This is a genomic window from Cupriavidus neocaledonicus (assembly GCF_000372525.1).
Taxonomy (GTDB): Bacteria; Pseudomonadota; Gammaproteobacteria; order Burkholderiales; family Burkholderiaceae; genus Cupriavidus; species Cupriavidus neocaledonicus.
The window spans coordinates 1-45,259 of sequence record NZ_AQUR01000067.1; the positions used below are offsets into that span (position 1 = coordinate 1).

Genomic DNA, 45,259 nt, shown 5'->3' on the forward strand with positions numbered 1-45,259 from the left:
CCGGTACTCGAACAGCGGAAGATCCCGCACGCGCCGCACCACCGTCTCATGGACCTGCCGACACTTCGATCCGCATTCCTCGCAGTACATTACCTTGCTGACCGGCTTCAGGTACAGCGCCAGCGTACGGCTTTCCCCTTCTGGCCATACCACCAGATCCAGCTTGTAGCCATCCCAGCAGCCCAACGCCTGCAGCGTCTTCCGATCCAGCATCCCGTTCCCTATGACCGTCTTAACGGCCATTAGGATACGGAATGTGGCAAATCAGGCCCCGGAATTCTTCGAAGAACCTTTTTTTTGATGTCGCGTCGCGGCCAGCCGTGCCGCGCTTTCGATGCGGGCCGTGCGCGTCGGTCCATCGGTCAGGCCGGCAAGAATGGCCTTGAAGTCCAGGGGCGCTGCCAACGCACGCGACGCGCGCTCAGCGCGAAAACATCACCGGCACCGTCATGGATTCGAGCAGCATCCGGGTAACGCCGCCCAGCACCCGTTCGCGCATCCGGCCATGCCCATAGGCGCCCATCACAAGCAGGTCCGCGCCAAAGTCGCACGCGCGCGTCAGGATCAGTTCGCCAACCGTCATGTCGGTGACGCCGGACCCATGCTCGATTTCGACGGCGACACCGTGCCGCTCCAGCAGGCGCGCGGCATGGGCAACCGGGGTGGCATCCGGCCTGGCGTTTTCGGCTGCCGTGTGCGCGCACAGGATGTGCACGCGCGCGCCGGCGATGAACGGCACCGCATCGTGCAGGGCGCGGGCCGCTTCGCGGCTGCCGTTCCAGGCCACCACCACGCGGGTGCCCAGCGTCTCGAACGTGCCGGAACAAGGCACCACCAGCGTGGGTCGGCCGGTTTCCAGCAGCAGTGCCTCCAGCAACTGCCTCCCCTCCGGGCTGTCGCCGTCAGCGTCATATTGCGCTGCCACGAGCAGGCCGGCCTCGCGCGCTTCGCGTATCGCGCAAGCCACGGTAGCGCGCTCCGGCACGCGCCACTCCGCGGCCACGGCCAGTGCATCCGTCCGGGCCAGGAAATGACCGCGCACCGTCTCCCGCACCGCCTCGCGTCGCGCCATATCTTCCTCGAAATAGCGCTGCGCATGCTCCATCCGGTAACACCACGCCGGCTCGGGGACGAAGCCTGCGTAAAGGCCGATCAACGGACAGCCATGTGTCACCGCAAGCTGCCCGGCGAGCGCAAGCCGCTGCGTCGCCTGCCGCCCGCTGTCGAGGAGTACCAGAATGCTGTCGCAGGCCATGATGGAAGTCCCCGTGAGAACGGCTTAATGGCAGTCTAGGAAGGCGTACGCGCTAGAGGTTGACGCAAATCAACCATGGCCCGGCGCCTCAGGCGGTCGCGGCCCCGCCGCCGCAAACGGCAAGTTGCGGCGGCCGGGCCGCAGAGCTTTGGCGCTGCCTGGACCATCCGGTTACGGCACGACTGAAGTCCCGGATATTCCAGATGTGCCGCACCGACCACGATCCCGACCAGCCGCATTGCGGGAAAGTCAGCCCGCCGTATCCCGCCAGTCTCCGCCCAGCGCCAGCAACAGCGCAATCCGCTGCTGCAGATGCCGGCCGTGCGCGTCGATGCAGTCGATCTCGGCCGCCAGCAATGACTGGCGCGCCTTCAGCACGCCGCGCATGTCGGACGCGCCAACCCCTGCACGGATTTCCTCGCGCCGGACCAGCACCCCGCTTTCGGCGACCCGGTCCTGCAGTTGGCGGCTGCGCTCGGCATGCATGGATTCGGCCTGCAGTCCCGCTTCGACCTCGGCCAGCGCGTGCAGGGCCTTGTCGCCATAAGCGATCAGGGCGGCCTTTTGCTCGGCGGTGAAGTAATCCACCCGGGCTTTGAGCTCGCCGCCGCTGAAGAGCGGCGCGAAGAACGAAGCGTTCAGTCCCCTGACCGGGCTGCCGGCCTGGTTGAGCAGGAACACGTCGCTGCGGATAGCGGTGATGGCCGCGCTGATGGCAAGGCGCGGCAGCCGCGCTGCCTGCGCCGACTGCCGCATGTCGAAGGCCGCGGCAACCTGGTGCGCGGCCGCGGTCAGGTCCGGGCGGCGGTCGAGCAGGTCCGCCGGCAGCCCTGCCTGCGGCGCCGCGGGCACGGGCGGCAGTTCGCGCCCGTCTGCGATCCCGGCGATCTCTCCGGCCGGATAGCGGCCCAGCAGCAGCTCCAGCGCCTGCGCGGCCTGGCCGCTGGCCAGCCTCGCCGACGCCAGTGCATCGGCCTGCAACCGGCGCGCGTTGCGCGCCTGCACCGCCTCGGTGTCCGGCGCGGCGCCGATGGCGACACGCTGGACGGCGATGCGCAGCAGCTGATCGTGGATGGCGACGGCTTGCCGCAACCGCGCTTCGCGTTGCTTATGCTGGACCAGCGTGAACCATGCCTGGGCCGTGGCCGCGGCAACCACGCGCCGGGCCCACAGGTAGTCGTCCCGGGTGGCGGCATAGCGGGCTTGCCCGGCACGCGCCTGCGCGCGGATGCGTCCCCACAGGTCGATCTCCCAGCTCGCGCCGAGGGAAAGGATCTGGGTCTCGGAATTGCCCGCCCTGCCCTTTGCGGCGGCATCCGGCAGCAGGCCGCTGCCCTCGATGGCGACCAGCGCCTGCGCCTGCCGCACCCGTACCTCGGCGAGCCGCAGGTCGCCGTTGTGCGCGATGGCCTCGTGCACCAGCCGCTGCAGCGCGGCATCGTCGAAGCTGGCGAGCCAGCCGTCGGCAGCATTGCCCGCCGCGGCATGGTTGACCCAGGCGGGCTTGCCCGCCAGCACCGGCACGGCCTGGTGCATCAGGTCCGCGCCTGCGGGCGGTGCCTGCAGGGCGCAGCCGCAGAGCATGGCGAGCGCCACCGACAGCGCCACGGCAACCCTGTTCTTGGCGTATGACGACACGGGCGTCCCTCTAGTGAAGTTTGAATACCAGGTAGTTGAGCTTGGAGCTGACGCGCAGGAAGACCATGCGGACGATATGGAACATCTTCAGATGTTCGGTATAGATCGCGCCGGCACCGACGGCCCCCACCGGCAGGCGTTGCCCTGACGCTTCGAGCAGCGCGAGCTTGACCGCGAACCGGTTCGGCACGGCATCGGTGGTGCCCGTGTTCGGGATCATGCCGCCCTGCGCCACCTGCCCCTGCGACTGCGCCCAGACGACCGAGTCGACCCGCGCCTTGATGATCTGGCCGGGATGCGTGGGCAGGTAGATCTCCGCGAGGTTGCCTGCCCTGACCTGGTAGAGCTCGTTCTGCCGGTAAAAGGCAAGCACCTCCTGCTGGTCCTCGACAAAGCTGAAGGCCGGCGAAAACGGGAACGGGACCAGCATGGTGCCCACGCGCACCTGCAGGTTCACGACCGTGCCATCGGCGGGGGCGCGGTACACCGTCTGGTCCAGCTCCCACCGGGCCTGCTCCAGCAGGACTTCGGTTTCCGCGCGCCGGGCGCGCGCCGTCGCGATGGCCGCGAACTCGCCCTGGCTGCGGGCTGACAGCTTCTGCCTGGCCTCGTCCTCGGCGGCCTGCGCGCTGGCCAGCTCGCCTTCCAGTTCGCGCTGGCGCGACAGCGCTTCGTCCCGCTCGAACTTGGAGCCTGCGCCGGCTGCGAGCAGCGCATCCTGTTCCCTGAGCCGCTGGCGCGCCAGCGTCAGCCGGGCCGTCACCGCGCTTACCCTGCCGGCCGCGCCGCGCACGGATTCGCCGAGCTGGCGCGCCGACGCCTGCGCCTCGGCAAGCGCGGCGTCGTCGGCCCTCAGCCTGCCCTCGAGCTGCCGGACCGAGGCCTGATACGGAGTCGGATCGATGCGCAGCAGGACATCGCCCTTCCGGTAGCGCCGGTTCCCCTCGGCCGGGAGCTCGACGATGCGGCCGCGCACCTGTGGCACCACCTGCAGGACCTTGCCGACCACGCGGACGTCATGGGAAGACGGCGCGACCACGTTGAGCGTCAGGACCATCAGTGTCAGTGCGACCACCGGGATCGTGGTCACGATCACCATCGCGGTCGCGTTCCACGGCAGCCACTTGAACTTGAAGAAGATCAGCCATACGACCAGCGCGTAGGCCGCAAGCAGCAGCGCATCCATTCAGATCGGCTCCTTGCGCTCGCGCATGGCGCTGGCGACGGGCGTCATCGCCGTCACCGGGGCGTTGCAGGAGGCCGATGGCCCGAGGTGGTGCGCGGCGGCTTCATTGTCTTCCGGTGCCTTGTCGGTGCCATAGGCGGCCCGGTAGAACACCGGCTTGGTATGCGCCCACAGCCAGGCCAGCGGCCACAGCATGCCGCCGAAGAAAAGCGAGAGCAGGCACAGTGCATGGATCGCCTCCTTCTGCGGATGGCGCTTGCGCTGCGCGATCCGCTCCGGCCAGATATGGAGCATCCAGAACAGGTAAATCGCGCCTGCCGGCACGAACACCAGCACCACCCAGGAGATGGCATTGGCCGCGGTCTCGAGCGCCTTGCCGCTGAGCAGCGAGGCGAAGGCGGGTTCAGTCGACGCCAGCAGGGCGATGCCCGCCAGCAGGTGTGGTCGCAGTTTCATGGCGTAACGAGAGGATGGAACACGGGGGCGCGGCCCTGCCGCGTGCATGGGCCTAGGAGCCTGCCGCTGCGCCGCGCAACCCGGCGCCGGGCGCGTCCGGCGAGGTGCGTCGCGCCGGCCGGCCGGAAGATGCGGGTTCTGCCGGCGCTTCGTCGGCATACAGCAGGTTGTACTTGCTTCGGGTGGAATCCTCCGAAGCGCGGCAGGCTGCCGCCGCCGCGGCAAGCCCGGTTCCCGTGCACGCGGGCGCCGGGTCCGTGGCCGCCGGCTGCGCCAGCGTGGCCGGGCGCCGGGCATGCGCTGGTCCGGCGGCGGCCGTGACCAGCAGTGCAAAAGCTGTCGCCGTGGCGGCCGAACGGCAGTTCTCGATCATGTCTGCAATTTCCTCCGAAGTCATTGCGCGGCCGTCGACGCGCACCGGCGGCGCCGGCCGCGTCCCGGCAAAGCGCACACCTTATGGCAGTGACCCCCGGTGCGGCTATCAAAGGAATTAGAAAGGGCGCGACCGGCCCGATCGCAACGGCTGGTCCTGGCGCGCGGATTCGAATTCCTGTGATAGCCCGCGCACCCGGGCCACGCCTACGCTGACGGCTTTCGCAATCACCCGGGACGCAATCCGGGTCCGCGTGAACCCGTTGCCGCCATGCATGCTGTTTCCCTGATGTCCGCCGGCGTCATTGCCGCCGCCGCAAGCACCCTGACCGGATGCGCGATCCCCACTGCCGAGACCCTGAACCCGTTCCAGGAACCGTGGCCATGGACCCGGATCGTCGCCGTCAACCGTACCGGCCGTGACGTGACCGGCGTGCGCGCCGGCCGTTGCGAAACCGGGCCGGTGTCGCGCCAGTCGCAGTCGTCCCCGTCGCTCTGCTTCCTGGGCGACAGGCCGGACCACGGGATCGAGGTCAGCTGGAACGATGCCGCCACCGGCGCGCCCGGCGCCGCTTCCGCCGCGGGCACGCGGCACGCCGCCACAGTGCCGGCGCCGCCGCTGTGGCCGGAAGCGCCGCGTGCGGAGGAGCTGACCGGCGCCTACCTCTGCGTGCTGTTGCGCAGCGACGCCCCGGTTGGCCTGACGGTAGCGAGCAGCGCCGAGGCGTGCGCCGTCCTATAGCACGCGCTTATGCGGCTGCCGCCTGGCCGCCCGCCAGCGCCTCGCACATCAGCCGCAGGCGCTGCGCGATGTAGCCGGACTGGCATTCGATCTCGTCGTCCCAGTCCTCCTTGTCCGCCACATAGTCGCGCAGGTCGGCGCACAGCTCGGCCAGTTGCGAGCCACCGAGCACGGCCAGGGTGCCGGAGATGCGATGCAGCAGCGGTTCCAGCCGTTGCAAGTCGCGCGCGGCCCGCACGGCATCGCATTGCGCCAGGTCGGTGCCGGTCTGCGCAAGAAAGGCTTCGGCATATTCGCCGGGCACCGCCGGCAGTTCGGGAAGCCCCGCAAGCTCGTCGTCGGCCGCCGTGTCCGGCTGTGCGCCGGATTCCCGTTGCGTCGCGCCACTTGTACCGTCGCCGCGGGCGAGGACCGCGGCGAGCGCGGCGAGAGACACCGGCTTGGTCAGGTAGCCGCTGAACCCGCGCGCCTGCCCGCGCGCGACGTCGTCAGGCTGGGCGCTGGCGCTCACGGCGTACACCGGGATGCGCATGCCGGCACGTCTGATCTCGCCGAGCAGGTCGAAGCCATTCATGCCCGGCATGTCGATGTCGGTCAGGACCGTGTCCACGCCATGCTGCGTCAGCATGGTCATGGCTTCGTTGCCATTGTCGGCCTCGATCACGCTGGCGCCCAGGGCGAGCAGCTGGTCGCGCAGCAGATTGCGGTTCAGCAGGTTGTCTTCGGCGACCAGCGCGACGCGACCGGCCAGCGGCGCCGGAACGCGCCCCGCGTCGCCGCCGCACCGGCTGTCGCCCGCTGACGGCAGCGCCTGCATCCCGGTCACCACCGCCATGACCGCAGCGTGGATGCCGCTCAGGCTATAAGCGGACACCTCGGTGCCGCCGTCCGGCCGCGTCGTGGCGACCAGCGGCCCCGACTGCTTCAGCCAGACGATCGCGGCCGGCCTGCGCCACCACGCGATGACGTCGACCGGATCGAAGCCATCGGCCACCAGCAGGCAGTCAAAGCGCTCGGCGTCCACCGGCGCATCGGTGCCCGTGCGTGCCGATGGCTGGCATGCGCCCCAGTCGAAGTGGTGCAGCAAGCCTTCGAGGCATTCGGCCTCGCGCGCCAGCACCAGCGCCCGGTGGCGCGGCAGTTGCGGCCGCGGCGGCGGCGCCGCATCGGCGACCCGCAGCGGCAGGCGTACCGTCACGCGCGTGCCGACGCCGAGGATGCTGTCCAGCGCGATATGACCCTGCATCCGCTCCACCAGCCGCAGGCAGACCGACAGCCCCAGCCCGGTCCCGCGCGCCTGGCCGAGGCGGTTGTCGCCGACCTGCGAGAACGGCTGGAACAGCCGCCCCTTGCAGTCCTCCGGTATGCCGATGCCGGTGTCGGACACGACGATCTCCAGTTGCCCGTCGATCCACCGTGCGCGCAGCACGACCTTGCCCGCCGGCGTGAACTTGAACGCATTGCCGAGCAGGTTGCTGACGATCTGCGTCACGCGCACCGGGTCGAGCTCGAGCCGCGCCGGCAGCTTCGTGTCATACACCGCGAACAGGCCCAGCTTGCGCTGCCCCGCCAGCGGCGCGTGCGCAAGCACGATCCGGCTGAAGAACGCCGTAACGGATACCGGTTCCTCGGCAAGGCTGAAGGCGCCGACATCGATGCGGGAAAAGTCGAGCACGTCGTTGACGATCCGCAGCAGGCCCTCGGCCGACATCTGCATCGCACCGACCCGCGCTCGCTGCGCCGGCTCCAGCGCCCCCATCGCGACAAGTTCCAGGTTGCCCAGCAGCGAGGCAAGCGGCGTGCGTATCTCATGGCTCATCGACGCAAAGAACGCCACCCTGGCCCTGGCGGCCGCGTCGCTGGCGAGCCTGGCCTCGTGCAGGAGCCGCTGCGCGCGCGCCGATTCGGCATAGGTGCCGGTGAGGAAGCGATAGTTCCAGTAGCGGTACATCGCAAGCAGCAAGCCGATCAGCGCGGCGGCAACCAGCCCGATGACGCTCAGTTCGCCGGCAATTTCCCCAAGCTGGTGGCCGATCGGGAGCGCAAAGATCAGGTGCCCGAAGTCGGCCACCAGCGGCGGGCGGCGCAAGGCCCAGCCATAGTCCGGGACCCAGTGGAACAGTCCGTCCGGCTGCTGCGCCAGCCGCAGGTCCAGGCGCTGCATGCCGGCACGGGCAGCCGCTGCCACCAGCGGCGTGCCGGCACGGTCGAACACCACCGGTTCGGGAATCGGCAGGTTGGGCCCTGCCGGCCGCAGCAGCTCGCGCAGCGGCATGCGCGTCAGCACGATGGCGTAGAGCGCGTCGCCCTGCGCGACCAGCGATGCGCCGAGGATCTCCGGCTCATGCCCGTCCGCGCCGGCCGGGATGCCCTTCCAGATCACGCGCTTCTCCCTGGCCGCCTGCAGCAGGTCGGGATCGCGGCCCCGGAAGCTCTCCAATACGGCGGCGATGACCGCCGCGGGCGGCATCCGCGGCGGCGCCGCGCGCGTGGCCGCTGGCGCCGGTTCCGCCGCCTCGTAGCGATACATGGCGCCGCTGGCGAGCGCGATCATCTCGATCGACGGCTTCTGGCTGGCGGCCGTCAGCGTACGGACCGCCTGGTCGCAACTGCGCTGCAGGACCTCGTCCGGCGGCCCCGCCGTCGCGACCTGCCTGCAGAACTGACCGGCCGGCCGCGACGGCGGGGCCGGAAAGGTGCCGCTGGCGTGCAGTTCCAGGATCAGGTTGGTCGCGGCTAGCGTGCTGCGGCGTGCCAGCAGGGCATCGACCACGCCTTGCTCATACAGCCGGGCCACCTGCTCCTGCGCGCGCAACGAGCCATTCAGCCGGACCAGCGCGGTTGCCGCGGCGCTCGCGACCACGACCAGCGCCAGCAGCAGCACCACCATGGCGAAGACCCGGCGCTCGCGCTGCAGGTTGCGTTCGATGGCGTGCAGGTCGGCCGGCGATGGCGCCGGCGCCTCGAACGGGCTGCGCGTCATGCCAGGCCGTGCTCGCGCGCGTAGGCGACCAAGTCGGCGTTGCTGGTGATGTTCAGCTTGCGCATGGCCGAGCGCTTCTGGGTCGCGACGGTTGCCAGCGAACGATGCAGGTACGCGGCGATGGCGGTGACGGTGCTGCCCGCCGCGAACATGCGCACCACCTCGATTTCCCTGGGGGACAGCGGGCTCGCAGCGCCATCGGCAAGCGCGCCGGCGCTTGCCATCAGGCCGGCGAGCGCCGGCGACAGGCGCTGGCGGTGGCCGGCCAGCGCGTCCAGGCAGATCTGCCGCAGCACGGCCGGATCCTCGTTCTTGCCGACGATCGCGGCGACTCCCGTTTCCCGGATGCGCGTGAGCAGGCCGCCATTGGTCAGCATCGTAAAGACAACGACCGGCGTGGCGGGGCTGGACTGCCTGAGTCGCTGCATCAGGCGCAGGCCGTCGTCATTGCCCTCGGCGCGCCCCATGGTGAAGTCGGTGACGATCAGGTCGGGGCGATGCGTGGCCAGCGCGGCGAACAGTTCCTTGCCCGACGAGCACGTCGCGCAGACGTGCAGGTCCGGGATCGCACTCAGGGTGCTCTTGACGGCGAGCTGGATCACCGGGTGATCGTCGGCGATCACGACAGAAAAGGTACGTGGGGGCATGCGCGTTATATCTCGACACCGCGGGCAGGTCCTCCTGGGGAGGACTCGCCCGGCCCGTGCAGATCCCGGGGACGTCCCCGGCGGCGCAGCGTCGCGTGACGGTGCTGCACGGCTGCATGGGCCAGGGATTCTACCAACTTGCCAGCCGGCCCATTTAGCAATAAGGGACGCGCAGTTGACCGTTCGTCCCACCGCCCGTGGCGACGCCCGGCGTCGCAGAGGGCTCGAGCAGTGCCTCTTGGACAAGCCGGTTTCCGCGCTGCTATATTCCTGATACTTCAAGTGTGCCTCACTGACCACTCCCACCCATGGCTCGCTGGCTTGCGCCCGCAGTGCTGCTTGTCCTCCTGCATGGCTGTGCCGGGGCCCCCTCCTTTGCGCTGTTCGGCGCCTATTTCCCGCTCTGGCTGCTGAGCGCGCTGGTCGGCATCCTCGGCGCCGTGGTCGCCTGGCGTGTCTTCATTGCAACCGGCTGGGCGGAGACGGTCCGCTTCCAGCTGCTCGTCAACGCGGCGATCGGCCTCATCATTGCCGAGATCGTCTGGCTGACCGGTACGGGGCATCTATGAAAATGGCTGGCATGCGCCGCGGCCCGTGGCGCGGGAAAGTGGTGGCAGTGGTGATCGTGGCGCTGGCGGTGGCGCTTTCCGTCTACGCGTACCAGCGGACGGTGCGCTATCCGTCGACCGACGATGCCACGCTGGACGCGGACCTGATCCACGTCGCCGCGCCTGTCGGTGGCCGCATTGCCCGAATCGCGGTGGCGGAAAACCAGCGCGTGGCCAGGGGCGACGTGCTGTTCGAGATCGACCCGGTGCCGTACCAGCTCACCCTGGCCCAGGCCCGCGCCGACCTGGAACTGGCCAAGGCCATGCTGGGCACGCGGCGCCGGACCATCGGCACCGAGCGCGGCACCGCCTCCGTCGCCGCCGAGCAGATCGCCCGTGCCGAGCAGAACTATGCGCTGACGCAACGGACCGTCGAGCGTCTGCGGCCGCTGGCCGCCGATGGCTATGTGCCGAAGCAGCAGCTGGACCAGGCCGAGGTTGCCAGGCGCGACGCGGCGGTGACGCTGAAGCAGGCGCAGTTGCAGCAGGCCACCACGGCGCAGGCGGTGGGCAGCGAGGACGATGCCCTGGCCACGGTGCGCGCGCGCGAGGCGGCGCTGGCCATCGCCCAGCGCGCGCTGGACGATACCGTGGTGCGCGCGCCGTTCGCCGGCCGTGTCAGCGGCCTGCGCGTGCTGGCAGGTGAAGTGGTGCTGCCGAACCAGTCCCTGTTCCTGCTGGTGCATACCGGCGAGTGGTTTGCCATGGCGAATTTCCGCGAAACCCAGCTCGCGGCTATCCGTATCGGCGACTGCGCCACCGTCTATTCGATGATCGACCGGCGCACCGCCTTGCGCGGCACCGTGGCAGGCATCGGCGTCGGCATCGGCGATACCGACCGCATCAACCTGCCGCGCTCGCTGCCCTATGTGCAGCCGTCGGTGAACTGGGTACGCGTGGCCCACCGCTTCCCGGTGCGCATCCAGCTCGAGGAGCCGCCGGAGGCCCTGGCCCGCGTCGGTGCGAGCGCAATCGTCGAGGTACGGCATGGTGCGGCCTGCCGCTGACCGGCCGCGCCTTGCCCTTGCCGATCTCGGCGCGCTGCTGGCGCCGTTTCCGGGTCGCGCCGAGGCCACCACGCGCATCGCGGTGGCGAGCACGCTGACGGTGCTGATCGCCGCGATCTACGGCACGCCGGAGGCCGCCATCTCCGCGTACGTCATCTTCTTCATCCATCGCGCCGACCGCACCGGCAGCATCGTGCTGAGCCTCGGCCTGCTGGTGCTGGTCAGCCTGATCGTCGGGCTGGTGATGGTGCTGGCTGACCTCACGCTCGACCACCCCATGCTGCGCGTGGCGTGCATGGCGGTGTTGTCGGCCGGACTACTGTTCCTGACTTCCGCCAGCAAGCTGCGCCCGGTGGGTGCGATCGTGGCGATGGTCGTCGGCTTCGGGCTGGATCAACTGGGACTGGTGCCCGCCGGCGAACTGGCCACCCGCGCCCTGCTCTATGCCTGGCTGATGGTGGCGATCGCGGTTGGCGCCAACGTGGTGGTCAACCTGCTGATGGGGCCGTCGCCCCGCCGGCTGGCCGGTGAGCGGCTGGCGCACTGCCTGCGCGTGGTGGCGCGCAGCCTGCGCGAGCCGGCCGCGAACGGCGCCGCGCTTGCCACGGCATTGCGCGACGGCGTCCAGCCCCTGCCAGGCTGGCTCAAGCTGGCCCGCTTCGAGGGCAGCGCCAGTGCGGCCGACGTGCTGGCCCTGCGCCAGGCGATGACATCGACCATGGCCATCCTGATGGCTGCCGATGTCGCCTGGCGCCAGCCGCAGGCGCGCCTGCCCGCCGCGTGCGCGGCAACGATCGCCGACACGCTCGAGGCCATGGCGCGCATGCTCGCAGCGGGCGGCTATCCGGTCGAGATCGCCCTGGCGCTGCCCGATGCCGCGTCACTGCCGCCGCTGCAGCAAGCGGTGGCGCAGGCGCTGCGCGATGCCATCGAACACTATGCCGAGCCCGGCGCGCCGGCGGCACCGGACACGCCGCACAGCGGTCCGCACGGCAAGTCGCGCGGCTTCATGGCACCCGACGCCTTGACCAACCCTGCCCATGTCCACTACGCGCTGAAGACCACCGGCGCGGCCATGTTCTGCTACCTGCTTTACCAGCAGTTGAACTGGCCCGGCATCCATACCTGCTTTATCACCTGCTACCTGGTTGCGCTCGGCACGGCGGCGGAATCGGTGGAAAAACTCACGCTGCGGCTGGCGGGATGCCTGGTCGGGGCGGCGGCGGGCACCGCGGCCCTCGTCTATATCGTGCCGGCGCTCGATGGCGTGAGCGGGCTGCTGGCGCTGGTGTTTGCCGGCACGTGGCTGTCGGCATGGGTGGCGTCGGGCTCGCCGCGCATTGCGTACGCGGGCTTCCAGATTGCGTTTGCGTTCTATCTCTGCGTAATCCAGGGGCCGGGGCCGGGATTCGACCTGAGCATCGCCCGCGACCGCGTCATCGGCATCCTGATCGGCAACCTGGTGGTGTACCTGGTGTTCACCAGGATCTGGCCGGTCAGCATCGCCGGCCGCATCGAGGCGGCACTGGCTGCATTGGCAAGCCAGTGGCAGCAGCTGATCGATGCGCGCCAGCCCGCCTCGCGCCGCGAGCATGCCGCCGGCGCCATGGCCCTGCGCGAAAACCTCGCACAGGACCTGGCGCTGGCGCGCTACGAGCCGGCCTCGGTCGGCCCGGCGCCGGCGTGGCTGGCGCAGCAAGGGCGGCGCCTGAAGGCGCTCGACGCGGTGGCGGGCCCGCTGTTCCTGCTGGCGGAGCGGTACCCCGGCGATCCTGCGCTCGCCGCGCGGCTTCATGCGGTGCGAACCGACCAGGCAGCGCCCGCCGACGCAGCACGCCAGTCATCACCCGCCGATGGCGACCGGACCCGCGACACCCTGCTGGCGCTGGTCGATCAACAATTGTCCGGAACGCGCCCAGGCGCGGCCCAAGCGTCTTCTCCCCATGCGCAAACCTGATCCGCCCGCGCTGCTGCCGCTGCTTGCGGCGCTGGCCCTGGCCGGCTGTGCCACCTCGTCGCTCGATCTTGCGCCACCGCGACCCGACCGGCCCTGGCAGCCCCCTGCCAGCGCGACCGGCGAAATCATCGCCGGTGCGCCCGCCGGTGCCGGTTCCGCGCCGCCGGACATGCCCTCGAACTACGTGCTGCCCGCCAATCCCGCGCTGGCGACGATCGCTGCGCCCGCGCCGCTCGATCCGGCGCACGCCTATACGCTGCCCGAGCTGATCGACCTGGCGCAATCGCACAACCCGCTGACCCGGGTGGCCTGGAACGACGCCCGCAATGCCGCGCTGGCGACCGGCATCGCGCGCAGCAGCTACCTGCCGCAGCTCTCGGTGGCGGCCATGGGCGGCTGGCAGAACGGCCGCCTGAGCGGCGACACCGTGCTGGGCCAGGCCGGCACCGACACAGCGCGCCACGGCGCGATCTCGGTGCTGTCACTGCAGTGGCTGCTGTTCGACTTCGGCGAGCGCGCGGGCGTGGTCGAGGCCGCCGAGCAGGCCACGGTGGCGGCGAACATCGCCTTCACCGCGCTGCACCAGCGCATCATCCACGAGGTCAGCGTCGCGTTCTACCGCTACCAGGCCGCGCGCTCGCGCATGGCCACGGTGGACCAGGCCACGGCCAATGCCGATGCGGTGCTGGCGGCGGCCAGGTCGCGCTACCAGCGCGGCATCGGCACGGTGGTGGAAGTGGCTCAGGCCACGCAGAACCAGGCCCAGACCCGGCTGGCGAAGGTGCAGGCGCAAGGCGCCGAGACCGATGCCTACCTGGGGCTCATCAACGCCATCGGCATCTCCCCGCTGTCGAAGCCGCGCATCGCCGGGATGCCGGTGCGACCGCTGTCGCCGGCGCTGCGCAGCTCGATCCAGCAGATCGTGGAGCGGGCCATCGCGCAGCGGCCCGATGTGCTGGGTGCCTACGCGCTCGAGCGCGCCAACCAGGCCCGCGTGAGGGCGGCCGAGGCGGCGTTCCTGCCCAAGGTGTTCATGTCGGCGGTGGCCTCGTATGCCTCGGGCGGCTCCGCCATCACGGCGATTCCGCCGGTGGGGCAGCAGCCGCCGACGGTCAACCTGAGCGGCTACCGCTACGGCAGCAGCGTGTTCCTGGGCGTGACGCTGCCGCTCTATGACGGCGGCATGCGTTCGGCCGTGCTGGCCCAGGCGCGCAACGATGCGGACAGCGCCTCGGCGAAGCTGACGCGCGCCAAGGAGGAATCGGTGCGCCAGGTAGTGGCCAGCCAGAGCGCGCTGGATTCGAGCCTGGCCGCGCATGACGCCGCCAGGGCGCTGGCCGACGCCGCGCAGGTGACGTACGACGCGGCGTACAACGCCTATCGCCGTGGCGTGGGCACGGTCACCGAGGCCAACCTTGCGCAGAACCAGCTGCTGCTGGCGCGCAATGCGTCGGCCGACGCGTACAGCGCGGCCTTGACCGCGGCCGCCATGCTGGCATTGGCCACCGGCGAAATCGGCCGGGGCGCCAACTAGCGGCACCGTCAGCCTGCCGGCGACATGCCCCGTCGTTGCCGGCATCGGCCTCCTCCCGCGCCTGGCCGTCCTCCGTGCGGCAGCGCACAGAACGCGGCAGCGCCTGCCGGCATGCTTGCAGTCGCCGTCCCCTCAGCGGGGGCCTGTGCTGTGCAAGCCATGGAGCGCAACGAGGATGAGCCAGCCCGAGCCCCCGGACATCGCGCCGCCGCTGCCCGATCTGCTGATATTCAGCGCCCCGTTCCATCCCTCGGTGGGCGGCATGGAGCGCTTTGCCGAAGACCTGGCGTTGGGGCTGACCGAGCTGGGCTACCGGATCGAGCTGGCGACGCGCACGCCGGCGGCCGCGGACGACACGCCGGCGTTTCCCTATCCGGTCACGCGCGTGACGGGCGTGCTCGAGCTGGCGCGTGCGATGCTGCGGCACCCGCTGGTCGTGTTCGTCGGCCTGACCTTCTACGACGTATTGCTGGCCACCGTGCTACGGCGCCGCATCGTGCTGACGCACCATGGCCCGTACCGCCACTTTGGCGAGACGCGGCGTTTCACCGCGGGCAACGTCAAGCGCTGGATGTCGCGCTTCTATGACAACATCTGCGTCAGCCGGTACCTGGCCGGATGGCTGCCAGGCCAGCCGCTGGTGATTCACAACGGCTATCGCGACGAACTGTTCAGGCCCGCTGCCGCGCCGCGCCAGCCGGGCAGCTTCGCCTTTGTCGGGCGGCTGGTGACGGAGAAAGGGGTCGACCTGTTGCTGCGCAGCTTCGCCAGATTGCGCGCCATGCGGCCCGACGTGCGCCTGACGGTGATCGGCGACGGGCCGCAGTACGCGGTGCTGGTGGCCCTGGCGGCCACGCTGGAGTGCGCCGATGCCGTGACCTTTGCCGGCGCACAGGCGCCCGCGGTGGTGGCGATGCTGCTGGCGCAGCACGCCTGCCTGGTGGTGCCGTCGATCGGCTACGAACCCTTCGGCATCGTGGCGTTGGAAGGCCTGGCGGCGGGCTGCGAGGTCATTGTCACGCGTCGCGGCGGGCTGCCGGAGGCCGTCGACGGCTTCGGCTGGGTGGTGGACCCGGGCGTGGACCCGCTATGCGCAGCCATGCTGGCCGTTTGCGCCGGCGAGTCGCGCCGCAGCGAGCCAGGGCTGCGCCTGTTCCTGGCGGACCACCAGCGCAGGACCGTGGTGCGCCGCTACGCTGCAGCCATCGCGGGCTTCGCGCGGCGCTAGCGCGCGGGCTTCTTCGGCTTGCCGGTGTCGGCCTGGTGCTGCCGGCGCGGATCCTCGTTGCGGAAGCCGCCATAGCTGCTTTGCCCCGGATCGGCGCTGCGGCTGCGGATCTCGCTGGCATCGCGATCCATGCGCGCGCCCGGGTTCTTCTTGTCGGCGCCGGCCTTGCCTGCGGTCTTCCCTGCGGCCTTCCCTGCGGTCTTGCCTGAGCTCTTGCCTGCGGACTTGCCGCTCGAACCTGGTTTCATTGCCAACTCCTTGTCATGACACGTTGGTTGGTCTGAGGACTTGCCCCGCGTGCCGGCCGGCCTCGCTTCGCGGCCGCGGCTGCCGGCACCGGGAAGCGAAACCCACGCAACTTCCGTTCCACGATCAAGGGCCGCATGCCTGCGCCGATCGGTGTCGCCATGGCGGTCGTCCGGTGCCAGCCGCGCGTCAGCGTTGCAGAATTTGCCGGCCCGCTCCGTGCCCGAGCTTGCGGTCGTCATGAATCATGGCGGGGAGCCCTGTGACGACAGTACCGGTGCAGGCGGCGATTCGGGCACCCCCTGGCGGGCCGTGAACAATCCGGCGGTGGCTTCAGGGTGCGGCGACCATGACCACGTGCGCCTGCATCGGGCCCGCCAGCGGACCGTTGCCGTAGGCCTGGAGCAGCGCCTGCTCGCAGTGCCCGGTCGCGCGCGCCAGGGCGTCCGGCCCGCGCGCTTCCAGCTCGGTGCGCAGCGGCGTGCCCTGGCAGAACGCCGTGGCGGGGATGCGCGCGGCGGCTGCGTGGCTGGTTTCGGTGACGGTCTCGAACACCGCGCCCGCGGTGAATCCGCCCGCGCGCAGGTCCTGCTCGATGGCGGCCTGGCTGTGGTAACCGTGCGGGATGCGCACCATGAAATCCGGCGGCGACTCCGGGAACAGCGTGGCGAGCGCCGCGGTGATATCGCGGGCAAAGGCGTTGAACGCGATCCGGTCCCACACGTTGAACACCAGCGTGCCGCCCGGCACCAGCACGCGGCGGGCCTCGGCGAAGGCCCTGCCCTTGTCCGGGAAGAACATCACGCCGAACTGGCAGGCGACCAGGTCGAAGCTGGCGTCGTCGAACGGCAGCCGCATCGCGTCGGCCTCGCGCCATTGCACCGGGCGCGCGGTGCCCGCGGCTTGCGCGCGCGCCAGCATCGGCGCATTGAGGTCGGTGGCGACCACCAGGGTGTCCGCCGGCAGGCGCTCGGCCAGCTCGCGCGTCAGCGCCCCGGTGCCGGCGGCCAGCTCCAGCACCCGGCGCGGCCGCAGCGCGGCGATGCGCCGCCCCAGGTCCGCGGCATAGGGGGCAAAGATCATCGGCACCATCAGGGCCTCGTAGACCTCGGCGATCGCCCCGGCAAAGACTTTGTCCTGGTGTTGCATGCCCATGGCGCTTTCTCCCCTTGCCGGCCCGGCCGCAAAGTCGCCGGGTTTGCCTGAGTGGGTGTAGGACACATCGCGGGCAATGTAAACAAGCAGTGGACCGCGGGGTTGGCCGTGGCGGCGGTGGCAAGCGCGGCAGTGGCCGGCGTGGCGACCGGCGCGATGCCATGCGGCAGATGCGCATGTCCGCGCAAGGCGCGAATCTTGCGAGAATGGCTTCCACAGGCTCCCGCGACGGAACTTCGGGGTCAGCGTCATGAACCGGGGGGGCCGTCGATTGCAAAAAGTACAGACCAGGGCATCGCGATGATCCGGATCGGCATCTCGGGCTGGCGCTATGCCGGCTGGCGCGGCGTGTTCTATCCCGAGGGGCTGGCGCAGCGGCGCGAGCTCGAATACGCGTCGCGCGCGGTCGACACCATCGAGATCAACGGCTCGCACTATGCGCTGCAGACGCCGAAAAGCTATCGCGCCTGGCATGAGGCCACGCCGCCGGACTTCGTGTTCAGCGTCAAGGGCCCGCGCTACCTGACCCACATGCTGCGCTTTCGCGACGACTCGGCGCGGCCGGCGATGGCCAATTTCTTTGCCTCCGGCGTGCTGGCGCTGGAGGAAAAGCTGGGGCCGGTGCTGTGGCAGTTTCCGCCCAACTTCGGCTTCGATCCGGAGCGCATGGAGCGCTTCCTGGCGCTGATCCCGCACGACACGCACAGCGCGCGCGAACTGGCGCGGCAGCACAACCGCAACGTCAGGGAGCCGTGGTGCGAGACCCGGCGCCGGCGCCCGATCCGGCATGCGGTGGAAATCCGCCACGCCAGCTTCTGCACGCCGGAGTTCCCGGCCCTGCTGCGCCGGCACCGGGTTGCGCTGGTCGTCTCGGATGCCGTGGCCGACTGGCCCTATGCCGAGGACGTCACCAGCAATTTCCTGTACCTGCGCCTGCATGGCACCGAGACGCTGTATGGCGGTGCCTATTCCGACGCGGCGCTGGACCGCTGGGCCGCGCGGCTGGTGAGGTGGGCCAATGGCGGCGAGCCCGCCGACGCGCAGCGGATCTCGCCGAAACGGCCCCGTGCCGCCGCGCAGCGGGACATCTACTGCTATTTCGACAACGACAAGAAGGTCAAGGCGCCCTTCGACGCGCAACGGCTGCGCGCGCGCATCGAGGAGAAATAGGCGGCAGGCCGGGCCGCGCTCAATCCCGGATGCGCGGCATCCAGCCGCTGCCGCGCGTGCGCGGATCCACCGGCAGTTGCCGCTGCAGCGCCGCCTTGGCCAGCATATGGGCGCTGATCGGCGCGGTCAGGAACAGGAACGCGGTCACCAGCAGCTCATGCAGGCTGGCGTCGCCGCGGAAGCTGAAATACGCCACCGAGGCCAGCACCACGCCGCCCACGCCGAGCGTGGTCGACTTGGTCGGGCCATGCAGGCGCATGAAGAAATCCGGCAGCCGGAACAGGCCGATGGCTCCCACCAGCATGAACACGCTGCCCACCAGCAGCAACGCACAGACGATGAATTCGGCAACGGGATGCAGCATGGGCCCGGGCTCCTAGTATTCGATGATATCGCCGCGCTGCAGGTACTTCGACAGTGCCACCGTGGCGACGAAGCCCATCACCGCGATCAGCAGCGCGGCCTCGAAGAACACCGCCGAGTCCAGGCTGATGCCCAGCACCACGATCAGCGCGATGGCGTTGATGTTGAGCGTATCGAGCGCGACGATGCGGTCGGGCAGGCTGGGCCCGCGCAGCAGCCGCACCAGCGTCAGCAGGAAGGCCAGGCCCAGGATCGCCAGGCAGACCGGAATCACGAGGGCAAGCATTGGAAGATCTCCTTGAGCGGGGTTTCATAGCGCGACTTGATCAGCGCGACCAGCGCGGCCTCTTCTTCCAGGTCGAGCACATGGACCAGCAAGGCGCGGCGGTCGTCGCTCAGTTCGGCGCACAGCGTGCCGGGGCTGAGCGAGACGATGCTGATCAGCGCGGTGGTGGCGAGTTCATGCTCGACATCGAGCGGCACCACGATAAACGCGGGGCGCAGCCGCGCGGTGCGCCCGAGCACCATCACCGCCACTTCCAGGTTGGCCTTGACGATGTCGATCAGCACATGGCAGCTCAGGCGCAGGATCAGGTCCGGGCGCGACAGGCGGAAGGCGCCCAGCACCAGCCAGCGGTCGGCCAGCCGGCCGATGGCCCAGCCCAGCGCCGCGCCCAGCAGCCAGTGGCCGAGCGCGACGCTCTGGACCAGCATCAGCCACATCAGCATCAGGATCAGACTCAGCCAGGGATGGGGCAGCAGACGACGCAACATGGCCTACCCCCGCTCGCCGGGCAACACCGCCCGCAGGTAGGCGGCGCGGTCCAGCAGTTGCGCGGCGGCAGCCTCGACGTAATCGCTGACCGGACGCGCGCCCACGGTGAGCGCCAGGTTGCCCGCCAGCAGCAACATGCAGCAGGCCAGCTTGCGCGCGTCCGGGCGCACCCGCAGGCGCGCCGCGCCGGGATGGTCTTCGTCCAGGTAGTCCGCGCCTTCGGCGACACGCTGCGCTTCATGCGGCAGGCGCCACAGCAGCCGCGTGCCGGTGCGCGAGACGGCGATCAGCAGCAGCAGGCTCGATCCCAGCACCGCCGGCCACAGCACCGGCATCCACGGCGCCGGCGTGGCGCGCAGGATCATGGCCTTGCCGAGGAAGCCCGACAGCGGCGGCAGGCCCACCGCCGCGACCACGCCCACCAGGTACAGCAGCCCGGCCAGGCGCGAGGCAATGACCGGCGCGCCGTCGGTGCGCGCGGCCTCGGGCTCGAGCGCGTCGGCCAGCAGGAACAGCGCGGCGGTGCACAGCGTGGTGCTGAGCAGGTAGTACAGCGCCGCGGCCCAGCCGGCCTGGCTCTGCATCGACACGCACGCCGCCAGCAGCCCGACCGACGCCACCACCAGGTAGCTGGTCATGGCGCGCAGCGCCGTCGCGGCCAGCGCGCCCAGCGCGCCGATCGCCAGCGTGGCCAGCGCCAGCGCCAGCACCCAGTCCTGCAGGAACGGCCCCAGCAGCCCCTGCGCGCCGCCGAAGATCAGCGCATCGCAACGCAGCATGGCGTAGAGGCCGACCTTGGTCATGATCGCGAACAGCGCCGCCACCGGCCCCGCCGCGCTGCCATAGGCGCGCGGCAGCCAGAAGTACAGCGGGAACAGCGCCGCCTTGAGCGCGAACACCAGCATCAGCATCGCGCCCGCGGCCACCGCCAGCGGCAGGTCCGGGGCCGGCAGCCCGGCCAGGCGCAGGCCCAGGTGCGCCATGTTGAGCGTGCCCGAGAGCCCGTACAGCACGCCGATCGCGACCAGGAAGAACGACGACGCCACCAGGTTCAGGATCACGTAGTGCAGGCCGGCGCCGACGCGCGCGCGCCCCGCCCCGTGCACCAGCAGCGCATAGGAAGCGATCAGCAGGATCTCGAAGAAGACGAACAGGTTGAACAGGTCGCCCGCCAGGAACGCCCCGTTCAGGCCCATCAGCTGGAACTGGAACAGCGCGTGGAAATGCCGACCCTGGCGCGCCGTGCCGTCGCCCGCCGCGGCCAGCGCGGCGACCGCCAGCAGCGCGGTCAGCGCCAGCATCATCGCGCCGGTGCGGTCCAGCTGCAGCACGATGCCGAACGGCGCGCTCCAGTCGCCCATGGCGTAGACCGCGATGTCGCCGCCGGCCGCATGGCGCAGCAGCAACACCGCCACCGGCACCAGCAGCAGCGTCGCCACCGCGCTGGCCAGGCGCTGCGCGTGCAGCCGCTGGGCCGGCATCGCCGACAGCAGCGCGCCGGCGAACATCGGGATCAGGATGGGCAGCAGCACGGCATGGTTCATGGCCGCGGCGCCTTGTCGGCAGCGTTGCCGGCTGCGGCGGGGTGGCCGTCGGGCGCCTCGGGGTGGCCGGCGGCGTCGACATGGTCGCTGCCGGTCAGCCCCAGCGAGCGCAGCGCCAGCACCACCGCGAACGCGGTCATGCCGAAGGCAATGACGATGGCGGTCAGCACCAGCGCCTGCGGCAGCGGATCGGCATAGCTGGCGCCCGGCGCGATCACCGGCGGCTGCCCGATCGACAGGCGCCCCATGCCCAGCAGGAACAGGCTGACCGCATACGACAGCAGGGTCAGCCCCAGCATCACCGTGAACACGCGCTCGCGCAGCAGCAGGTGGATGCCTGCGGCGGTCAGGATGCCAATGGCGATGGCGTAGAGCGCGGCCATCAGTCCTCCTCCGCCGCGCGTGCGGGCGGCAGATTGCGCACGCCCAGGTGAGACACGATCACCAGCGTGGTTCCGGTCACGGTGCAGAACACTCCCAGGTCGAAGATCATGGCGGTGGCCAGCTCCACCTCGCCGATGCCGGGCAGGTGGAAGTGGCCGAAGGCGGTGGTCAGGAACGGATAGCCGAAGACCAGGCTGCCCAGCCCGGTCAGCCCCGCCATCACGATGCCGGCGCCGGCGATGGCGCGGTAGTCCGGCGCGATGCGCGCTTCGGTCCAGCGCACGCCGTTGCCGACGTATTGCAGCAGCAGCGCCACCGAGGTGATCAGCGCCGCGATAAAGCCCCCGCCCGGCTGGTTGTGCCCGCGCAGCAGGATAAAGGCCGCCACCAGCAGCGTCAGCGGCAGCATCAGCCGCGCCAGCATCGCCAGCAGCAGCGGATGCGCCTGGCTGGTCCAAGGCAGGCCGTCCGGCGCCGCCGACGGCGTCGGCAGGCGCATGCCCTTGAGCAGCGCCTGCACCGCCAGACCGGCGACCAGCAGCACGCAGATCTCGCCGAGCGTGTCGAAGCCGCGGAAGTCCACCAGCAGCACGTTGACCACGTTGTGCCCGCCGCCGCCCGGCACCGCCTGCTCGACGTAGAACGTCGACACCGGGTCATACGGCCGCGTCATCACCGCGTAGGCCGCCACCGCCAGCAGCGTGCCGCCGCCCAGCGCCAGCACGGCATCGCGCAGGCGGCGGCCGGCGCGCGGGTGGTCGTGCGCGCGGTCGTTCGCGCGGTCGTTCGATTCGGGCGGCAGGTAGAACAGCGCCAGCACCAGCAGCAGGATGGTCACCACCTCGACCGAGATCTGCGTCAGCGCCAGGTCCGGCGCCGAGAAACGCAGGAACACCAGCGACACCATCAGCCCGCAGCCGCTCAGCAGCACCAGCGCCAGCAGCCGCTGCCGGTGCACCGCCACCACGGCGATGGCGCACAGTGCCAGCAAGGCCAGCGTGGCGGCGCCGATCGGATCGATGGCGCCGGCCGGCACGCTGCCGGCCAGCGCCGCCAGGTCGGCCAGGAAATACGCCGGCAGCGCCAGCATCGCCAGCAGCATCCAGGCGAGATAGGTCGGCAGCGAGCCGTCTTCGAGCCAGCGCGTGACCGCCGCGGCAAAGCGTTCCAGCGCGCGCATGGCGTGCTCGAACGAGCGCCGCGCGCTCAGGTGCTCGATCGCCTGCTGCCAGCGCCGCAGCGCGTCGCGGCGCAGGAAGAACAGGGTCGCGCCGCCCGCCATCGACACCAGGCTCATCAGCAGCGGCAGGTTGACGCCGTGCCACAGGTTCAGGCTGTATTCGGGCAGCGGCGCGCGCAGCGTCGCCAGCGACGCGGCCGCGAGCAGGTCGCCGACGGTATAGGCCGGCACCAGCCCCACCACCAGGCAGATCACCACCAGGAATTCCACCGGCACCTTCATGAAGCGCGGCGGCTCGTGCGGCGGATAGTTGGGCAGGTCGGGCCGGCCGCCGAAAAACACGCCGTAGATGAAGCGCAGCGAATATGCCATGGTCAGCGCCCCGGCCATGGTCGCCGCGGCCGGGATGACCCAGTTGAACTCGCCCAGCAGCCCCTGCGCCAGGGTCTCGCCGAAGAACATTTCCTTGCTGAGGAAGCCGTTGAACAGCGGCACCCCCGCCATCGACAGCGACGCCACGATCGCCAGCACCGCGGTGTGAGGCATATAGCGCGCCAGGCCGCGCAGACGGTCCAGGTCGCGCGTGCCGGTTTCATGGTCGATGATGCCGGCGGCCATGAACAGCGACGCCTTGAACACCGCGTGGTTGATGATGTGGAAGATCGCCGCCACCGTGCTGAGCTGGGTGTCGAGCCCGAACAGCAGCGTGATCAGGCCCAGGTGGCTGATGGTGGAATACGCCAGCAGGCCCTTCAGGTCGCGCTGCAGCAGCGCCAGGCCGGCGCCGACGATGAGCGTGGCCAGCCCCGTCATGCTGACCAGGTAGAACCAGCTGTTGGTGCCGTCCAGCACCGGATAGAGCCGCGCCAGCAGGAACACGCCGGCCTTGACCATGGTGGCCGAGTGCAGGTAGGCCGAGACCGGCGTGGGCGCGGCCATCGCGTGCGGCAGCCAGAAACTGAACGGAAACTGCGCCGACTTGGTGAACACCGCCAGCAGCACCAGCACCAGCATCGGCAGGTACAGCGGGTGGTGCTGCACCTTGCCGGCCTGCGCCAGCACCACCGACAGCTCGAAGCTGCCGCAGATATGGCCCAGCAGCAGAACACCCGCCAGCAGCGCCAGCCCGCCGCCGCCGGTCACCGCCAGCGCCATGCGCGCGCCCTGGCGCGCATCCGCGCGCCACGACCAGAAGCCGATCAGCAGGAACGACAGGATGCTGGTCAGTTCCCAGAACACCACCAGCAGCAGCAGGTTGCCGGCCAGCACCACGCCGAGCATCGCCGCCTTGAACAGCAGCAGCAGGCAGAAGAAGCGCACCGCCGATTCATTGCGCGCCAGGTAGTAGCGCGCGTACAGGATCACCAGCAGGCCCACGCCGAGCACCAGCAGCGCGAACAGAAAGGCCAGCCCGTCGAGGCGCAGCGACAGGTCCAGCCCGAGCGCCGGCAGCCACGCCACGCGCCAGCCCAGTGCGTGCCCCGGCTGCGCGAAGACCTCGCCGCGCAGGCTCAGCAGCAGCACCAGCGCCGCCAGCGGCAGGCCGATGATGACCGGCGCCAGCAGCCGCGCGGCACGCGTGCCGATCAGCCACGCCAGCGCCGCGGCCAGCAGCGGCAGCGCAATCAGCAGCGGCAGCGCCATGCCCGCCCCCCTCAACCGTGGCCCGGGCTCGCGGCCGGCAGGTGGCGGGCGGCCTGGCGGCGCATCGCGGGCCGGGTCGCAGGCAGGAAGAAGGGTCGGAGCGGCAGCGTCGGGGCGGTGGTCATGGTGTGGATGCTTGCGGCGCACGATACCGGCCGCTACTGTGCGGATTCTGCCGGCATTGCGCCGGCTGTGCCAGTCAATTGGCGCGATTCGCGAAAAAAATCATCATATCGCGCAAGAATCTGCAAGCGTGTCGCCATGCGCATGCCGGTCGCCGGACTGGCGGTACGGCCAGGCACAGCGCCGGGCCGGGCCGGGCCCCGGCCCGGCCCCATGCTCAGGGCTTGGGCCGTACCGCGTCCGCGGTGCCCTGGATAAAGGCCTTGATCTTCTCGACGTCCTGCGGCGTCAGCTTGCCGGTGAAGTCCGGCATGCCGCGCGCCATCGCCGGCCCCTTGAACACCACCCTGTCCAGGTTCTCGATGAAGGCGGCGTCGATATAGCCCAGGTTGGGGATATTGCCGCCGCGGTCGACGCCGGGCACGCCATGGCACAGCACGCAGTTGCTGACGTACAGCGCGGTGCCGTCCCTGACCAGCGCCGGATCGTACCTGACGCCCTGCAGCAGCTTGCCGGCACGGTATTCGGCAAAGGCCGGCAACGGCGCCTTGCCGCCGAGGGCGAAGGTGTAGACCGTGCCCGGGCCTTGCCGGTTGGTGGCGCGCTGCGCCTGCCCGTAGACCCCGCCCCAGCCCACCGCGACCGAGACATACTGCCTGCCGTCGAGCTCGAAGCTGACCGGCGCGGCAACCACGCCGGTGCCGGTCGGCGATTCCCACAGCTTGTCGCCATTGCGCGCGTCATAGGCGACGAAGCGGCCGTCGGCGGTGCCCTGGAACACCAGGTTGCCGGCCGTGGTCAGCGTGCCGCCGTTCCACGGCGAGACCAGCTCCTGCGTCCACGCGGCCTTCTGCCGCACCGGGTCCCACGCAATCAGCCGGCCGAAGGGCTTGCTTTGCGGCGGCTCGGCGTTGAGGAACTTGGCCGTGTTCCAGCCCACGTTGCCATGCGGCGTGCCGGGCTTGCCTTCATTGAAGTGCCAGCTCTTGTCGTCCATCAGGTTGAGCGGCACGTGCTGCGCCGGCAGGTAGACCAGCCCGGTCTGCGGGTTGAACGACATCGGATGCCAGTTGTGCGCGCCGTACGGGCCGGGAATCGCGTCATAGGCCTTGTCGGCGGCGCGCGCCTCGGGCCGTTCGATCGGGCGGCCGCCGGCGTCATAGCCGGTGGCCCAGTTGACGTCGACGAAGTTCTTCGCCGAGATGAACTTGCCGTTGGTGCGGTCGATGACAAAGAAGAAGCCGTTCTTGGGCGCGTGCAGGATGACCTTGCGCAACTGCCCGTCCAGCTTCAGGTCGGCCAGGATCATTGGCTGGGTCGAGGTGTAGTCCCAGTTATCGCCCGGGGTCTCCTGGTAATGCCAGACGTACTTGCCGGTGTCGGGATCGAGCGCGACGATCGACGCCAGGTACAGGTTGTCGCCGCCGGCCGGGCTGCGCTTGCTGCGCGACCACGGCGCGCCGTTGCCGGTGCCGACGTACATCAGGTTCAGTTCGGGGTCGAAGGCGAGCGTGTCCCAGGCGGTGCCGCCGCCGCCCGCTTCCCAGTACTTGCCGCTCGGGTCCCAGGTCCTGGCCGCAGCCGCCATCGACTCGTCCTCGAACGGTTTGGACGGATCGCCGGGCACGGTGAACCAGCGCCACTGCTGCGCGCCGGTGGCGGCATCGTAGGCGGTGATGTAGCCGCGCACGCCGAACTCGGCGCCGCCGTTGCCGATGATGACCTTGCCCTTGAATACGCGCGGCGCGCCGGTGATGGTGTACGAGTAGCGGCGGTCGATGATGGTGTCCTGCTCCCACAACTTGCGGCCGCTGGCGGCATCGAGCGCGATCAGCCGGCCATCGTAGGCGGCGACGAACACCTTGCCCTGGTACAGCGCCACGCCGCGGTTGACCACGTCGCAGCAGCCGCGATAGCCCAGCGCACGGTCCACCTTGGGGTCGAAGGTCCAGAGCCGCTTGCCGGTGCGCGCGTCGACCGCATGCACCACGCTCCACGACGCGGTCACGTACATCACGCCGTCGACCACCAGCGGGGTCGCTTCGACGCCGCGAGTCGACTCCAGGTTGTAGCTCCACACCAGTCCCAGGTCGCGCACATTGGCCGCATCGATCTGGCGCAGCCGGCTGAAGCGGGTCTCGGCGTAGTCCAGGCCGTGGCTGGGCCAGTCGCGGCTGGTGCTGGCATTGGCGCTGATGAAGGCGCCGTCGACCCTGGCCGCAGCGTTGCGCGGCGCCGCGGCGCTGGCGGGCAGCAACGGCATGGCCAGCGCCAGGGCAGCGGCCAGCCACGCGGCGGCGCGGGTCATGCTACGGCGCCGGGCCGCGGCGCGTTCGGTCGCAACTTCCGCAACGGCATCCGTTGCCGGCTTCAACGCATGGTTCATATCGTCTCCTGAAGGGCGTTCTTGTTGGAATTCGGGACTGCAGGATTACGGTACTGCGCGGCATTGCGCGACGCCGGGCGGTGGCCGGGGCCCATCGATCATCGGCGAGCCCTTGCGTTATGGGTACAGGGATAACCCGAAGCCAGTGGCACGGCCGGGCCACGCCACCAATATCCAGCGGATATCGCCCTGCAAGAAATGAATATTGGACGATGGCGGCACCGTGGCTTAGCCTTGGCGCCAGGACAGACCCCGCATTGCTACCCGGAGCCCCCGACATGAGCCAGTTCCTTCTCTACGATCAGCAGGACCACATCGTCACCCTGACCATGAACGAGCCCGAGCGGCGCAACCCGCTGACCGGCAATACCGCGGTGGCGGAATTCCTGGATGCGATCGACCGCATCCACGGCGACGGCAGCGTGCGCGCGGTGGTGATCACCGGCGCCGGCACGGCGTTCTCGTCGGGCGGCAATATCAAGGACATGGAGCGACAGGCGTCCGGCACGGTGCCGGGCATGGAGATCCGCCAGGACTACCGCCGCGGCATCCAGCGCCTGCCGCTGGCGCTGTTCAACCTGGAGGTGCCGGTGATCGCCGCGGTCAACGGCGCGGCCATGGGCGCGGGGCTGGACCTGGCCTGCATGTGCGATATCCGCATTGCGTCGGAACGCGCGCAGTTCGCCGAGTCCTTCGTCAAGCTCGGCATCATCCCGGGCGATGGCGGCGCGTGGCTGCTGCCGCGCGTGATCGGCCTGTCGCGGGCGGCCGAGATGACTTTTACCGGCCAGCCGATCGACGCCAGGCTGGCGCTCGAATGGAACCTGGTGTCGCGCGTGGTCGCGCCCGAGGCGCTGCTGCCCACCGCCTATGAACTGGCCGGCCGCATCGCCGCCAATCCGCCGCACGCGGTGCGTCTGGCCAAGCGCCTGATGCGCGAAGCCATGCATACCCGGCTGGATACGCTGCTGGAACTGTCGGCCGGCTTCCAGGCGCTGTCGCACCAGACCGCCGACCACCGCGAAGCGGTGCAGGCCTTCCTGGACAAGCGCGCGCCGGTCTTCACCGGCAACTGAGGCGGCCGCCGAAATTTCGCTGGCGTGGCCCTATCCCGCCACGCCCAGCGCGCCTTCGACATTGCGCACCAGGCTGACCAGGCGCGGGCCGATATCCGTCTCCAGCTGCTTGCTCTGCTGGCTGAACACCGGCACCGACGCGGCGAAGATCCACCCCTCGCCGTCGCGGCGGGTGCGCAGCGGCACGGCCACCGATTCCACTTCGCGGTGCAGGTCGCGATGGCCGCGGCAGAAGCCGTGCTGCTGCAGGTCCTGGGCCGCATCGGCCAGGCGCGCCTGCAGCCAGTCCGCGCGCGGCGGGTCGGCGGCGCGCAGCTGCGCCAGGTAGGCCTCGCGCTCGGCCTGGTCCAGCCGCAGCAGGTAGGCGCGGCCGGAGCCGGTGCGCGCGACCGACACGCGCGTGCCGACCTCGGGCCGGAACACATGGCTGCCAACGCCCTGCGCGATCTCGACATAGGTCAGCGCCTGGCCGCTGCCGACGATCAGCTCGACCTGCCCGGCGATATGGTCGGCCAGTTCCTGCATCGCCGGCCGCGCCAGCTGGCGGATCGTCATGCGCGCCAGCGCCGGCGCGGCCAGGTTGATCAGGCCGACGCCGGGCACGTAGCGCGACAGCCGCTCCGAGTAATGCAGCAGGCCCAGCCCGCACAGCGTGTCGAGCAGCCGGAACAGGGTCGGCTTGGCCAGGCCGGTGCGCTCCATCAGTTCCCGGCTGCTCAGTTCCTGCACCGTGGGCGAGAAGCAGTTGAGGATCGAGACGCCGCGTGCCAGCGCGCTGACAAGGCGCGCCTCGCCGTCGGCATCGGCTGGCGGGGTTACGGAGGCAGGTGAAGCATTGGTCATTGCAGGGGCCCGGATCTGAAGTTTTTTGATACGCGCGTCTCAAAAGCCGGATGTTGCCCTTCGTATTTTCGAAAGTCAAACCGGGATTTTTGCGTTTACTTGGTGATTTTCCGACGCCAGAATCCCAATTCATCGTATCGGACGATCACTTTTCGATACAGACGTCTCAATATCCCCGCAACGACCCGCAACGCTCAGCTTAGTCAGGAGACTCCGCATGCAACAAGCCGTCATCGTCGACGCCATCCGCAGCCCAATGGGCCGCTCCAAGCCGGGCTCGGCCTTTACCGAGCTCCATGCCACCGAACTGCTGGCGCAGGTGCTCAAGGCGCTGGTCGAGCGCAACCGGCTGGATCCGGGGCTGGTCGACGACGTCATCACCGGCTGCGTGACGCAGGCGGGCGAGCAATCCGCCGGCCCCGGCCGGGTGGCGTGGCTGGCGGCGGGGTTTCCCGAGCACGTGCCCGCCACCACCATCGACCGCAAGTGCGGCTCGAGCCAGCAGGCGGTGCACTTTGCCGCGCAGGGCATCATGGCCGGCGCCTATGACATCGTTATCGCCTGCGGCATCGAGTCGATGAGCCGGGTGCCGATGGGCTCGGCGCGCATCGGCCAGAACCCGTATGGCCCGTCGATGGAAGCGCGCTATGCGCCGGGCCTGGTGTCGCAAGGCGTCGCGGCCGAACTGGTCGCGGCGAAGTACGAGCTGTCGCGCGAGCAGATGGACAGCTACTCGGCGCGTTCGCACGAACTGGCCGCCGCCGCGCGCGAAAGCGGCGCGTTCCGCCGCGAGATCGTGGGCATCAGCACCCCCAACGGCGTGGTCGAGCACGACGAGACCATCCGCCCCGGCACCTCGGTGGAGAAGCTGGGCACGCTGCAGGCGTCGTTCCGCAACGACGAGCTGAGCGCGCACTTCCCGCAGATCGGCTGGAACGTCACCGCGGGCAATGCCTCGCAGATCAGCGACGGCGCCGCCGCGATGCTGCTGATGAGCGAGGCGATGGCGCAGCGCCTGGGTTTGAAGCCGCGCGCGCGCTTCGTCGCGTTCGACGTCTGCGGCGACGATCCGATCGCGATGTTGACCGCTCCCATTCCCGCCAGCCAGCGTGCCATCAAGAAGAGCGGCCTGAAGCTGGAGCAGATCGACCACTACGAAATCAACGAGGCCTTTGCCTGCGTGCCACTGGCGTGGCAGCGCGCGCTCGGCGCCGACCCGGCGCGGCTGAACCCGCGCGGCGGCGCGATCGCGCTGGGCCATCCGCTGGGCGCCTCGGGCGTGCGGCTGATGACCACCATGCTGCATGCGCTGGAAGACAGCGGCCAGCGCTATGGCCTGCAGTCGATGTGCGAAGCCGGCGGCATGGCCAACGCCACCATCATCGAGCGCCTGTAAGCGGCGCCCTGCGCCGTCTCGCTCCAATCCCGATCCCCCATCAAGGAGACACACCATGAAACTGACCAATATGTCCGCCGTCGTCACCGGCGGCGCTTCCGGCCTGGGCCTGGCCTGCGTGCGGCGCCTGGTGGAACGCGGCGTCGACGTGGTCATCGCCGACCTGTCGGAAGAGCGCGGCAACGCCGTGGTCGACGAGTTCGGCGGCAAGGTCCGCTTCGTCAAGGCCGACGTGACCGACACCGGGCAGATGAACGCGGTCTACGACGCCGCCGAGGCCGTTGCCCCGCTGCGCGCGCTGATCCATTGCGCCGGCCTGGGCGGCCCGGTGCGCGTGGTGGAAAAGGACGGCTCGCCGGGCTCGCTGGAAAAGTACGAGTCGATCGTGCGCATCAACCTGATCGGCAGCTTCAATGCGCTGCGCCTCGGCGCCGCGCGCATGGCGAAGAACGAGCCGGTCGACGGCGAACGCGGCGCCTGCGTGCTGACCGCGTCGGTGGCCGCCTACGAAGGCCAGATCGGCCAGATTCCCTATGCCTCGGCCAAGGCCGGCATCGTCGGCATGACGCTGGTGGCCGCGCGCGACCTGGCGCAGCGCGCGATCCGCGTCTGCACCATCGCCCCGGGGCTGTTCGACACCCCGCTGCTGGCCAGGCTGCCCGAGAACGTGCGCGCCTCGCTCGGCGCCATGGTGCCGCACCCGGCGCGCCTGGGCGCGCCCGACGAATATGCCTCGACCGCGCTGCACATCCTCGAGAACCCCATGCTCAACGGCGAGACCATCCGCCTGGACGGCGCCATCCGCATGGCACCGCGCTGAACCGGCCGACCAGACAGGAGAGAACTGATGAGCGAGACCCTGCTGAAGGAAATCCGCGGCAACGTGATGGTGCTGACCATCAACCGTCCCGAGGCCCGCAATGCGATGGACTTCGAGACCGCCACGGCGATTGCCGCCGCGCTGGATGAACTCGACGCGCGCGACGACCTGAGCCTGGCGGTGCTGACCGGCGCCGGCGGCACCTTCTGCTCCGGCATGGACCTGAAGGGCTTCCTGGCCGGCAAGCGCCCCAGCATTCCCGGCCGCGGCTTCGGCGGCGTGACCGAGCAGCCGCCGCGCAAGGTGCTGATTGCCGCGGTCGAGGGCTATGCGCTGGCCGGCGGTTTCGAGCTGGTGCTGGCGTGCGACCTGGTGGTGGCGTCGCGCGCCGCCAAGTTCGGCCTGCCCGAGGTCAAGCGCGGCCTGGCCGCCGCCGCCGGCGGCCTGATCCGCCTGCCGCGCCGCGTGCCCTACCACGTGGCGATGGAATACGCGCTGACCGGCGACATGCTGCCGGCCGAGCGCGCCTACGAGCTGGGCCTGGTCAACCGCCTGACCGATGCCGGCGGCGCGCTCGATGCCGCGCTGCAGCTGGCCGGCGCGGTCGGCGCCAACGGGCCGCTGGCCATTGCCGCCAGCAAGCAGGTGGTGGCGCAGTCGGGCGACTGGACCCGCGAGGACATGTTCGTGAAGCAGAAGCCGCTGATCGACCCGGTCTTTACGTCGGCCGACGCGCGCGAGGGCGCCGCCGCCTTCGCCGAGAAGCGCAAGCCGGTGTGGACGGGCAAGTGACAAGGTTCGCCCTGACCTGAGAACGGCCGGCCGCAAGTCGGCCGTTATTCCATTGCCAAGCAGCACACAAACATACATGGAGGATACCCATGACACCCAAGCTGCCCGCATCGCTGTTCCCATCGCTGGCCCATGGCAGCGCAGCACTGCTGCTGGCCACTGCCGCGGCGCTGCCCTGCATGACCCCCGCGGCCGCGCATGCCGCCGCCTGGCCAGAGCGGCCCATCACCATCATCGTGCCCGGCGCGCCCGGCGGCACCACCGACATCCCGACGCGGCTGGTGGCGCAGAAGCTGTCGGCCATGCTGGGCCAGCCGGTGGTGGTCGACAACAAGCCCGGCAGCGGCGGCATCATCGGCACGCAGGCCTTCATGCGCGCGGCGCCGGACGGCTACACGCTGCTGGTCGGCAATACCGGCTCGCATGCCATCAACTACAGCGCCTACAAGCAGCTGTCCTACCAGCCGCAGGATTTCCTGCCGCTGACCGACCTGATCTCGTTCGCCAACGTGCTGGTGGTCGGCGCGCAGGCACCGGTGCGCAACGTGGCCGATCTGGTGGCGCAGCTCAGGCAGTCGCCGGGCAAGTATTCCTATGCCTCGGCCGGCATCGGCCAGACCACCCACCTGACCGCGGAACTGTTCCGGCTGCGCACCGGCACCGAGGTCATCCACGTGCCGTACAAGGGCTCGACGCCTGCCACCACCTCCGTGCTGGCGGGCGAAACCACCTTCATGTTCGACAACCTGACGCAGGCGCTGCCGCAGATCCGCGCCGGCAAGCTGCGCGCGCTCGCCGTGACCAGCGCCGAGCGCCTGCCCGCGCTGCCCGATGTGCCCACCATGGCGCAAGCCGGCGTCAAGGACTTCGTGGTGATGGGCTGGCTGGGCTTCTTCGCCCCGGCCAGGACCCCGCCGGCGGTGGCCGCGGCGCTGCAGGAGGCACTGGGCAAGGCCCTGCGCGATCCCGAGGTGGTGGCGCGCTTGCGCGACATGGGCGGCATTGCCGGCGGCGAGCCACAGCCAAAGTTCGCCGCGCTGGTGCGCGGCGAGATCCAGCGCTGGGGCGAAACCATCCGCGCGTCGAAGATCAGCCTGGACTGACCGCGCAGGCGCCGCGCCGGGCCGGCTTCGCCAAAGCGGAAGGCGGCCCGCCCCAAAGCCAGATTGACATGGCCGGGCGCCCCGGCATACCCTCGCCTTACCCTGCGGTATATTCAGTGCCCGCTTAAATTCCAGACATTGCAGACATGGAAGGCGCCCGGGGCCCACAACGATAACGACAACCCACGCGACAACCCGCGACAACCCCGCGACAACCCCGCGACGAGACCCGCCGTGCCCCGCTCCCCCGCCCCTTCCCCGTCTTCATCCCCTTCCCGCTTCGAGGGCCTGCGCCCGGCGCTGCCGATCCTGCTCGGGGCTTCGGTGATGCTGAGCCTGGCCATGGGCCTGCGCCAGAGCCTGGGCATCTTCATGCCACCGCTGACGCGCGACATCGGCATTTCGGTGTCGGATTTCACCGTCGCCATCGCCGTGCAGAATCTGGCCTGGGGCCTGCTGCAGCCGCTGGCCGGCGCGTGGGCCACGCGCATCGGCTTCCGGCCGCTGATGATGGCGGGCTCGCTGCTCTACGTCATCGGGCTGGTGCTGCTGGCAACCGCGCACAGCATGCTCGGCGTCACGCTGGGCGCCGGCGTGGCCATCGGCGCATCGATGGCCTGCACCGGCAGCGCGCTGGCGATGGCGGTGGCGGCGCGCCCGGTGCCGGCGGCGCTGCGCAGCACGGTGCTGGGGCTGGTGTCGGGCGCGGGCTCGCTGGGCGCGCTGCTGGCGGCACCGATCGGGCAGATGGTGACGCAGGCCTACGGCTGGCGCACCGGCCTGGCCGCTTTCGTGCTGCTGGCGCTGGTGATGCTGCCGGCGGCGTGGTCGGCCGGGCGCGTCGACCGGCTGCCGCTGGCCGCGCCGGCGGGCATCGGCCAGGACAACGCGCGCCAGGCGCTCGGCACCGCGCTGCGCCACGCGCCGTTCGTGGTGATGGCGCTGGCGTACTTTGTCTGCGGCATGCAGCTGGTGTTCCTGACCACGCACCTGCCGTCGTATCTCGACGTGTGCGGCATGGACCCGATGCTCAGCGCCGAGGCGCTGGGTGTGATCGGCGGCTTCAACGTGCTCGGCAGCATCTTTTTCGGCTGGGCCGGCGGCCGCTACAACAAGCTGATGCTGCTGGGCGGCATCTATACGCTGCGTTCGCTGGCGCTGACGTGGTACTTCTCGTCGGCACCGACGCCGCAGAGCACGCTGGTGTTCGCCGCGGTGATGGGCTTCCTGTGGCTGGGCGTGGCGCCGCTGGTTTCCGGCTGGATCGCCGAAACCTTCGGCCTGCGCTGGCAGGCGATGCTGGGCGGCGTGGCCTTCTTCAGCCACCAGATCGGCAGCTTTGTCGGCGCCTTCGGCGGCGGGCTGGTCTATGACGCGCTCGGCTCCTATACCGTGGCCTGGCAGGCCGGCGTCGCGCTGGGGCTGGCGGCGGGGCTCGCGCAGATCGCTTTCGCGGTGGTGACGCGGCCACGGCCACCGCTGATGGCAACGTCCTGAGCGCGGCAGCGGTAAGAACGGGCGCGCATTGTAAATCTGGCGTCACGCCACGCACGCACGGGCCGGTACGGCGCGGGCCGCGCCGCTGGAACGGTTCGTGCCTGTCTGCGCAGAGACGCAACGCCCAGACCCAAGGAGGCCCCATGACCTCGACCGAACAGGAAATCCTGGTGTGCGGCCCGGAAGATGGCCGCTGGCATCTGGAAATGCGCACCGGCAAGGGCGCGCCGGAGCGGCTCGACGGCGAGTTCGACTCGCCCGAGATGGCGATCGCCGGCGCGCAGCAGGTCTATCCGTCGATTCCGCTGCGCGTGACCGATATCTCCGGCGCGCCGGCCCCGTCGGCCCCCGCGCATGAAGGCTCGCTGACCGACTACCACTACGGCGGCCACAGCGTGACCCGCGACGAGAAGCTGAGCGGCCGCGCGCATCCGTCCAGCGACACCTCGCAGCCGCCGCCGGGCCCGCATCCCTACCAGCCCACCGATCTCGGCAACCTGCCCGCGGGCACGCCGCGCCACGGCATGTACGGCGTCGCGTCCAGCCCGGCCGAGGCCGAGGCGGCCGAGCGCAAGGACCAGGCCGCGCGGCGCCCCACCGGCTCGCGCGACGCCGAAGACTAGACCCGGCGGCGCCAGCACGCGCGGCAGCACGTACAATCTCGGTTTTCCCTGCGCCTCGCCGCCCCGCCGCCATGACCACCCTCGGAACGCCCCTTTCCCCCTCCGCCACCAAAGTGATGCTGCTCGGCTCCGGCGAGCTCGGCAAGGAGGTGCTGATCGCGCTGCAGCGCCTGGGCGTCGAGACCATCGCGGTCGACCGCTATGACAACGCGCCCGGCCAGCAGGTCGCGCATCACGCGCGCACCATCGCGATGAGCGACCCCGACCAGCTCAAGGCCCTGATCGAAGCCGAGAAGCCGCACCTGGTCGTGCCCGAGATCGAGGCCATCGCCACGCCGATGCTGGAAACGCTGGAAGCCGCCGGCACCGTGCGCGTGATTCCCACCGCGCGCGCCGCGCGCCTGACCATGGACCGCGAAGGCATCCGCCGGCTCGCCGCCGAGTCACTCGGCCTGCCCACCAGCCCGTACAAGTTCTGCGATTCACTGGAAGAGCTGCAGGCTGCCATCGATGGCGGCATCGGCTATCCGTGCGTGGTCAAGCCGGTGATGAGCAGCTCGGGCAAGGGCCAGAGCAAGATCGACGGTCCCGAAGGCGTCAAGGCGGCGTGGGACTACGCCATGGCCGGCGGCCGCGTCAGCCACGGCCGCGTGATCGTCGAGGGCTTTATCGATTTCGACTACGAGATCACGCTGCTGACCGTTCGCGCCATCGGCGCCAGCGGCCAGGTCGAAACACAGTTCTGCGCCCCGATCGGCCACGTGCAGGTCAGCGGCGACTATGTCGAAAGCTGGCAGCCGCAGCCGATGCATCCCGCCGCGCTCGCCAGCGCGCAGCGCATCGCGCAGGCGGTCACCGCCGACCTGGGCGGCATGGGCCTGTTCGGCGTGGAGCTGTTCGTCAAGGGCGAGCAGGTCTGGTTCAGCGAGGTCAGCCCGCGCCCGCACGACACCGGCATGGTCACCATGGCCACGCAGTGGCAGAACGAGTTCGAGCTGCATGCGCGCGCCATCCTCGGCCTGCCGGTCGATACCACGCTGCGCAGTCCGGGCGCCAGCGCCGTGATCTACGGCGGCGTGGAGGCCCGAGGGGTGGTCTTCGACGGTGTCGACCAGGCCCTGCGCGTGCCGCAGACCGAGGTGCGGCTGTTCGGCAAGCCCGAGAGTTTCGCCCGGCGCCGCATGGGCGTGGCGCTGGCCTATGCCGACGATGTCGACACCGCGCGCACGCGCGCCAAGGAGGCCGCCAGCCGCGTGCGCCCGCGCGCGGTCGGCTGAGCCGCGCCCCGCTGCATCCCCGCTACATCGGATGGCTGCCCGCGGCGGCGCCGTGGGCCGGGGCATGCTGCACCACCTGCGCCGCCGCCACGTGCGCGGCGGCCAGCACCGGCGCGATGCGCACGCCGTTCAGGTCCGCGCCCGACGGCGCCTGGTACAGCCGCAGCCCCAGTTCCGGCAGGATCGCGAGCAGGTGGTCGAACACATCGCCCTGGATGCGCTCGTAGTCCATCCATGCGGTCAGCGCGGTAAAGCAGTAGATCTCGACCGGGATGCCCTGCGAATCGGGCTCCATCATGCGCACGTTCAGCAGCAGGTCGTGGTGGATCTCGGGGTGCGCCTTCAGGTAGGCCATGCCATACGCGCGGAAGGTGCCGATATTGGTCAGCCGGCGCCGGTTGACCGGGTCGTTGCCGGCGGCGATCAGCAGCCGGTTGGCCTCGTCGACCTCGCGCTGCTTTTCTTCCAGGTAGTCGTGCAGCAGGCGGAAGCGCATCAGCGCGTGGACCTCGCGGTCTTCCAGGAAGCGCACGCTGCCCGCATCCAGCCGCAAGGTGCGCTTGATCCGGCGCGCGCCGGACTCGAACATCTGGCGGTAGTTGCGATAGCTCTCCGAGAACAGCTTGTAGGTCGGCACCGTGGTCACGGTGTTGTCCCAGTTCTGCACCTTGACCGTATGCAGCGCGATGTCCTTGACGTAGCCGTCGGCGTTGCACTGGGGCATCTCGATCCAGTCGCCGATGCGCAGCATGTCGTTGGAGGTCAGCTGCGTGCTGGCGACCAGCGACAGCAGCGTGTCCTTGAACACCAGCAGCAGCACCGCCGACAGCGCGCCCAGGCCGGACAGCATCCACAGCGGCGAGCGGTTGATCAGGATCGACAGCACCAGCACCGCGCACACCAGTCCCAGCCCCAGCCGGCCGACCTGGATATAGCCCTTGATCGAACGCGTCTGCGCCCGGCGGCTGCTGGCGTACACGTCCTGCCAGGCCCCCAGAACGCCCCCCAGCATCAGGAAGAAGCAGACCCACAGGCTGGCATGCGCGAGGCGCTCGATCGCCAGTGCATAGCGGCCCATGTGCGGCACTTCGCCGATGCCGACGGTGATCACGGCAAAGCCCACCGCGTAGCCGAAACGCCGGTAGGCGCGATGGCGCGTCAGCGCCGTGCTCCACGGCGTCTTGCCCCACACCTTCAGCAGCCGGTGGGCGATGCGCGACATCACATGGCCGAACAGCCATTGCGCGAGCGCGGCGATCAGCACCAGCGCCAACAGGTACAGCGCGATCTGCGCCCATGGGTGGGTGGGAATACGTTGCTGGAACAGTTCCAGCAGGGCATCGAAATTCATGGCGGGGCGACTCTGGCCTTTGACTGGGCCAGATAGTGTACCGAACGCGCCCGTGACTCCCGCGTGCCGGGCGTACGCCGGCTAGGCCGGCAGCAGCTTCAGCCCGCCGATGCCGACGAAGATCAGCCCGATCAGCACCAGCCGCAGCGGCGACGCGCTCTCGCCCAGGAACAGGATGCCGATCAGCGTCACGCCGATCGCGCCGATGCCGGTCCAGATCGCATAGGCCGTGCCCACCGGCAGCTGACGCAGCGCCGCGCTGAGCAGGTAGATGCTGGCCAGCGCGGCGCCGATTCCGAGCGCGGTCGGGCCGGCGCGGGTCCAGCCATCGGTATGCTTGAGCGCCAGCGCCATCACGATCTCGATCAGCCCGGCCAGCACCAGCAGCGTCCACGCCATTGCCATGTTTTTCCTCCCTTCGCCCGGCATGCGCCGGCACCCATTGCCGGCCACGCCCAGCCACTGTAGGCTGTGCGGATCCGCACGGGAACTGGCCAATCTTGCAAAAGGATTATGCAAACATGCAGGAAGCAGACTGGGACGACCTGAAATACTTCCTCGCCGTGGGCCAGTCCGGCTCGCTGGCCGCCGCCGCGCGCGCCCTGCACGTCAACCATTCAACGGTGCTGCGTCGCCTGGCCAGGCTGGAAGAGACCCTCGGCACGCTGCTGTTCGAGCGCCATGCCACCGGCTACGCCATGACGCCCGCCGGCGAAGCGCTGGCGCAACGGCTGGCCGGGGTCGGGGAACAGATCGATGCGGCGCAGCGCCAGCTGTCCGGCCTCGACAGCCAGCTGAGCGGTCCGTTGCGCGTGACCACCACGGATACCTTGCTGGGCGGACTGCTGATGCCGCTGTTCGCCGGGTTCCGCGCGCTGCATCCGCGCATCCAGCTGCAGCTGGTGGTCAACAACAGCTTCCTCAGCCTGAGCCGGCGCGAGGCCGACGTGGCGGTCCGCCCGGCAAACGCGCCGCCGGAATACCTGGTGGGCCGCCGCATCGGCCGGCTGCAAACGGCCCCTTACGCGGCGCGAAGCTACCTGCAGCAGCTGGGGCTGCCCGCCACGGCGGACAGCCCCGCCCTGGCGGACTGGCCGGCCTATGACTGGGTGGTGCCGGACGAAGCCCTGTCGCACCTGGCCCAGTCGCGCTGGATCCGCGAGCACGTGCCGGAGCCGCGCCGCGTGGTCAGCGCCGACAGCCTGGTGGCGATGGCGGACGCGGTCCGGCATGGCATGGGCGCCGGCATGCTGCTGTGCCTGCTGGCCGGCGACGATCCGGCGCTGGTGCGGCTGGCGCCGCCCGATGCCGCCATGGACACCGACCTGTGGGTGCTGACCCACCCCGACCTGCGGCACAGCGCGCGCGTGCGGGCGCTGGCGGATTTCCTGCACGAACGCCTCAGGCAAGGCCGATGGCTGGCGGGATGACGCAACGGCGCGGCGCGCTCATGCCGCCGGCGCGTACATCTCCAGCAACTGCTCGTCCGTAAAGCCCCACTCCGCCGCGTTCTCGAACGCCACCACGGTCTCGTCGCCATGGCGCAGGTCGATCAGCTCGGTCGGCACCGGCCGGGATTGCGACACCGAGTAGAACGCCATCACCTTGGGCCGCAGCGGGTCGGCGTCATGCTGCGCGCACACCACCGCCAGCCGGTTGGAGCGCAGCCGCAGCACGGTGCCGAGCGGGTAGATGCCGACGGTGCGCGAGAAGGCCTTGAACACGCGCCGGTCGAACAGCGTGTCGACCCGCACCGCCATGTATTCCATGGCGCGGGCCGGCGACCATGGCTGGTGCCCGGGGTGGCTGGCGGTCAGCGTATCGTAGGTATCGCAGATGGCGCCGATCCGGGCGTGCACGCTCAGTTCGTGCCCGACCAGGCCAAACGGGAAGCCGCGCCCGTCGACGCGCTCATGGTGGTGGACGCAGACATCGAGCGGGATATTGGAATAGAGCCGGGCTTCGTTGAGGATGCGGTAGCCGGCGGAGGGATGGCGGCGGTAGGCCTCCTCCTGCTCGGGCGTGCGCTCGCCGGCGCGCAGGCTGGCGGCGCCGGGCACGGTCAGCTTGCCGATGTCATGCACCAGGCCCGCCAGGCCGAGCTCGCGCACTTCGTCGTCGGGCAGGCCCAGGGTGCGGCCGACCGCGATCATCAGCGCGCAGACCGCGAAGGCATGCAGGTAGTTGTCGTCGCCGCGCGCCTTGAGGCGCGCCAGCGCCAGCAGCGCCTGCCCATGGCGCGACAGCGAGCGCGAGGCCGCATCGACCAGCAGCAGCGCGCCGCTGACCTCGAGCGCCCGTCCCATGCGCACGTCGGCGAACATCGAGCCGATCACGGCCTTGCCGGACTGCAGCAGTTCGCGCGCATGCACGATCTCGGCCTCGAGCGTGGTGGCGGCCGCGTCAGCCGGGCTAGCGGCACCGGGGGCAAGCTGGGCCGGGGCCGCGCCGGCCGCCGCTTCCGGCGCCGGCAGGTTGCGGCCCTTCAGGACATCGATCCAGACCTCACGCACGCCCGCCGAGCGGATCTGCCGCACCTGCTCCTCGCTGGCGACCAGGAAGCGCGCGCGCCAGAACGGGTGGTTGATCCAGGGCCCGCCCAGCCTGGCGACGAACATCCCGACCTGCAATTGCTCCGACCCAATGCGTCTCAGCATGCGCCCCCCGGATGATGGTTTTCTCGTTGTCGCTCCGGATATCGGCGGCAGCGGACATAACTTGAGCGCCGGCCACGGCGGCAGGAACCGCGCCGCGCACCCTTGTCAAGCGCCGGCCGAATGCCCGGACGGCGCCGTCGGGCATTGCCGGCGCGGCCATGGCCGCCGCTACAATGGCTGGCCCAGTGCTCACAGACGCCAGCCAGTCGACCCCGTTCACCCATGTCCGGAACGTACACGCTAGTCGGCATCGCCCGTGCCAAGACCCACCGCCGCGACGCGCTGGTCTCCCAGCTCTCAGCGCTGCGCTCGCGCGGGCTGACCGAGCCCGGCTGCCTGGACTACCACGTCGGGCAGGACGCCGAGGACGCGCGCGTGTTCGTCATCTACATGGTCTGGGACTCCAAGCGCGCGCTCGAATCGCATCTGAACCGCCCGTATATGCGCGATTTCCACGCCGCGCGCGCCGACTTCGTCGAAGGCGATTTCAGCTTCCGCTGGCTCAACGCCGCCTGAGCCCGCCGCCCCGATGCCGTCCCGGCGCAAGGCGCCATCCCGGTCACTTCCCGCCCCGCCCGCTTGTCATTGCCGCCGCACCGATCTATCACTCAAGGTGACGCCCGCCCCGGGCGCGGCAGGAGTGCACCATGGAAGTCAGGGATGGATTTGCCGGCACCATCGGCCACACACCGCTGATCCGGCTGGCCGGCCTGAGCGCCGAAACCGGCTGCGACATCTACGGCAAGGCGGAATTCCTCAATCCCGGCGGCTCGGTCAAGGACCGCGCGGCGCTCTACATCATCCGCGACGCCGAGCGCCGCGGGCTGCTGAAGCCGGGCGGCACGGTGATCGAAGGCACGGCGGGCAATACCGGCATCGGCCTGGCGCACCTGTGCGCGGCGCGCGGCTATCGCTGCATCGTGGTGATCCCCGACACGCAGTCGCCGGAAAAGATGGAGCGGCTGCGCATGCTGGGCGCCGAGGTGCGCGCGGTACCGGCCAGGCCTTACGCCGATCCCGACAACTACCAGAAGATTGCCGGCCGGCTGGCCGACGAAACCGATAACGCGATCTGGGCCAACCAGTTCGACAACCTCGCCAACCGCCAGGCGCACTACGAGACCACCGGCCCCGAGATCTGGCAGGCCACCGCCGGCCATATCGACGCCTTCACCTGCGCCACCGGCACCGGCGGCTCGCTGGCGGGCATCGCGCGCTGCCTGAAGGAACACAAGCCGGGCGTGCGCATCGTGCTGGCCGACCCGCATGGCAGCGGCCTTTACCATTTCGTCAAGCACCGCGAGGTCAAGGCCGAAGGCAGCTCGATCACCGAAGGCATCGGCTCCAGCCGCGTCACCGCCAACCTGCAGGACACGCCGATCGACGATGCCGTGCGCATCGACGACCAGACCTGCGTCGACATGGTCTACCGGCTGCTGCGCGAGGAAGGGCTGTTCGTGGGCGGGTCATCCGGCATCAATGTCGGCGCCGCGGTGGCGCTGGCGCGCGAGCTGGGCCCGGGGCACACCATCGTCACGCTGCTGTGCGACCGTGGCGACCTGTATATGGGGCGCCTGTTCAATGACGCGTGGCTGCAGGGCAAGGGGCTGCAGCCGATTCCGTTCCGCCGGACCAGCCCCGCCGGATAACGTCCGGGCTAGGCCGCCTTCAGCCGCCGCCACAGCGTGGTCGGGCTGATGCCGAGGATATGGCAGGCGGCGGTCCGGTCGCCGCCGCACTCTTCCAGCACGCGCCGGATATGGTCGACTTCGCTGGATTGCTTGACGCGCGCCAGCGAGCGGCGCGCGCGCGCGGCCGGCGCCGCCGGTGCGGCTTCGGCTGCGGCCCCGGGGGCCGTGGCAAGCGCGGCCTCGCCGAACAGCTCGGGCGCGGCGGCCTGCAGTTCGCGCTGCAGGGCCTCGCCCTCGAGCCGGCGGCCGGCGACCAGCACCGCGATGCGCTCGGTCACGTTTTCCAGCTCGCGGATATTGCCGGGCCAGCGGTAGCGCGCCAGCCGCGCGCGCGCCGCGGCGGGCAGGCGCTGCGGGCGTTCCAGCCCGAGCCGGTCCTGCGCGCGGCGGTACAGCAGCTCGGCCAGCTCCGGCAGGTCTTCGGCGCGCTCGCGCAGCGGCGGCATGGCAATGCGCAGGATGTTGAGGCGGTAATACAGGTCCTGCCGGAAGCCGCCGTCGCGCACCATCGCGGCCAGGTCGCGGTGGGTGGCGGCGATCACGCGCACGTTCACCGGCACCGCGTCGAGCCCGCCGATCGGCAGCACCTGCTTTTCCTGCAGCACGCGCAGCAGGCGCGTCTGCAGCGCGGGCGGCATGTCGCCGACCTCGTCGAGAAACAGCGTGCCGTTGTGGGCCGACTCGAACAGGCCGGCCTTGCCACCACGGCGCGCGCCGGTGAAGGCGCCCTCTTCGTAGCCGAACAGCTCGCTTTCCAGCAGCGCCTCGGGAAAGGCGGCGCAGTTGACCGCGACGAACGGGAACGCGCGGCGCGGACTGGCATCGTGCATGCCTTGCGCCAATACCTCCTTGCCGGTGCCGCTCTCGCCGCCGATCAGCACGGTCGAGTCCACCGCGGCGTAGCGCCGCGCCAGTTCGCGCAGCGCGATCATCGCCGCCGAGGTGCCGGCCAGGTCGTCGAGGCTGTAGCGCACCGCCGCCGGCCGCGCGCGGCTGCGCGAGCGCAGGTTGCGGTCGACGCGCTGGATCGCGCTGGCGTCCTGGATGGTCAGCACCGCGCCGGTGGTGCCGGCCTCGCCCAGGATCGGAATGCGGTTGACCACCACCATCTTGTCGCCGAGCTTGTGGATTGCCTCGAGTTCCTTGTCGCCGGTCTGCATCACGCCCTCGAGCGCCAGGCCGGGCGCCAGCGTCTGCAGCTTGCGCCCGACCGCAGCGGCGGCCGAGGTGCCGAGGAAGCGCTCCATGGCCGGGTTGAACGACTGGATCCGCCCCTGCGCATCGACCGCCGCGACGCCCTCGTTCAGGTGCGCCAGGATGGTGTTGACGTAGTCGCGCCGGGTGGCCTCGATGCGGCGCAGGCGCGCGGCCTCGATCGCGTCTTCCAGTGCCATGCGCACCGAGTTGCCGGAGTACAGGAACACCCCCGTCAGGCCATAGCGGTCGGCCAGGTCGGTCACCAGGCCCGGGCCCACCACCACCTGGATGCCCTCCTGCTTCAGCGCCTTCACGCGCGCCACGGCGTCATCCTCGGTCAGGTAGGTGTAGGCCGGCACCGACAGCGAAAACGCGCGCACGAATTCATCGACTTCGGCATAGGTTGCCGCGTGCGTGACCAGCGCCACCCGCGGCGAGATCCGCCGCGCCGTCGCCAGCGCGCTCATCACGTCGAAGCCCGTGACCTTGACCAGCACCACCGGCACGTCCACGTGCTGGCGCAGGTAGGCACCGTTGGAGCCGCCGGCGACGACCACGTCGAGCCGGCCCTCGCGCACCTCGCGCGACACCGCGCTGGCGGCGGCCTCGAACCCCTTGCCGACGATGCGGAATTCGGCGCGGTCGGCATAGGCCGGGATCAGGTCGGCGAAGGCGCGCGCGAGGCGGCTGATGCCGATCGCCCAGATGCGCGGGCGGCCTTGCGTGGAAACGGGCGGAGCCATGATGCGGTGCGGAAGGAAAGTGAGATGAAAGGCGGCAGGAACAGGCGTACAGTGCTGTCACATTGTCCGCTACGCGGCCCGGGATTTCAACTTTGAATTCCAAAACACCGGGTTTGGATTTCAAATGTGCCGCAAGCCCGCCATCGCGGCCGCGACGCGGCCCGCCGCCCTGCCCGCCAGCCCAGTGCTGACAAGGGATTCCGGGTTTTCCGGCCGCTTTCGCAAGGCCTGGCACATCCCTTGCAGTATCTGGTTTGTCCTGTTCACCAACGCATACGCCATGACCTACTCCGCTTCCGACCTCGCGCGCTCCGCCGGCGCCCGTTTCCGCCAGGCGCTGGCCGACGAACATCCGCTGCAGGTGGTTGGCGCCATCAACGCCAACCACGCGCTGCTGGCCAGGCGCGCCGGCTATCGCGCCATCTACCTGTCGGGCGGCGGCGTCGCGGCCGGCTCGCTGGGCCTGCCGGACCTGGGCATCTCGAACCTGGACGACGTGCTGACCGACATCCGCCGCATCACCGACGTGTGCGACACGCCGCTGCTGGTCGATGTCGACACCGGCTTCGGCGCCTCGGCCTTCAACGTGGCCCGCACCACCAAGTCGCTGATCAAGTTCGGCGCCGCGGCGATGCATATCGAGGACCAGGTCGGCGCCAAGCGCTGCGGTCACCGCCCCAACAAGGAAATCGTCAGTCAGGGTGAAATGGTCGACCGCATCAAGGCCGCGGTCGACGCCCGCACCGACGACAACTTCGTCATCATGGCCCGTACCGACGCGCTCGCCGTGGAAGGCCTGGACAGCGCCATCGAGCGCGCCGTGGCGTGCGTCGAAGCCGGCGCCGACGCGATCTTCCCGGAGGCCATGACCGACCTCGGCATGTACCGCAAGTTCGTCGACGCGGTGAAGGTGCCGGTGCTGGCCAACATCACCGAATTCGGCGCCACGCCGCTGTTTACCACCGAGGAACTGGGCGGTGCCGGCGTGTCGATGGTGCTGTATCCGCTGTCGGCCTTCCGCGCCATGAACAAGGCCGCGGAAAACGTCTACGCGGCGATCCGCCGCGACGGCACGCAGAAGAACGTGGTCGATACCATGCAGACCCGCGCCGAGCTCTACGAGAGCATCGGCTACCATGCCTTCGAGCAGAAGCTCGACGCCCTGTTCGCGCAAGGCAAGGGCAAGTAAGCGACCAGACTCAGGCGCGGCCGGGGCGGGCCTTCCCTTCCCGGCCGCTTGCACGACCAAAGACAGGCAACACCAGGCATCACACCAAGGAGACCCAGATGTCCGAAGCGCAACCGCTCGTCACGCCCAAGCCCAAGAAATCCGTCGCGCTGTCGGGCGTGACCGCCGGCAACACCGCGCTGTGCACCGTCGGCCGCACCGGCAACGACCTGCACTACCGCGGCTACGACATCCTCGACATCGCCGAGACCTGCGAATTCGAGGAAATCGCCCACCTGCTGGTGCACGGCAAGCTGCCGACCAAATCCGAGCTGGCCGCCTACAAGGCCAAGCTCAAGAGCCTGCGCGGCCTGCCCGCCAACGTCAAGGCGGCGCTCGAATGGGTGCCCGCCAGCGCGCACCCGATGGACGTGATGCGCAC

41 protein-coding genes and 1 pseudogene are annotated in these 45,259 nt (G+C 70.1%); 20 read left to right on the forward strand and 22 right to left on the reverse strand.

Features of this window, described 5'->3' with window-relative positions; all coding sequences use genetic code 11:
• The 6 genes and pseudogenes from A3AG_RS0102695 to A3AG_RS31270 form a co-directional block, all read right to left on the reverse strand.
• Positions 1 to 213, reverse strand: a pseudogene (locus A3AG_RS0102695) (transposase family protein); the annotation flags it as partial.
• Positions 214 to 421: 208 nt separating this feature from the next.
• The gene (locus tag A3AG_RS0102700) at positions 422 to 1,255 is read right to left on the reverse strand and encodes a universal stress protein (RefSeq protein ID WP_018003947.1); all 834 of its coding nucleotides are present in this window, start codon (positions 1,253 to 1,255) and stop codon (positions 422 to 424) included.
• Between the two features lie 249 nt (positions 1,256 to 1,504).
• Entirely contained in the window at positions 1,505 to 2,893 is a 1,389-nt protein-coding gene (locus A3AG_RS0102705; RefSeq protein ID WP_018003948.1) for a TolC family protein, read from the reverse strand.
• Between the two features lie 10 nt (positions 2,894 to 2,903).
• On the reverse strand, positions 2,904 to 4,079 hold the full coding sequence (locus A3AG_RS0102710; protein ID WP_018003949.1) for an HlyD family secretion protein: 1,176 nt from the start codon (positions 4,077 to 4,079) through the stop codon (positions 2,904 to 2,906).
• A complete protein-coding gene (locus A3AG_RS0102715) occupies positions 4,080 to 4,535 on the reverse strand; it encodes a DUF3302 domain-containing protein (RefSeq protein WP_018003950.1) in 456 nt (151 codons plus the stop codon).
• Between the two features lie 52 nt (positions 4,536 to 4,587).
• Positions 4,588 to 4,908 carry a hypothetical protein gene (locus A3AG_RS31270; RefSeq protein ID WP_018003951.1) on the reverse strand — a complete coding sequence of 107 codons (321 nt, stop codon included), beginning with the start codon at positions 4,906 to 4,908 and terminating at the stop codon, positions 4,588 to 4,590.
• 270 nt (positions 4,909 to 5,178) lie between these two features.
• Between A3AG_RS31270 and A3AG_RS0102725 the strand changes: the two genes are divergently transcribed.
• Positions 5,179 to 5,649 carry a hypothetical protein gene (locus A3AG_RS0102725; RefSeq protein WP_018003952.1) on the forward strand — a complete coding sequence of 157 codons (471 nt, stop codon included), beginning with the start codon at positions 5,179 to 5,181 and terminating at the stop codon, positions 5,647 to 5,649.
• A 7-nt stretch (positions 5,650 to 5,656) separates the two neighbouring features.
• On the opposite strand, the gene A3AG_RS0102730 is transcribed toward A3AG_RS0102725, so the two are convergent.
• Together A3AG_RS0102730 and A3AG_RS0102735 are read right to left on the reverse strand one after the other, a co-directional pair.
• A complete protein-coding gene (locus tag A3AG_RS0102730; RefSeq protein ID WP_018003953.1) occupies positions 5,657 to 8,632 on the reverse strand; it encodes a hybrid sensor histidine kinase/response regulator in 2,976 nt (991 codons plus the stop codon).
• Positions 8,629 to 9,279: a response regulator gene (locus tag A3AG_RS0102735; RefSeq protein WP_018003954.1), complete on the reverse strand. Its 651-nt coding sequence runs from the start codon at positions 9,277 to 9,279 to the stop codon at positions 8,629 to 8,631. Before A3AG_RS0102735 ends, A3AG_RS0102730 begins: the two co-directional genes overlap by 4 nt.
• 308 nt (positions 9,280 to 9,587) lie before the next feature.
• Here A3AG_RS0102735 and A3AG_RS0102740 point away from each other — a divergent pair, with 308 nt between their 5' ends.
• From A3AG_RS0102740 to A3AG_RS0102760, 5 genes are all read left to right on the forward strand, one after another.
• A complete protein-coding gene (locus tag A3AG_RS0102740) occupies positions 9,588 to 9,848 on the forward strand; it encodes a hypothetical protein (RefSeq protein WP_018003955.1) in 261 nt (86 codons plus the stop codon).
• Positions 9,845 to 10,894: a multidrug transporter subunit MdtN gene (gene mdtN / locus A3AG_RS0102745; RefSeq protein ID WP_018003956.1), complete on the forward strand. Its 1,050-nt coding sequence runs from the start codon at positions 9,845 to 9,847 to the stop codon at positions 10,892 to 10,894. The genes A3AG_RS0102740 and mdtN overlap by 4 nt, the downstream gene beginning before the upstream one ends.
• Complete coding sequence (locus A3AG_RS0102750) at positions 10,875 to 12,851, forward strand: FUSC family protein (protein ID WP_018003957.1); 1,977 nt, start codon at positions 10,875 to 10,877, stop codon at positions 12,849 to 12,851. The genes mdtN and A3AG_RS0102750 overlap by 20 nt, the downstream gene beginning before the upstream one ends.
• Entirely contained in the window at positions 12,838 to 14,385 is a 1,548-nt protein-coding gene (locus tag A3AG_RS0102755; RefSeq protein ID WP_018003958.1) for a TolC family protein, read from the forward strand. Before A3AG_RS0102750 ends, A3AG_RS0102755 begins: the two co-directional genes overlap by 14 nt.
• 175 nt (positions 14,386 to 14,560) lie before the next feature.
• The gene (locus A3AG_RS0102760) at positions 14,561 to 15,613 is read left to right on the forward strand and encodes a glycosyltransferase family 4 protein (RefSeq protein WP_018003959.1); all 1,053 of its coding nucleotides are present in this window, start codon (positions 14,561 to 14,563) and stop codon (positions 15,611 to 15,613) included.
• On the opposite strand, the gene A3AG_RS0102765 is transcribed toward A3AG_RS0102760, so the two are convergent.
• A complete protein-coding gene (locus A3AG_RS0102765) occupies positions 15,610 to 15,861 on the reverse strand; it encodes a hypothetical protein (protein WP_018003960.1) in 252 nt (83 codons plus the stop codon). The two genes, A3AG_RS0102760 and A3AG_RS0102765, sit on opposite strands and share 4 nt — an antisense overlap.
• Positions 15,862 to 16,192: 331 nt before the next feature.
• A complete protein-coding gene (locus A3AG_RS0102770) occupies positions 16,193 to 17,014 on the reverse strand; it encodes a class I SAM-dependent methyltransferase (protein WP_018003961.1) in 822 nt (273 codons plus the stop codon).
• Between the two features lie 300 nt (positions 17,015 to 17,314).
• On the opposite strand from A3AG_RS0102770, the gene A3AG_RS0102775 reads away from it, so the two are divergent.
• A complete protein-coding gene (locus A3AG_RS0102775) occupies positions 17,315 to 18,184 on the forward strand; it encodes a DUF72 domain-containing protein (RefSeq protein ID WP_018003962.1) in 870 nt (289 codons plus the stop codon).
• 19 nt (positions 18,185 to 18,203) lie between these two features.
• Here A3AG_RS0102775 and A3AG_RS0102780 read toward each other — a convergent pair whose 3' ends face one another.
• The 7 genes from A3AG_RS0102780 to A3AG_RS0102810 form a co-directional block, all read right to left on the reverse strand.
• Positions 18,204 to 18,548, reverse strand: a complete 345-nt coding sequence (locus A3AG_RS0102780; RefSeq protein ID WP_013956828.1) for a Na+/H+ antiporter subunit G — start codon at positions 18,546 to 18,548, stop codon at positions 18,204 to 18,206.
• Between the two features lie 12 nt (positions 18,549 to 18,560).
• Complete coding sequence (locus A3AG_RS0102785) at positions 18,561 to 18,833, reverse strand: K+/H+ antiporter subunit F (protein WP_018003963.1); 273 nt, start codon at positions 18,831 to 18,833, stop codon at positions 18,561 to 18,563.
• A complete protein-coding gene (locus A3AG_RS0102790) occupies positions 18,818 to 19,321 on the reverse strand; it encodes a Na+/H+ antiporter subunit E (RefSeq protein ID WP_018003964.1) in 504 nt (167 codons plus the stop codon). The genes A3AG_RS0102785 and A3AG_RS0102790 overlap by 16 nt, the downstream gene beginning before the upstream one ends.
• A gap of 3 nt (positions 19,322 to 19,324) precedes the next feature.
• Positions 19,325 to 20,866, reverse strand: a complete 1,542-nt coding sequence (locus A3AG_RS0102795) for a monovalent cation/H+ antiporter subunit D (protein ID WP_018003965.1) — start codon at positions 20,864 to 20,866, stop codon at positions 19,325 to 19,327.
• Positions 20,863 to 21,249, reverse strand: coding sequence for a Na+/H+ antiporter subunit C (locus A3AG_RS0102800; RefSeq protein WP_018003966.1), 387 nt, complete (start codon positions 21,247 to 21,249; stop codon positions 20,863 to 20,865). Before A3AG_RS0102800 ends, A3AG_RS0102795 begins: the two co-directional genes overlap by 4 nt.
• Positions 21,249 to 24,074, reverse strand: coding sequence for a monovalent cation/H+ antiporter subunit A (locus tag A3AG_RS0102805; RefSeq protein WP_018003967.1), 2,826 nt, complete (start codon positions 24,072 to 24,074; stop codon positions 21,249 to 21,251). Before A3AG_RS0102805 ends, A3AG_RS0102800 begins: the two co-directional genes overlap by 1 nt.
• A gap of 340 nt (positions 24,075 to 24,414) precedes the next feature.
• The gene (locus A3AG_RS0102810; protein ID WP_018003968.1) at positions 24,415 to 26,583 is read right to left on the reverse strand and encodes a PQQ-dependent dehydrogenase, methanol/ethanol family; all 2,169 of its coding nucleotides are present in this window, start codon (positions 26,581 to 26,583) and stop codon (positions 24,415 to 24,417) included.
• Positions 26,584 to 26,861: 278 nt separating this feature from the next.
• On the opposite strand from A3AG_RS0102810, the gene A3AG_RS0102815 reads away from it, so the two are divergent.
• Positions 26,862 to 27,659 (forward strand): crotonase/enoyl-CoA hydratase family protein, encoded by a 798-nt coding sequence (locus A3AG_RS0102815; protein WP_018003969.1) that lies wholly within the window; start codon positions 26,862 to 26,864, stop codon positions 27,657 to 27,659.
• A 30-nt stretch (positions 27,660 to 27,689) separates the two neighbouring features.
• On the opposite strand, the gene A3AG_RS0102820 is transcribed toward A3AG_RS0102815, so the two are convergent.
• Positions 27,690 to 28,502, reverse strand: coding sequence for an IclR family transcriptional regulator (locus A3AG_RS0102820; protein WP_018003970.1), 813 nt, complete (start codon positions 28,500 to 28,502; stop codon positions 27,690 to 27,692).
• Between the two features lie 217 nt (positions 28,503 to 28,719).
• Between A3AG_RS0102820 and A3AG_RS0102825 the strand changes: the two genes are divergently transcribed.
• From A3AG_RS0102825 to purT, 7 genes are all read left to right on the forward strand, one after another.
• Positions 28,720 to 29,898 (forward strand): thiolase family protein, encoded by a 1,179-nt coding sequence (locus tag A3AG_RS0102825; protein WP_018003971.1) that lies wholly within the window; start codon positions 28,720 to 28,722, stop codon positions 29,896 to 29,898.
• A 55-nt stretch (positions 29,899 to 29,953) separates the two neighbouring features.
• Positions 29,954 to 30,718, forward strand: coding sequence for an SDR family NAD(P)-dependent oxidoreductase (locus A3AG_RS0102830; RefSeq protein WP_018003972.1), 765 nt, complete (start codon positions 29,954 to 29,956; stop codon positions 30,716 to 30,718).
• A 27-nt stretch (positions 30,719 to 30,745) separates the two neighbouring features.
• Entirely contained in the window at positions 30,746 to 31,510 is a 765-nt protein-coding gene (locus tag A3AG_RS0102835) for a crotonase/enoyl-CoA hydratase family protein (RefSeq protein WP_018003973.1), read from the forward strand.
• An 89-nt stretch (positions 31,511 to 31,599) separates the two neighbouring features.
• Entirely contained in the window at positions 31,600 to 32,613 is a 1,014-nt protein-coding gene (locus A3AG_RS0102840) for a Bug family tripartite tricarboxylate transporter substrate binding protein (RefSeq protein WP_018003974.1), read from the forward strand.
• Between the two features lie 327 nt (positions 32,614 to 32,940).
• Positions 32,941 to 34,110, forward strand: coding sequence for an MFS transporter (locus tag A3AG_RS0102845; RefSeq protein ID WP_051073461.1), 1,170 nt, complete (start codon positions 32,941 to 32,943; stop codon positions 34,108 to 34,110).
• A 143-nt stretch (positions 34,111 to 34,253) separates the two neighbouring features.
• The gene (locus A3AG_RS0102850) at positions 34,254 to 34,733 is read left to right on the forward strand and encodes a hypothetical protein (RefSeq protein ID WP_018003976.1); all 480 of its coding nucleotides are present in this window, start codon (positions 34,254 to 34,256) and stop codon (positions 34,731 to 34,733) included.
• Between the two features lie 71 nt (positions 34,734 to 34,804).
• A complete protein-coding gene (purT, locus tag A3AG_RS0102855; protein ID WP_081610672.1) occupies positions 34,805 to 36,010 on the forward strand; it encodes a formate-dependent phosphoribosylglycinamide formyltransferase in 1,206 nt (401 codons plus the stop codon).
• Positions 36,011 to 36,032: 22 nt separating this feature from the next.
• Here purT and A3AG_RS0102860 read toward each other — a convergent pair whose 3' ends face one another.
• Both A3AG_RS0102860 and A3AG_RS0102865 read right to left on the reverse strand, forming a co-directional pair.
• On the reverse strand, positions 36,033 to 37,361 hold the full coding sequence (locus tag A3AG_RS0102860) for a mechanosensitive ion channel family protein (protein WP_018003978.1): 1,329 nt from the start codon (positions 37,359 to 37,361) through the stop codon (positions 36,033 to 36,035).
• Between the two features lie 81 nt (positions 37,362 to 37,442).
• A complete protein-coding gene (locus tag A3AG_RS0102865) occupies positions 37,443 to 37,760 on the reverse strand; it encodes a DMT family transporter (RefSeq protein ID WP_026163882.1) in 318 nt (105 codons plus the stop codon).
• 122 nt (positions 37,761 to 37,882) lie between these two features.
• Here A3AG_RS0102865 and A3AG_RS0102870 point away from each other — a divergent pair, with 122 nt between their 5' ends.
• Entirely contained in the window at positions 37,883 to 38,791 is a 909-nt protein-coding gene (locus A3AG_RS0102870) for a LysR family transcriptional regulator (protein WP_018003980.1), read from the forward strand.
• Between the two features lie 18 nt (positions 38,792 to 38,809).
• Here A3AG_RS0102870 and A3AG_RS0102875 read toward each other — a convergent pair whose 3' ends face one another.
• Positions 38,810 to 40,018 carry an HD-GYP domain-containing protein gene (locus tag A3AG_RS0102875; RefSeq protein WP_018003981.1) on the reverse strand — a complete coding sequence of 403 codons (1,209 nt, stop codon included), beginning with the start codon at positions 40,016 to 40,018 and terminating at the stop codon, positions 38,810 to 38,812.
• A 222-nt stretch (positions 40,019 to 40,240) separates the two neighbouring features.
• On the opposite strand from A3AG_RS0102875, the gene A3AG_RS0102880 reads away from it, so the two are divergent.
• Both A3AG_RS0102880 and A3AG_RS0102885 read left to right on the forward strand, forming a co-directional pair.
• A complete protein-coding gene (locus tag A3AG_RS0102880; protein ID WP_018003982.1) occupies positions 40,241 to 40,534 on the forward strand; it encodes a putative quinol monooxygenase in 294 nt (97 codons plus the stop codon).
• A 131-nt stretch (positions 40,535 to 40,665) separates the two neighbouring features.
• Entirely contained in the window at positions 40,666 to 41,667 is a 1,002-nt protein-coding gene (locus tag A3AG_RS0102885; RefSeq protein ID WP_018003983.1) for a cysteine synthase A, read from the forward strand.
• Between the two features lie 8 nt (positions 41,668 to 41,675).
• On the opposite strand, the gene prpR is transcribed toward A3AG_RS0102885, so the two are convergent.
• Complete coding sequence (prpR, locus tag A3AG_RS0102890; RefSeq protein WP_026163883.1) at positions 41,676 to 43,649, reverse strand: propionate catabolism operon regulatory protein PrpR; 1,974 nt, start codon at positions 43,647 to 43,649, stop codon at positions 41,676 to 41,678.
• Between the two features lie 280 nt (positions 43,650 to 43,929).
• Between prpR and prpB the strand changes: the two genes are divergently transcribed.
• Both prpB and A3AG_RS0102900 read left to right on the forward strand, forming a co-directional pair.
• The gene (gene prpB / locus A3AG_RS0102895) at positions 43,930 to 44,838 is read left to right on the forward strand and encodes a methylisocitrate lyase (RefSeq protein ID WP_026163884.1); all 909 of its coding nucleotides are present in this window, start codon (positions 43,930 to 43,932) and stop codon (positions 44,836 to 44,838) included.
• Positions 44,839 to 44,936: 98 nt separating this feature from the next.
• Positions 44,937 to 45,259 (forward strand): citrate/2-methylcitrate synthase (locus A3AG_RS0102900; RefSeq protein ID WP_026163885.1); only part of this gene is annotated, 323 nt, incomplete at its 3' end.

Excerpts from the sequence above, each read along its gene's own strand:
- A3AG_RS0102800 (WP_018003966.1), bottom strand. The coding sequence starts at position 21,249 with ATGGCCGCGCTCTACGCCATCGCCATTGGCATCCTGACCGCCGCAGGC.
- A3AG_RS0102735 (WP_018003954.1), bottom strand. The coding sequence starts at position 9,279 with ATGCCCCCACGTACCTTTTCTGTCGTGATCGCCGACGATCACCCGGTG.
- A3AG_RS0102810 (WP_018003968.1), bottom strand. The coding sequence starts at position 26,583 with ATGAACCATGCGTTGAAGCCGGCAACGGATGCCGTTGCGGAAGTTGCG.
- mdtN (WP_018003956.1), top strand. The coding sequence starts at position 9,845 with ATGAAAATGGCTGGCATGCGCCGCGGCCCGTGGCGCGGGAAAGTGGTG.
- A3AG_RS31270 (WP_018003951.1), bottom strand. The coding sequence starts at position 4,908 with ATGATCGAGAACTGCCGTTCGGCCGCCACGGCGACAGCTTTTGCACTG.
- A3AG_RS0102820 (WP_018003970.1), bottom strand. The coding sequence starts at position 28,502 with ATGACCAATGCTTCACCTGCCTCCGTAACCCCGCCAGCCGATGCCGAC.
- A3AG_RS0102785 (WP_018003963.1), bottom strand. The coding sequence starts at position 18,833 with ATGCTTGCCCTCGTGATTCCGGTCTGCCTGGCGATCCTGGGCCTGGCC.
- A3AG_RS0102725 (WP_018003952.1), top strand. The coding sequence starts at position 5,179 with ATGCATGCTGTTTCCCTGATGTCCGCCGGCGTCATTGCCGCCGCCGCA.
- purT (WP_081610672.1), top strand. The coding sequence starts at position 34,805 with ATGACCACCCTCGGAACGCCCCTTTCCCCCTCCGCCACCAAAGTGATG.
- A3AG_RS0102885 (WP_018003983.1), top strand. The coding sequence starts at position 40,666 with ATGGAAGTCAGGGATGGATTTGCCGGCACCATCGGCCACACACCGCTG.
- A3AG_RS0102875 (WP_018003981.1), bottom strand. The coding sequence starts at position 40,018 with ATGCTGAGACGCATTGGGTCGGAGCAATTGCAGGTCGGGATGTTCGTC.
- A3AG_RS0102715 (WP_018003950.1), bottom strand. The coding sequence starts at position 4,535 with ATGAAACTGCGACCACACCTGCTGGCGGGCATCGCCCTGCTGGCGTCG.
- A3AG_RS0102870 (WP_018003980.1), top strand. The coding sequence starts at position 37,883 with ATGCAGGAAGCAGACTGGGACGACCTGAAATACTTCCTCGCCGTGGGC.
- A3AG_RS0102830 (WP_018003972.1), top strand. The coding sequence starts at position 29,954 with ATGAAACTGACCAATATGTCCGCCGTCGTCACCGGCGGCGCTTCCGGC.
- A3AG_RS0102760 (WP_018003959.1), top strand. The coding sequence starts at position 14,561 with ATGAGCCAGCCCGAGCCCCCGGACATCGCGCCGCCGCTGCCCGATCTG.
- A3AG_RS0102755 (WP_018003958.1), top strand. The coding sequence starts at position 12,838 with ATGCGCAAACCTGATCCGCCCGCGCTGCTGCCGCTGCTTGCGGCGCTG.
- A3AG_RS0102765 (WP_018003960.1), bottom strand. The coding sequence starts at position 15,861 with ATGAAACCAGGTTCGAGCGGCAAGTCCGCAGGCAAGAGCTCAGGCAAG.
- A3AG_RS0102790 (WP_018003964.1), bottom strand. The coding sequence starts at position 19,321 with ATGTTGCGTCGTCTGCTGCCCCATCCCTGGCTGAGTCTGATCCTGATG.
- A3AG_RS0102740 (WP_018003955.1), top strand. The coding sequence starts at position 9,588 with ATGGCTCGCTGGCTTGCGCCCGCAGTGCTGCTTGTCCTCCTGCATGGC.
- A3AG_RS0102750 (WP_018003957.1), top strand. The coding sequence starts at position 10,875 with ATGGTGCGGCCTGCCGCTGACCGGCCGCGCCTTGCCCTTGCCGATCTC.
- A3AG_RS0102840 (WP_018003974.1), top strand. The coding sequence starts at position 31,600 with ATGACACCCAAGCTGCCCGCATCGCTGTTCCCATCGCTGGCCCATGGC.
- A3AG_RS0102825 (WP_018003971.1), top strand. The coding sequence starts at position 28,720 with ATGCAACAAGCCGTCATCGTCGACGCCATCCGCAGCCCAATGGGCCGC.
- A3AG_RS0102805 (WP_018003967.1), bottom strand. The coding sequence starts at position 24,074 with ATGGCGCTGCCGCTGCTGATTGCGCTGCCGCTGCTGGCCGCGGCGCTG.
- A3AG_RS0102770 (WP_018003961.1), bottom strand. The coding sequence starts at position 17,014 with ATGGGCATGCAACACCAGGACAAAGTCTTTGCCGGGGCGATCGCCGAG.
- A3AG_RS0102795 (WP_018003965.1), bottom strand. The coding sequence starts at position 20,866 with ATGAACCATGCCGTGCTGCTGCCCATCCTGATCCCGATGTTCGCCGGC.
- A3AG_RS0102835 (WP_018003973.1), top strand. The coding sequence starts at position 30,746 with ATGAGCGAGACCCTGCTGAAGGAAATCCGCGGCAACGTGATGGTGCTG.
- prpB (WP_026163884.1), top strand. The coding sequence starts at position 43,930 with ATGACCTACTCCGCTTCCGACCTCGCGCGCTCCGCCGGCGCCCGTTTC.
- prpR (WP_026163883.1), bottom strand. The coding sequence starts at position 43,649 with ATGGCTCCGCCCGTTTCCACGCAAGGCCGCCCGCGCATCTGGGCGATC.
- A3AG_RS0102775 (WP_018003962.1), top strand. The coding sequence starts at position 17,315 with ATGATCCGGATCGGCATCTCGGGCTGGCGCTATGCCGGCTGGCGCGGC.
- A3AG_RS0102845 (WP_051073461.1), top strand. The coding sequence starts at position 32,941 with ATGCTGAGCCTGGCCATGGGCCTGCGCCAGAGCCTGGGCATCTTCATG.
- A3AG_RS0102730 (WP_018003953.1), bottom strand. The coding sequence starts at position 8,632 with ATGACGCGCAGCCCGTTCGAGGCGCCGGCGCCATCGCCGGCCGACCTG.
- A3AG_RS0102780 (WP_013956828.1), bottom strand. The coding sequence starts at position 18,548 with ATGCTGCATCCCGTTGCCGAATTCATCGTCTGTGCGTTGCTGCTGGTG.
- A3AG_RS0102860 (WP_018003978.1), bottom strand. The coding sequence starts at position 37,361 with ATGAATTTCGATGCCCTGCTGGAACTGTTCCAGCAACGTATTCCCACC.
- A3AG_RS0102815 (WP_018003969.1), top strand. The coding sequence starts at position 26,862 with ATGAGCCAGTTCCTTCTCTACGATCAGCAGGACCACATCGTCACCCTG.
- A3AG_RS0102700 (WP_018003947.1), bottom strand. The coding sequence starts at position 1,255 with ATGGCCTGCGACAGCATTCTGGTACTCCTCGACAGCGGGCGGCAGGCG.
- A3AG_RS0102880 (WP_018003982.1), top strand. The coding sequence starts at position 40,241 with ATGTCCGGAACGTACACGCTAGTCGGCATCGCCCGTGCCAAGACCCAC.
- A3AG_RS0102710 (WP_018003949.1), bottom strand. The coding sequence starts at position 4,079 with ATGGATGCGCTGCTGCTTGCGGCCTACGCGCTGGTCGTATGGCTGATC.
- A3AG_RS0102865 (WP_026163882.1), bottom strand. The coding sequence starts at position 37,760 with ATGGCGTGGACGCTGCTGGTGCTGGCCGGGCTGATCGAGATCGTGATG.
- A3AG_RS0102850 (WP_018003976.1), top strand. The coding sequence starts at position 34,254 with ATGACCTCGACCGAACAGGAAATCCTGGTGTGCGGCCCGGAAGATGGC.